Source organism: Buttiauxella sp. 3AFRM03 (genome assembly GCF_003675305.1).
Taxonomy (GTDB): Bacteria; Pseudomonadota; Gammaproteobacteria; order Enterobacterales; family Enterobacteriaceae; genus Buttiauxella; species Buttiauxella ferragutiae.
On the sequence record NZ_CP033075.1, the window covers coordinates 1 to 57282 of the forward strand.

A 57282-nucleotide genomic window follows, 5' to 3' on the forward strand; every position below is an offset into this window, starting at 1 on the left:
TTTCCCAGTCCAGCGCAAGACTGGATAGACTCGTCACTGGATCTGAATGAGCACTACATACGGCATCCATCAGCGACTTACTATGTCCGTGCTTCAGGTGATTCGATGGCTGAATGTGGCATTTTGTCAGGCGATTTGCTGATAGTTGACCGCGCTATTAAGCCCGTTCACGGTAGTATCGTAATTGCGGCCATCGAGAACGAATTTACGGTTAAGCGCCTCATGCTGCACCCCCGCCTTTGTCTGATGCCAATGAACCCGGCCTACAGCCCGATTTACGTTAACCCTGATGAACTGGAAATATTCGGCGTGGTCACTCACAGCATCCATGATTTTCTGTGAGGAACTGACATGTATTTACTCTGTGATATCAATGCGATGTATGCAAGTTGTGAGCAACTTTCCGACCTGACTTGAAAAATAAGCCGGTCATTGTCCTGTCAAACAACGATGGAAATTGCGTGGCTCTCAATCGCCAGGCAAAACAAACCGGCATTAAAAGAGGTGCGCCATGGTTCCAGATTAAGCCTCTGATAAAACAACATGATATTGCCGTTTTTAGTTCAAATTATGCTCTGTATGGCGATATGAGCGCCAGAGTATGTGCCACCCTGGAAAGTCTCGCGGCTCAACTGACTATTTACTCAATCGATGAAGCCTTTTTGACGGTCTCCGGTATCGAGTCCTGTGAGTCCCTAGAGGCGTATGGTAAGCGGGTCCAGGCAACGGTTTACAGAGATACCGGCCTGAGCTGCGGGATTGGCATTGCACAAACCCGGACACTGGCCAAACTCGCCAATCATGCTGCCAAAAAATGGCCAGCTACGAGAGGCGTAGTTGTTCTGACTGAGCGTTTACGCCAGAGAAAATTGCTGGCTCTGACACCGGTAGGCGATATATGGGGGATCGGTAAAAAAAATCAGCGCTCGACTGGAAGCCATGGGGATGAAAAATGCCCTTCAGCTCGCCGATGCGAACCTGGCCTTTATTCGTAAGACCTTCGGTGTGGTGGTTGAACGCACCGTAAGAGAACTTAACGGCATATCATGTATATCCATCGATGAGCTACCTGCAAAAGAGCAAATCATTTGTAGCCGCAGTTTTGGCGAACGCATCACTGAAGAGCAGCAAATGAGAGAAGCGGTCTGTCAGTATGCAGAACGGGCTGCCGTGAAGCTGCGCGGGGAAAAGCAATATTGCAGAAGCATCACGGTATTTGTACGTACCAGTCCTTTTTCAACCGACCCGTATTACAGCAACTCAGCTACTCAGACGCTGATACTTGCCACCCAGGACACTCGAGACATCATCGCCTCAGCAATGCGGGCTTTAGAGCGAATCTGGCGACCGGGTTATCGCTATCAAAAGGCGGGCATCATGCTCAATAATTTTGTTCCGCGTCCCGGTCAGATAGATATGTTTGATGAAACCCCGCCCAGACCCAACAGCGCCCAGCTGATGAGCGTAATTGATCGCATAAACGATACTGGCCTTGGGAAAATCTGGTTTGCAGGTCAAGGGATAAACAAGGGCTGGCAAATGAAACGCGAAATGCTTTCTCCACGCTGGACAACGAACTGGCAGGAACTCCCCACGGCAGCAATAAAATAGGATAATACTAGACATCCCAGTGTTTCTGCCCATGCCCCCTTACCTTTAACCCCTGTATGGGGTTTCAGTATAGGAGCATGGAATGTCGGTATACCCCTTGGACTGAAGCAAAAATTGTATTCCCTCAGTCATTAACCATTTATCTTTACAAGGGCCAATTTTCACGCTTTTCAATGGCAATTTTGTTTTTGCTTTAATTTCTAAATACGGAATAAGCCCGTAATCATTGACCCTGACCTTTACATTGTTCAATCTATTTATTGGTTGAATCACAATTCTGAACTCCTTTTCCTCACTGAAACTTTCGTGCTTAAAAAATGGAGTAGCTTTTCTTGCAAAATCAGCAGAATATATTATTTCGTGAAACGGGTCGTCTGCTATAAGCTTCGCAATATCCTCTCGCCTGAAAAAATCAGTTATTTTCGATTTAGCTTTCGGAGTGGAATCCGGCTTTGTATAAATCACTTCTCCTGAAATAGATGCACATTCACTAAAGCTAAGCGATTCGAATAGCTCTTCGCTCTCAAACTCTAAGCAAACACCTTGTTTTGCACCATATCCCCGCCACTGGCTGAGCAGGTCAGAGTCACGACAAAATGAAATATTATACATATGTCTAGCTTCGAAAAGCTCAAATTTTGTCATCGCATCTCGGATAAATTTCAGACTTCTGCCACTAAATTCATCTTTAAGATATTCCAATGAGCTAACTATGCATTGCATTCCATGTTGTAACTCCTGAGCATCATTCAAAAAATAAAAATTTGTCGCCCAAAAACAATCATTTTCTATAATTCCTTTCAGTCCATTCAAATCAGTGTAATGATATATACGCATCAGATCCTACTATAACTCATACGAGGAGGTGTCGAGAGTATAATCTAACTGACTCCTACGTACATCCAGCCTCCTCAGTGATTGCCTTCTGACCGTCAAACTCTCTACCATTTTGGACGTTCAGGTCTTTCTGTCCACCGCACAATCTGCATCACGTTTCCGGCACTCATGAAACATATAATTGTTCTTCTAAAACAGAAGGTTTTATGGAGACACCTATGAAAAATACAGGAAATAGTCTGTCATCCCTGGAATGGTTTTTCGCACACGCAAAAGCAGGTAGCCTTTCAGCTCAGGTGCAACTGAAAAGTTTTCCTGTTTCTGATGTGGAGAAGGTCACTGAGCTGTGGGAAAGCGATCCCGCATATAGGGAGCGCCTGCAACATGAGCGCCGTCGTGGGGAATGACGCATATTAGTCATAGCCGCGCCATCGGCTTTTCCCTTTGATATTGGACACTCCGATAATCTGTCCAGTACTACTGACTGGTACGCCCAAACTTTCCGTTACACAGTTCTTCGTTCACAATAGCCTGAAACATTGACACAGAATCCCTCGACACTTCTCTTAAATTTTCAATGAGATCTGGATCATTATCTTTGTTATAAAGAATATACGTGGAAACATCATACTGTAATTTAAACGCTGCTTTTCTGATAACAAGACTCGACGTGATTGTTATTTCATTATGTATGCGTAAATATTCAAGATAACCTTCATCATTAGCCTCACACTGTTTATATAAATAGGTTTGCATGAGAGACTGAGACAATGCCAGAAATTTTATATAGCGCTCAGTCTTTTTCTCTTTCTCTTTTAATTCCTGTGTTGTCGTGTCTTTCTTTAATTCGTGCTGCTGTGTTAACTTCAGCGTTAACCCACCGCCAAGCAAAGCAATAAACGAACCCAATCCGATTTTTACGGCATTATCAGCCACATCCACCCACTCAACGGCCATCTGTTACCCCATACTTTCCTGTGATAATTATAGCGCGATAATCGGCCTCGGTCGTATTTTCGTCGTCGTGCTGCCGCTGGCAGCGCGTACAGCGGATTTTACTGCCTGGCATATCCTCGCCGCAGTCCGGGCAGTTCTCCAGATTGTCTTCTTTATTCATCTTTATTCATCTTCATTCCTGTGCTCCCTTTGTTTCACTGTCTCGCACCGCGACTGGTTTAAACGCTTCCAACAGGTGCAGCATCTGTCAAACGTTATTGAATCCCGTGTGTTCAAAAGCCCCAAATTTTTCCTGATGTCTTCCTATGAACAATTGATTTTCATTCTCCAGCTTATGCAATAATTTCATTAACACGTTAATAGCATCATCAATTGCCCCCTTCCAAAGAACGATAAATCCATTCTGGATTCTGAAATTCACGTTCTGCTCACAAAACGATTCTATTTTCATGGGTTTTTTTCCAACCTTTCCGTTCGAATGCACTAACCGGTTTCTGATAAGTTTAATATTCTTTAAATATTCCCACTCATCTTTGAATGATGTTAAATCAAACCCCATCACATCCTGCATATACCGGGAAATATTATCCAGCACGGCGTGTCTGCTCAGTTTGTCAAAATTAGAATCCTTGCCCATAACATCCTGATTAAACCACGAACAGTATTCTAAAAGAGTGTATTCAGCCTGGCAATATAGAGATACAAGCATGGTTTCACGGTGAAATCTTGGTGCTGTGCTTTGTGCATTGATGAGATCTTCTACATAGGCATCTACAATATTCTCATGATCTTCTGTATCTGCGTCTTTAATTTCAGCCATCATGGAGTTATTTACATCCTCCTCAACAGTTTGCCAGTAAGACTCACTGTGGTTATGAAAGTTTTTTATTGTATACAATTCAATATTAAAACTGTTCAATTGATGAAAGTAATTACATTCGAAGAAATCAATTTTCATTTAGACGCCATCTGTTCGCAATTATATTAATGTATTGCGTATTTTACTGCGAATATCTCTGCCGGGGTAGTGTGCTTTGACGATCTGTTTTCGGAAAAGATTTCCCGCGATCTGGGGCGCTTTACGGTAAAATAGCCGGGCGTCGTTACTGGCGCTCCGGTGTCTGCGTTCGGGCTTGATCCAGGCACCGGAACCCTTCTCTCTTAATTCCCGCCCCGGATTGGACATACAGCGCATTCTGTCCAGTTATACATTTCCTCCCCACACTTATCCCCTGAAATTGTGGATAATCAACATGTAGTGGTTCGTACTGCTACCTTCGCTACCAGATATAGTGTTTTGCCGCCCTCCTTCCTGTCCCTCCGCGCCATATTTCTCTGCGGCCAGAAACTTTTTACCAGGCCAAATTGCATTATCGGAAAAAATGTCCATTTTCTGAAAATCCAGAATCCGAATTATTGTGATCGGACAGCGTGTCGCTTTACGGCATACTTTACGGCACCGGCAGCGCCTGGCGGTTTCGTCACCCTTAGTAGCAAGGATAACTAACCGGATTTTTACCGGAGCCCCTCAGTATCCCGGAACGGGCTTCCGGGATACTGAGGGGCTGGACAAATCCGGGCCACGCCCCGGATGCGTCAGGCCGTCAAACTGAAGATGCGGAGATTAAATACTTGAGCCTCATAGCCCACGAAATGAATCAGATTTCACGTAGCGACGCCTGGAATGGTTATTTGTCGCTCGCGGATGCGCGGTCATTACGTGATCTGGCCGCAAGCCTCGGGGCGGGATTACCGAAATACCTGCTCGCCCCGGAAGTGGCCGTGTTACTCAGTTACTTCGACGATCTGCGCCAGCGCACGTATTTTGATACCGTCTGGAATACCGGCGCACGACTCAATGAAGCACTGGCCCTGCGCCCTGCGGATTTTATATCGGAGAGTGGTAAGCCGGTGGTGGTGTTACGCACCCTGAAACAGCGTGGCCGGGAAGCCAGCCGCAAACCCGGCAGGCCGAAAATCACAGAGGAGATACCGCCAGCCGACCCGCGCTATGATAAGCCGCCCGAACCCGCCATTCGCCTGGTGCCGGTGCTCGATACCGCCTATGAACAACGTATCAAAGAGTACATCGCCACCTGGAAACCCCGTATCAAGCATCAGCCCATCTGGGATGTATCCTCCAGACAGACCCCGATTAACTGGTTAACCGCCGCCGTGACACGGGCCGAGCGTGACGGTGTCATGTTTTCAATTCCGGTCACGCCGCATACCCTGCGTCATTCCTTTGCCATGCATCTGAAAATGCATGGTCTGCCCGATATGATCCTTCAGTCGCTGATGGGCCACCGTTACGCCCGGAGTACTGAAGTGTATTCCAGGGTGATGGCGCTCGATGTACTGGCGGGAAGGAGGCTGGATTTTACGCTCGATGTACAGACTGCAAAGCAATTGCTCAAGGGATGAAGACGGGAAATTTGTTATTGACGTGCTGCAAACGTTCTTTTCTTATGAAACATACCGGCCCATACCTCCCCTACTGAAAGGGGCTGGCTTTCAATGGCGTTTAAGAAATCAGCGCCGATCAAAAATATCATTTTTTTTGCCTCCCATTGACAAGTGTCACAAGCCTTACGTGGCGTGGACTTAGCGAAAACCGGCCTGTCACAACCTTAATTTTTCAATGAAATCAATACTTGCGGGAAAATCAATAACCGAGATAATAGTTGCAGTGGCGGGATTGTGAGCGCCTTTCAGACGTAAAAAAACCCAACTGGTGAGGTCGGGTTTAATTACGGTTCCGGTTCGGAGTGGTGCTCTGACCGGAGGAGAACGCTCTACATCTAACGTCTCTAATTATATGCCCCATGCTTTGCCTGTCAATACTCGAGTAATACTCAGGCAATACTCAAGAGAGTGATGGCAGTTTTTGCATGGCCCGTTATATAATCAGCAGGTTAGCTCTGTATTGTCGCTTTCCTGCCCTTAAACCCGGCTTTAGCGGGTATGAACGATTTGAAAGTCCTGGCTGAACAACAGGTGGTGCTGTTTCAGTGCTCTGGCAGGAGGAGAACGCTCTACATCTAACAATGAAGAAACCGTTACAACAGGCAGTGTATGAGTAAGTAACGGTGTTCCTCCTCCAGTTTAACTGGAGAGACGCATGATTGATAAAATCATCATGGTTCTGAAAGCCGCTATCGTGGTTTTAGAGCTGATCCGCATCTTCTTCTGAAGCTGACGGAAACGTAAGTAAGGCCGTGGAGTTAACCGCTTCACGGCCTTTAACATTTTATTTCCTCCAGTAGTTAACATATTGCCTCTTTCACGCACCACGCCAAGAGCACTCGTTACAATGTCGGGGTGAACGCCTCAAAAGATCACGTTTTCTTTCCCAAAATGCCTGCATTTAATGTTGCTTATTTGTTATCAAAAACAAGATTTCAGTTTGGTCATGATTTTATGGCCAAAGCCTCGTTTATGCATAACTCCATTAAATGCGCATTTACTCATATGAGTAAATACACATTTCATCATTTACACATACAGGATAGTACGCTAGAGTGATTACACAAACACTCATAAACACATATGAGTAAAAAAGGGGAGCGCAATGAAAGTTATTTCTTTTTTGAACCCAAAGGGTGGTAGTGGCAAGACAACAAGCGTTATTAACATTGCTACTTGTATTGCGAGAAATAATAAGGTGGCTGTAGTAGATACAGATCCACAGCAAAGCCTGGCAAACTGGAATAAGGCTGAAAAAGCCAACTTTGATGTATTCACAGTCGCATCAGAAAAAGACGTGTACACAATAAGGAAGGAATTAACTGATTATCCATATGTGATTATTGACGGGGCTGGGGCGCTTTCTGTCATTACCGCTGCGGCTGTCATGGTCAGTGATTTGGTAATTATACCGGTGACACCGTCACCTTTAGATTTCTCAGCATCTGGTGCAGTAATAAGTGTTCTGGAGGCACAGTCCTATAATCGTCCAGTAGAATGTAGGTTCCTTATTACCCGAAAAATTGAACAAGCCACCATGTTAAGCGTTTTACGGGAAAGCATTGCAGCAACGGGCATTGCTTCGTTCAAAACAGCAATAACTCAACGACAGAGTTACGTTAAGTCTGTGCTAGATGGTGAAACCGTTTTCGATACCAATGATGGCGCGGCCAAAGGTGAAATTGATGTACTCGCCGCTGAAATCCTGAAAATTGTTGCGTAAAAACACATTTACTCATAAACTCAAATGAGTAAATAAGTATTGGAGTAAAAACATGGCGTTAAATAAACAGAATAGTGGTAGCTCCACTCATAAGGTTATGACGTTCGGTGAAAACCGCGACTTAGATAAAGTCATTTCAAGCGCACCAGTAGCTATTCAGAAGCGGATCAACTTCAACATGCCAGAAGATAAACACCAACGATTAAAAGCGGCATGTGCCAGGAAGGGAGTCTCTATCTCAGACGTTATGAATGAACTTACCGACGCCTGGCTAAAAGACAACGAATAGAAACTCAATTAAGTAATTGAGTAATTGAGTAATTGAGTAATTGAGTAATTGGGTTTATATCTTTTACTCGGCTTAAGGCTTGGGCAAAAAAAATAACGGCTGCGTGACGAACACAACATATGGTATTGGTTGTCTCTGCCTGGAATACTACATGTTGAATATCCACAGAAACCGGGGATAAGTGTGGGGACGAAATGTATAACTGCACAGAATCCTAAGAGATAAAAATAACCCTGACAACCCTAAAAACTTTGTACCTTGGGGTTGTCAGGGTTATAATTATTGCATCAGGACACAACAGAGAATAGCGATGGATAGCAGAAGGTTAATTGCAGAAATCAAGGAAGATGGTTGGATACTGGTAAGAGTAAATGGAAGTCATCATCACTTTACTCACCCGACAAAACCGGGACTGGTAACCATACAGCACCCGAAAAAGGACTTACCCATTAAAACGGTTAAGAGCATCAGGAAACAAGCTGGGATTTAATCCCAGCTTCATCATAAGGGCTTAAATTATGTTATATCCAATTGCGATTGAAGCAGGCGACGAACAACATGCATATGGTGTGACAGTGCCTGATTTACCTGGTTGTTTCTCAGCTGGGGATACGATGGAAGAAGCGATTGCTAATGCCAAAGAAGCGATCACTGGTCATATTGAATTGCTGGTTGAAATGGGAGGGGATATTCCAGCCGTTTCATCAGTTGGTGCGCTGGCCAAAGATCCAGAATTTGCCGGTTATACCTGGGCTGTCGTTGATATTGACGTAACGCGCTTACTTGGCGGCTCAGAAAAAATTAACGTAACACTGCCTAAATCTCTAATTGACCGGATTGATCGCTGTGTAGCAACACATCCCGAGTTTAAAACCCGCTCGGGCTTTCTTGCTCAAGTCGCGTTAGAAAGGATTGCAAGAACAGCTTAACTGCCAGAGAACTAGCCCACTCATCGTGGGCTTTTCAACCTTTTTGCTTCCACCCCAAACCTCGGCTCTTGCTTTCCTTACAGAAGGAGGCACCACGTAGCGGCATGTAACACTGTTCTAGGGGTCAGTTTGGATATCGAGAATTATTGTACGTTTGGCACAATAACTTAATGCTAATGTACGCATACATTAGCATTAAGTTAAAGATGATCAGTCCTCGCCATTCCTAGATGCCCTGACCCCCTCCTTATAGGTACGCTTAACCCGCTCAATCGTTGCCAACGTTTCAGACCAGTGCCGCCTGGCTTCGTGGCGATATATGGCGGCCATTTTTTCCACGGCCTCCGGGCTACTATCGTCGCTGCGGCGTTGTCGCCCCGTATCCCCGAAAATTTCCACAATCAGCCACTGGCTCCCCGTTCTGCCGAAGAGGGCATTACATAGCCGCTTCACGGCCAGCGGGGTTAGATCTGGGTCGGGATCGTATGCGACGGTGGCAAAAATAAAACACAGCATTTGCGAGGTTTTGTAACGCTTTACCGCCGCCGCCAGACGTGCGGCACGCTGCGGCGCTTCCCAGCGGTCGTCACTGTACCCGACCATTTCGGCAAGATAATCTCGTTCGAGGTTTTCCGCCGTGTAACATCTACCGCCCAAGAACATACGCATGGCCTCTTTCGTTTCATTCCGCATAATCTCAACCTCTATTAATGCTAATGTATGCGTACATTAGCATTAAGTCATTATATGCGATAACCATTTTTGTTAAAAATACCGCATCGAATAATTTATGAGGGAAACTGTATAGCAAGGAGGCAGATTCTTTCTTTGTCGGAAAGTGAATCATTACTGGCATTACCTGCCACTCACGACATAGTCGCTTTTTTTGCCTTTTATCCAGGCCTTTCAGTACGCTATCGTAGTTAGTCATACGAAAAGCAGGGATTTCCCTGCCATTGCCATACAGACAGGGAGTCATCATGATTATCAGCCCACCCTTTATCCGTGAACAGAATGCTGGTGACAGTGAGGATTCATGGGTAAACAGTATGCTTCCCATCGACGCAACGCGGAGCTTCCCACTCAATGCGCATGGTTCCTGGCATGGTGGTGTACACGTCACCCATAGCGACAAAACCCACCACCCGGAAATGGTCCGGGCGATTGCTGATGGTGTGGTGGTCTCTTTCCGTAAGCCATCAGGAACGGATAAGCGCGATGCATTCCCGCTGAACTACAACGGGCAGACTGATAACGGATATGTGCTGCTGAAACATGAAACCTCCATAGGTTCAGGTGACAGCGGCAGTATTGTTTTCTATTCCCTGTATATGCACCTTCGCGACCGACTGGACCCGGCAGTGGCAGAGGGTGCCAGAATCTGGCGTAAAGACCCTATCGGGATGAATGGTATGGTGGACGGTGTGAATGCCTTCCATTTTCAGGTGTTCTGTGACGACGAGAACATGCTGAAACTGACCGGACGCACCACGCCTGAAGTCGATATCACCCGTGACGGCAGAACCGACACCCTTTACGGCGATATCCATTTTTATCTACCGCCCGGCACCCCCTTTTACGCACCGGTACCTGACGCAGCTTCACCGGACACGACCCGCCTGAACGCAGTTCATACCACCACGGAACCACTCTTCGTCAGCATGACCTTCGGAAAAGGCGACTGCACAATGCTCACCCGCAGGCAAAATGCCACCACGCCGGCATGGTTCGACACCGTGGGGGAGATGCTGGTGAATGCCGATGCTAATCCGCTTGATAACAGCCAAAATACTGCTGGGAAGTATGAATACAACTTATTCCGGACTGCCAGACGCCTGTACCCGCAGAATTCGTCTGCCGGGTTCGAACTCCTCCGCTTCGGCCGGGTCATCAGTACTGAACATGAAACCCTGACTCCTGCTGATGCCCCACTGTGGCGTACCGTCAGCTTTCCCGGCGGAACGGGCATGGTCAATCTGGCCTCCCCTGACATCAAAAAATTCAGCGATGCCGACTTCCCGCACTGGACGGGGTGGCGGATGGTGGACGATGACACGGACAACAACAGTCAGTGTAATTCCCCCCTTATCGCCGGATTACAGGACAGCGGGCATTTCAGCGACCTGAGCTGCCGGCTGGTCTGCCATTTTCCGCTGGAGTGGAATGCTGCCACCTTTGACCAGCGCTATGCCTGGCTCAAAACAGGCTCTGACGATGTTCCTGCCATGTCTGAAGAAGACTATGAACGGCTGAAAAGTCATGCCTCAGCGCTGTGCTTTGATACCGGCGAACACGGCACCGGCAGGCTGTGGCATTTCCATCCGCAAACCTTCATCACCCATTTCCGCAAGTGTTGCTGGCTAAGCAAATCAGAACTGAAACAGCTCATTCCCCGGAACGCGCTAAGAACGGCTGGCCGGAATGATTACCGCTGGGAGGCCATCAACAACTACCGGGACGGTGCCGGCAGCGTCGCGGACAATATCCGTACGCACATGAACAGGGCAATGCAGAAATACCTGATTACCACCCCGCTGCGCATCGCCTGCTTCCTGGGGAACGGCATTCAGGAAACGGGCTGGCTGGGGTCGATGGAGGAAGGGTACCGCTATACGGAAACAGACCCGCGCACGCGTCTGGTCATCCGCCGCTACAACATCTGGTACCACCCGTGGTACGGGCGCGGCCTGTTACAGCTTACTAACCCTGAAAACTACTTCAATTATTTCAGCTTCAGGGGGCGAGCATGCCCGGAAAATATCAGGAACACCCTGATAAATGAATACAGTCGTCTGTATGCACAACAGTCCCTTCGCTACACCGACAATCACCTGTCTGATACCGAAAACCACGTCCCGGAGAACATTATCCGGTGGCGGAATAACGTCAGCAGCGACCTCCATGAGGCGGCCAGCAGTGCCGGGTTTTACTGGGTTTCAATGAATATGGCCCCCTACGCCGATAACGATCACGTGCTGGAGCGGTGCAGCGTCACTCCCCGACAGAGCAGGATAAAGATTTACTACCGCAGCCAGGCTTTCTGGCGGGCCAGCGCCGCCGTTAATCTGCCAAGTCAGATCGATAACGGACGCTATCAGGGGCTGAATGGTTTTGATACCCGCTGCTGCGTCTACGGCAGCGCGATAGCCGTCCTCACCGAGCAGAAATTCCCGGACAGCGATAATAACCCGGTCAACGAGAAGCCCGAATCAGACCAGCTAAGGAGAGGCTGATGAAAAAATTATTACTGCTGATGGTAATCCCTTTTTTTTCCTCAGGAGGAATAACCCCGGAGATCGCTAATCCGGATAAATTCAATGAAAATTTATTTAATCAAATCACTTCAAGTAATTATTTGGCGACCATATCAGGATGCAAAGTAATTTCATTAAAAATGTTTCATCCTCCTGAACGCAAAGAATATCCACTATCGGATACTTGGCTTTGTCTGTTCTCTGTTGATGTCATTACTAACGGGTACGGACCGGGGCAAGCATTACCTGAAGAGGTTTATCTTGATAAAAAAACAGGGCTTTGGAAAAACAAAAAGTACATTTTAAGCAAGGAAGGCACTCAGCGTTCTCTGGACTTTTATGGCATTAAAAACCTGAGCGAGCTGCAGCCTCTGGAGTTGTATAATATCCGGTCCGTCAATACCCGTGGCTATGCGGTAGTAAACCGCAATATTCCCCTAGAGGAAAAAAAGAAAGGGGTGAAGAAAAAACTGTCATTCTGCCTGATACAAAACCAGAGCTATTTTGCTTTCTGTGGTTCAGGCTCAATGGTCGACCTCATCGACGGTAAAGAAGTCGATTTCACCCCCTATATGCTCAAATCCCTTGAAACGGTCGAAATGGGTCTGCCAGAAAAACCTGCCAAATAACGACCAGATTAAACATAACATCCGTTGTCCACCGGGATCGGGGCTGATCTCACGACCAGCCTCCTCCCACACCACCGTACATACGGGTCCGTATACGGCGGTTCGGTTATGTTTATCGTCACCCGCCTAAAGCTCCGGCAGGCCCAGTCTGACGAACAGATTATTGGGGAGGGCTATGTTCAGCGCCGGGCTACAGCTTATCCGCCACTGTTTATGGCAACTCCCTACCGTTTGCGCTGCAAGGTCTTTCCTTACACCCCGACCGTGCAGGTCTTTGAAGCGCTTGCCGCTCGTTTTCGGGGTCTGACGCTCAGCGGAACGGTTTCACACGTTAAGAGATTTTTGTCCGATAAATCAAAACATTGCGGACAGTGAAAAATGCGCTCAAACGGTGTGTTTTTAATCGCTAAATGGTATTTAACGGACACTGCTGCCCATTAATCGATTTTTCAGGCGATCTTTCTCGCCTAACGTGAGTTTTCGTTCCACTGAGCGTCAGACCCGTTCTATTATCGACTCTGCTTCCGCTTGATACCCGTCGGCTAACTCTCGAAGAGTTCTACCAAATCGATGAAAGCCTAGCAGTTCTATTTCATCAGATTTAGTGCGATATTTTTTGGCTAATTCCAATTCCGGTTTGCCTTCTGGGTCAACGAAGTGGGCACCACGCGAATTTCTTATCGCGATCCTATAACCAGTACGCACCTCTTCAAGTTCACGCCTATTCAAAAATTCAGCAAGTTCAGCAAGTATCCAATTTTCTTCATTTGAAGGACTAAAAATTAATACTCTTCCAATTATTTGATACGCAATTTCTAAATGCCCTGACTCTTCACATTCTGTTTGAACCAAATTAAACCAGTTATTAAATGCATTGGCATCAAATTTACCCTCTGCATCAATACCCGGAACCCTACGCCACTTATCAAGTAGATAGTGTGAGTTTTTGGCAATATTTATTTTGCTTTCAGATAGTTCGTTCTTTTCTTTTTGAAATTTTGACCGATACGCATTGCGAATGATTTCACAAAAAAAACTTGGTTCATTTGCAAGTTTTTTCTCTAAAACTTGAGGCTGTAACGAATCATCAGCGCCACTATTAATTATAGGCAGGTATGCCCATTCAATTTGCACCAAGTCGTCATCTGAAACAGTGTCATCATTTTGAAGATAATTAACAAGTTCGTTAAATGAGTGAATATCAAACCGCTTAACATCTTCTGTAGTTTTAATAGATTTCAATAGAGCAACTGCAACTCTGCTGCTATCAACTACCTTATCGCTATTCAGAATTCGAGATAAACAATCAATTGCTGACACTGGACGGTCTACTTTAAACAAGCAATCTACTGCAAAGTAAATTTCTTCCGTTGAATCACAGTGGTATGTGTTAGTAACGGTATTTACCCAATACTCGTAAGGGAAATCATCAAATGAAGCATTTAACATATCCCATGTTTCTTTTTTAAACGGTAGTAAAAGAAAAAACTCAACTTTTTCTTGAGCATTCCAGTTATTAACAGCAGCCAATACCCATGAATTTCCTTCCTTGTAGTTCTTGGCCCACACATAGCCAGAAGCAAGAGAACGTTCCTCTTTAATGTCGCTAAGAATAAGTTTTTTTAGTGTATTTAAAGGGATCTCTAGATTTTCTGCAACTAGACTGTTGCCGACAACCTCAGGCCTTTCAACACCCCCCGAAAATTCTAAAACTCCTTCAATACCATTAACGGTGTGTATTTCAGATATTGACTGACATCGTTCTTTTGCCAATCTTTCTTCTTGGGCTCGCCAATCCCCATTTTCATCAAATAAGTCATGACTTCTTTGACCAAAAAGTCGTTTGCTATAAAGCATAGGCTCTTCTGGTTTTAAGGCTGTAGAAACATCTTTAATTTTTTTATTTTGCTCTGGTTGTATTGCCCACTGAGCATCTGAGAATCTTTTGTGCTTGTTATAGACCTCTAAGCATTTTTCCCATAACTCTAATTTTAATTCATCACTATCTGGTTTTTTAGAAAAGTCATATAACAGTTTAATTGCATCATCGAATTTAAACGGTGATAAATTGTCAATATTGTCAACTAAATCAATAAGCCTTAATGAAGATTTACTTGCCAAGTCGATTGCTAATTGGCTATATGTTTCAATCTGAGCCCGGTACTCATCATTAGATGGCTCTTTGTTAAAGTCGTTAGGAATAAAATTTCTAAAAGTTGGTATATGTGTACCAGAGGTTGTTCTCATATTATTGGGTAGCAACTGAACTAAAACACGCCATGCTGTATCGGGATACTCCCTTTCCAATGCTTTAAAAGCAGCAATACGCCTATCTATATCGGCTGTAGTATGAGGAAGCCATGGTAACAATATATCGATAATCGAATTAAGTGGCCTGTTAGCCCAGTTACCACCAGGATCATGGCTATCCAGTTCCCCTAATATTACTAAAGAGCGAGATAAATACTCGGGTGCCCAAGCCAATCCTTCAATAGCCCATAGCAGTCCTGTCAAATAATTCCGACCTGAAATCCCATCGACACCTTCCTGTGCAAAAAGTGAATCAAACGGCTTGTCTTGATGAGATACAGCCCTTTCTACTTCGTCGATAAAATAATCAGGAGCGCTTTCTGCAAGCATAATTTGAATATCTTTCGTACTAGCCCATAATTGCCAACTAGAGGCAGACAACACTTCTTTAACCACACTTGAGGCGCAGTATTGCCCTTTATATTTTGAGCAGTTGGTAAGCAACTCTTGCTTTGTTGCGACTAATGCCAGACCTTCGGATAGCCCTTTCCTTATTAATCGACTGTGTGGCAAAACCTTCCCATAAATTGCTGCTGCATAACGCTCTTCTGGTGCCAGTTCAAACTGTGGGTCGATAGTTTTAAAAATGGATGTAGCAATCGCCTGAAATAAATCCAAATGATTATCGAATAATCTTGACGATACCGTTTGGAATGCTTGTGTTCTATCTTTAAAACTCCAAGAACCTCGCTCATGAATCAAGGGACTATCTTGCATTCCTTCAATTATTCTTAATTTTTTTATCCAACTTTCATACGATTCATCAATAAGGCTTGTAATTACCTCAATATCACCATCATTTTTTTCATCCCAGCAACCAACTAAAACAGCAACTGCTAACTCAGTCGCCAAATCAACATTATCAATATTATATATAGTTAAGTCACCAGCAACATTATGGCCTGTTCCAGTATGATTTTGACTAACTGAACTGCCGCTATCAAAGTTATCCATAGACACTACCCCGTAATTTTATTTCCACCAACATTATCACCAGTACCACTATGGTTTTGCATAATTACAGTAGTATTGTTAGGTTTTATAGACGAGAGTATTTGTTGAATTTCACCACTATCCAATAGTTTTCTTTCAATTGCTTTTTCGCTCATTTCATCGTTTAAAGACAGTTTTTTAATTTCTTCCGCCAAAGCGGGAGCCACGACCTCATCAATAACCCAACCTTTTAACTTTTCTTTTATTGAAGTTGCAGTAATCGAAACTTGGTGTTTGAGCATGTCATAAACAACGCCAGAAAGTATTACGGAAGATAAAAACTCCATGAAATTTTTCCCTTAATGTTAAGAAGTTATTAATACAGCAAGATACATTTTAAATCGAAGAAGGATATTTCACCACGTATATTTATTGTCTAATAACGAGATAGTTCGACAGTCTGCTGTTCGCTCAGATCTGCCTGTCATGTCTGCTTAAGAAACGGCCTTAACGTAGGATAATTTGTGCGCCGTGCAAAGGCACGGTCTTTCAGCGGGTGCGAACCCCGCCCGGCAACTTTCGTTCCAGCCGGTAGTAATCAGAGCAGCCGTGGCGGTAACAAAGCGGCTGAAGCCTCTGGTGTATAGGATCATTTTAGTGATTCAGCGAGTATGCAGGCCGTAACGTGAGTGAACGCTGAGCAGGCCTCGAAAAACGCAATGTGGAGGCTGACCCACCAAATTTTTGGGGAAGGCTGCCAGTTACAGGGGAAGTGAACGAAGCGCGCACCCTGCAACCTCCACCGGGGTAGTGGCGACAGCATGTATACAAGAGGAAGACCGGAGCAACACGGGAAGTCCTGCGTGTGGTGAACGCTAACACCAACCGGTGGCCGGTGACGGCCAGACCGGGCACGACAGGATGACGGAGAGGCTCGTAGTACCGGGGAAGCCGGGTAATGCCGGTGGAGGAAAGGAGCCTTAGTTCAGAAACAACGCCGAAAGTGATGAGGAACTGGAGATTGGGCAACCTAAGAACTCCGAAATACGTTCAGGAATTGCAGACGACGTTACATGCGAAAGCGAAGGAAAGATCTGAGCTTAGATTCCACGCTTTGTACGACAAAATATACCATCGCAGTGTGCTGATTTATGCGTACCAGTGTTGCCGCCGAAATAAAGGCGCAGCGGGTACGGATGGGCAGACCTTCGACGATATTGAGTTATACGGGGTGGAACGATGGCTCGGAGAACTGGCGCAACAACTTCGGGAAGGTACATACGTCCCGAAACCGGTCAGACGCGTCCATATACCTAAGCCAAACGGGAAAACCCGACCGCTGGGGATCGCTTGCCTGAAAGACAGAGTTTGTCAGATGGCAGCAATGTTGGTGCTCGAACCTATATTCGAAGCCGACCTGCCACCGGAACAACATGCCTACAGGCGAAACCGGAATGCACAAAGCGCGGTGAAGGAAGTTCATAGCCTGGTGAGCAGCGGATACAGCGATATTGTAGATGCAGATCTGTCAGGCTACTTCGACACCATACCTCATCCTGAGCTGATGAAGTCAGTTGCGCGTCGGATCGTGGACGGAAACGTTCTGCGACTGATTAGACAATGGCTGGCAGCACCAGTAGAAGAAAAGATGCGGGATGGCAAAGTACTGCGAACAACCGCAAACCGGGATAACCAGTGCGGAATACCACAGGGTTCCCCGATATCCCCGCTCTTGTCCAATTTGTACATGAGACGTTTCATTATGGGCTGGAAAACGCTGGGGATAGAACAGAGTCTTGGTGCACGTATTGTCAATTATGCCGACGATCTGGTTATCTGCTGCAAACGTAGAAACGCCAGTCGTGCAATGGCAGCAATGCGCGGGCTGATGGCGAAGTTGAAGCTGACGGTAAATGAAGAAAAGACACGTCTGTGTAGGCTACCGGAAGGGGAATTTGACTTTCTTGGCTACACATTCAAACGCTTGTATTCAGCAAGGGCGAGGAAAGCTTATATAGGGACTCGTCCCTCGAAGAAGAGCATTAAACGAATGATCGAATCCGTCAGACTCCAGACCAGCAGGAACATGGAGTGGATGGATGCCGGTGAGATGGTCATGCGGTTAAACCAGAAACTGGGGGGCTGGTCTAACTACTTCAGATTAGGCCCTGTCACACAGTCGTATCGGTTCATCGATCGCTATACCACAACCCGGCTGCGGCGGTGGCTCTGCAAGAAACATAAGCAACGAAGCAAAGGGTTAAAGCGATACCCCGATGAGTACTTCTACAATCAGTTGGGACTCATCCAGTTGCCGAAGCTCCCGCAGAGGCTTCCGTGGGCGAAGGCATGATTCTGTCCGAGAGCCGGATGCGTTAGAAGCGCACGTCCGGTTCGATGAGCGGGGTGTGGAAACGGGATTTATGGTCAGGACAGTAAGGCACCGCCAATCGAAAGAGGCGGCAACAGATATGCCTGACCTGCAAAATTACCGCGCCACATCTCGACTCTACCGTTTTCCAAGCGGCCCCCATTAAGGTTCCGAAGGATCATTAACGAACAAGCGTAACAGGTGGGGAATTTCGGTAATACCAGCGTTGCCCCAATAAAGGCGTGTTTCATATAAAAGGATCATCGCATGATCCTTTTTTGTTCTTAAAAATATACCAGCATACGAAATGGTTGAAAAATGTACTTAGCGTACGTTTCCGTACGATTGGGCTTCAGACTCCTCCAACGTAGAATTTACTGCCAATCGGGATTTTCAAAAAGAGGCGCGCAAAATCGTTAAATATAACGCTGCTGTTCTGTCGCGCCGGAGACGCGGCGCAGCCGCACTGAGTTGATAGATTTTACCAATCCAACCCCCCTCCCTGATAAGCCATTCCCGCTACCAGTAACGAAGAACCTTTTTTGCGCTGTCGGAGTGGTCCCGACAAGGCCACTGGCCATTGTCGGGGCGTATCTCCGCGTTAGCGCCGTAAGGCGCTTACGTGCGTGTACTGTGAGCTTATAGCGACATGTTTCATGTCTGGTTAAAACTAGTGTACGTTTTTGTATGGTTGGGGTTCAGATCGACTAATGCCCGCCTCTGGCGGGTGCTACCTATGGAGCAAAGCGACCAACCGAACCGCCGCGAGCTTCAGCTCGCTGGAAGGGCGGGCATTTTATAGACGGCGGGCGATGGCCGCCGTGTAATAGGCACCATCACCTTATTTATAAGGTCGGTTAGTTCAGGATTTATGCACGAATTTAACCGGTATATCCCTGTATAGAACGAATTTAAATGTATGGAATATCAGCAGCACGAATTTATTCGCATGTAAATTAAACATGCTGGCCAGGAAAGGTATCCATGCCGTCATTTCGAGCCGGGAACGTGACAGGAGATAAGGAAAAAGTGAGTAAAAATACGATGTCAGGCAGCACAAAACCCGCCAGGAGGCGGTAAGCGAACTACCTGGAGGTTAGAGGTTGTCTTTTCGAATGCGTTCCAGCATTGCCTGATAGAACAGTTCACCACTCAGCCCCGGATTCTCTTTTTTCACGGTAGACTCAATCGGGTAAACGAGCGATAGCGGTGTTTTGTTTTTCCATGCCGTATAAGCAGCATAATACTGAGTGGACGGTTTTACCTGACCGGTTTTTAACGCTGATTCCGTGTCCTGTAGTTTCTTTTCTATGTCCGAGATCAGCTGCTTCCCTTCCTCTTCTTTAACACCCAGAACGTGGCGCTTAATTTTGAGAAGTAGCTTTTTCAGAGAGTGCTTATCATCCAGTGACGCGACGTTACTACGGGCAACTCTGGCGATATGATTTGCATAACGTTGTTTTGCTGTTTCACGTAAACCTTTCTTTTCAGCCCAACGCCGATAATCCCCAAGGATTTTACGCAGCTCGTCCACAGAAAAGCCGAGTCCTTCAAACCATTCCGGTTTGATGAATATGCGCATGGCTTTATTTTGCTTAGTCTCAGGGTCCTGGCCCCTGACGATAACGATTAAACCCGCTTTTTCCCAGTCATGCAGAGCGTTCAGGATAGGGTCATACGTCAAACGCCCTGTTATCGTTCTGTGCAAAAGATTAGTGGCTCTGGCCAGATCATGAGTGCCACACATCACTTCAAAAAGATAATCACTATCCGCGTTGTAGTCACACATCGCGATGATGGCCATCGCCAGGGCTTTGTATACTTCGCGGCGTTCAGAGCGAACGGATACCCGCTGGTTGCGTTCACAGCGAAGCTTATAAATGTACCGGTTTCGGTTCCAATCGTGTTTTTCCAGTGCGGCGTCAAAGCGACGGGCCGCGACTGATTCAGGGATTTTTCCCACAAATTCAGGGATACAGTGCCGATGAACACTCTTACGGGATGAAGTAGTTTGATTAACTTTTTCATTAAACACTGCTACCCGCACTTATGGCGAGTTGCAAAGGTTGAATTGTACGCATGATGGGGTATAATCCTTCATAGGTTTTGTGCCTAGCCCCGGTTAATCACGCTCTTCCGCCAAGTTGATGAGTGATTATCGGGGCTTTGTTTTTAGGGCGGTACCAACTACATATCAAGCCCCTGTCCTCATCAGCATGGCTGACTTAGGGATCCATTCTACTCATTTTTAAACACTTCGCAACGATCAGGAAAACTTTCCTTTCAATCGCAACCAACACTACACAATCTTATTATCCAAATCGCTATTTTTCGTAGAGATAAGCTTATGGATAGTAGCATTTATCTCACTGATTCTAACGGGTTTTGTAAGAAGAGGTACCTCTGGTACAGGGCTTAAATCAGCAAATGCACTAACAAATATAAAGGGCGTTGAACTATTTGGACTCGCCTGACTACGCAAAGCAGTAAATAACTCATCACCGGTGAGAACTGGCATTTGTAAGTCGCTGAGTATCAGATCAAAAGGTTTCCTCAATAATTTCTGAAGAGCACGTTCAGGCGATGTCGTAGACTCAACAACATATCCGTAACTCTCGAGTAAATGAGTGATGGAAGAACAAGCCATATCGTTATCATCGACGACAAGAACATGAATTTTACTTATCTCCTCGGTAGACAAATAATTATTTAATTCAGAAGAGGTAAGCAAATCCTCCGTTCCGATCTCCACAGGAATTTTTATAGTAATAGATGTGCCTTCACCGAGTACACTTTCAATATGTATAGAACCTTTTAGAGCCTTAATCAAACCGTTTACAATAGCAAGCCCCATGCCAAAACCAGGCATATTACTCCTGTCATTACTCAGTCTGACAAAAGGCTTAAAAATAAATTTAAGCTTATCTTTTGGTATACCTTGACCTGTATCAAAGATTGAAATGCATAACCATTTATCGCGTATAACGTCACAATCTATATGAACCTTTCCACGCTGTGTGTATTTAAGTGCATTACTAGTAAGATTTTCTACAACTTGATTTAACCGAACTGAGTCAGTGTAAACAACAATATCCTTAATATCACTGACTGTAACTTCCACACCTTTCTTAGAATAGATAGCCATACAGTCCAGCACAATATTTTCAATGACCGGTTTGATTTTAAAAAAAGATTTATTAATATCAATGTACCCATTGTCAATTTTGGCAAACTCAGCCAGATCTTTCATTTGACGTTCCATTTTACCAGCAGCTGTTTCAAGCCGTTGCAGCTGATTTTTTTCAACCATTTTATTGTTAGAGTTAGTTATCACATCAATTGCCGAGATGATCGCTTGTAAAGAGGTTCGCAACTCATGTACGACTACGCCAAGAAATGCATTTTTGTTGGCAATAGCCGTTCTTTCTGAGAACAGTAACTTATTAGTTTTTTTGATGTAGATTATAATGATGACACACAAAATGATAAGCAATGAAGCCGTAATAAACAATAATAACCAAAGCTGTTTTCTTTTTTCCATAAAATCGATTAGCGCATCTGTCCTTTGAGCTACTTCTGCATGATCAGCTAAATTTGTTAACGTTATAGCAAGAGGCCTTATTTCGTGAGTTTCAAATACAATCTTTTTTATGTCAGGTGATGGCTTATTAAGTTCATCATGGATATTGCTCAATCTATTGTAAATAGCATCAATGTTTTCTTTATATCCTGCCTGTTTATATAGTGGCTTGGTTGATTCACTTTCCCTGCGAATAATATTAACTCTTGAATGTAAAATATCCAGCTTCAGGCGTATTGTATCTATATCAGTTTCATTATTAATCATTGCGTAAAACTCATTGAGTTGTATAGAGAACTTTGCTATTGACCATGCGTAGTTCTCCTGTGTGCCTGCAATGGCATAAAGAGACTTTTCTGACAAGATACTATTGTATTTAAATATTGTAACGAGCGACACTATTAAAACGAAAAACATCCCTACAAGGGACAAATAATATCCTCTTTTCATTTCACCACCGTTATTTCATCAACTTGCCAAATAAATCTGGAAAGATATTTAGGCATGTTAATTTCATCTTTATAGGTATCTAAAGGATAGATTATAAAGTAAGGTCCGAAATTTTTTACTTCCAGATTTTTACCATCCATAGAACTGGCTAGTAAAATATCATATCTTTGAACATCCTGAATCGGTATGTCGACAGTATAATCATTCAATGCATGCATTTTTAAAACTCGACCATGCGCGCCAACATACTTCAGGATACGCATTAATGATACGCCTTCAAAATGAATTTTTTTGTTGCTTTCGGTCCAGGGGGTTGTAGTTATAATACTAGCACGTTCAAATTTTGACATTTCATTCTTAGAAATCAAAACAGAACCGGTTGCATCTGTTGAGTTTATTGCACCAGAAATTTTTAAATCACCAACAGCACTTACCACACTGAATGAACACAAAATACTAATGATATAGACATAGTATCTAAACATGAAAATTTTCCTTAAATCTAAATTTAACATGTTCAAGTAAGTATTTATCATCACTGTTTTGTACTCCTGTAAGTAATTCATCACCGATGTAAACAGATTCTATATTATTGTAATACTTCACCCTTAACTCAGGTTTAATTGTGTTAAATATACATTGAGTAGGTATATTAAATGCAGCGGCTATATGTAATGTTGCGGAGTCACAAGTATATACATACTCAGCGTTTTTTATAATAGAGACAAAGTCTTTTGTCGATTTAGAAAAATTCAATACGTTTCTATATTTGGGATGTTCAACATCAACAAAACCTACTACCTGTTTCCCTGTTTTTTTTGCTAATGCATCCACAATGTCAAAATAAAATTGCTCAGGAATACTTCTGATTTTAGTACTTGATAATGGCGAGAATAAAACATAACGATTTAAAAAAACATTATCTAGCGGTACATTTTTCAGCCAAGAATTATTAAGCAAACTAATTACCTTGGGTGTACTATCCAATCCTATATATTTATAAAAAAAATCATGCATTTCCATCGTATGAAATTCAGGTCTGTACAGTTGATTTCCTATATCTATAATTACATCACCTGTAACGTCATTAACATCAAATGGCATGTAAAAGACTTCATCAATCACATCACTTGCAAGTAAATATACTTCATCCACATATTTCGGAGCACTTGCAGGTCTTATAACTGATATTTTTATATTCTCATTCAGTTTTTTTATGACGTCGAGGATGGAAATGCCTATGATGGAATCTCCCAGTGTCACCCCCATACCATTGATAACAACAAGATGGGCAATCCGACTATAGTCAACTGAAAAACTGACGAATGACTGATTTAATATACTATTGTTAGTCAGAGGTTCAATATCATCCGGGAATGATGACTTACTTAAATCGTATGGCGAAACAATAAAAGTGCCGTCTTTAAGTAAACTACCTTCAAACTCCAGTAAATTCTTCATAAATTACCGTGCGAAATATTTATCTATATTTGATTTGATGACTCCCGATTTTATTGGCTTTTCGAACGGACCAACAATATCATAATCATGTATAGCACTTGATATTTCATCATCCTTAATCCCTGACAGTTTCCCTGTTAAAACAATTATCAATGCATTTTTATTTGATGATTCGCGCACTTGCTTTATTAAGCTAAAACAGCTTTCGTCACCTATAATCCAATCAAGGACATAAGCGTCAAAAGGGTTATCAGCTATCTGCCTGCTGAGGGAATTTGTTTCGGAAAAAGTATCAACGTGATACACACTACTACTAATAATCTCATTCAGACTTTGTGTGATTTGCACATCATCATCTAATAACGCAATACGATATTTGTTTATATTGATAATTTTTGGATGAACAATAATTGATTCAATACTGCGCCGCGAACCATACAACATCTCATCCTTCAGTTTAGATGATGGTAAAACATTCCATTTATCTCCTATTTTTAGCGCTGACAGCTCTGTTTTTCGTTCGTCTCTCTCAGGGTAAAGATGAATTTCACATTGATGTTCAAATCGACCATCACTCCACACAGCATGATGAATTTCTTTTGACTCATCAGAAAAATAGGCAAAGAATTCACTCATGCTCATTCCCAGCGAATCAACCACCTTGATTAGCTGTTGCACTTCCCATTTTGTCGCGCCGGTCAGTTTTTTATAACCTGCGGATGTTGTCATCTGCAATACATTACTGATGTAGCTATTATGTTTTAACTTGGGTACACCTTTCATAGTTAGAACTTTAGCTAGCACATCTACCAGCTTGCTATCATCAGAATCTTGCATTTTTCACCTACATAAAATTTACCTTTCTTAGATTCTATCCTGCCAGTTATTTTTTTCAATTTATTCAAACCTGTACGACAACCTCCCCTCTTAAAAACATCATTTTTGGGTGTTTTTTTTATTTAAAATTCCTAAAAGTTGCGATTATAATTGAATTTACAACTTATAGGAATTAACATTAAAACTAAGGTCAACTGGTTGACCTTTGAGGTTGCTCTTTAATAAATCAACAGCGGTTATTGCCTGGAGCCTGGCATAAGGAGATGTATTGTTTGGCTGCGTATGAGGAGTGACGTACCGCGCCTGTAATGGGTAACACTCCTAATCAATGCATCATTAAGCCGTTCTCTCATCGAACATTCCTCATGTATCTACGTGCGTCCGCACACGGACGGCTTATCCATGCAATGGAGAACCTAAAATGACTATGCAAAAAGTTCGTTTAAAAGCTCTGCGTAATAACCCTTACAGTACACTCTCGACAAATAAGCGCATATGCAAACATAAAGACCGTGTAACAACTGCTATTAATCAAAACTGGATACTCAAGGAAGTCCCTGAAAAAGTTCGTGAACTCATGATAGAGCAAGCATGTTTAAGGGCTGAAATCGTAACAATTACTATAAAGGAGGGCACTAATAAAAAATCAAATGCATCTGTTTTGATTGCTGAAAAATTAAAACGAATTGATCTAATCACCAAACAGATACACAGCAGGAAATGTATTACATAAAAAGCATAGAAGCCATTTTGGTTGTTGTTTTATGAGAGGATCAACTATTCATGCTAACCACTGCGTCGTTATTAACACTCGCAATGCAGTGCGCTCCTTCCGTTCATCCTGACACTATCTCAGATATAGCAAAAACAGAATCAGGATTTCACCCTTATGCTATAGCGGAAATTGTCCCCTTAAAAGGAGGAGGGAGTCGCGTAATTTCACACATGCCATCTTCCAAAGATGATGCAATTAATATTGTGGAGAAAATAAAGAAAAACAAACATCGCTTTTCCGTTGGAGTCATGCAGATAACCAGCACAAATTTTTCTATATATAACGTTAATGCAGAAGTCATGCTAAACCCCTGCGATAATTTATCGGTAGCAGAAAAAATCATTCTCGATTGCTACAAACGAGGAGGCACATTAAAGCGCGCATTAAGTTGCTATTACTCTGGTAATTTTGAAGCCGGACAACGTTCGGAGACATCTTTTGGCAATACCAGTTACATTCAACGTATTGGCTATGTTGTCCCCTCAACCCGGCAGGACAGACAAACCAGTGACAAACCAGAGGAGAATAAAACCACCACCGTTATTTACCCTGACAAAATCATTCGTGGCAATATTCCCGTAAACGAAAATTCCACTGTTAACCATTCATATTATGCGCCTCAGATAGTGCGCGGGCGCTTACTCACAGCGCAACAAAAGGAATAATGAAATGACACTCGTATCTGAATTAAATTCGAAATTCAAATCTGCCTGTTTAACCTTCTCGATGGGTATTCTGCCCGCAGCCCAGGCACTGGCAGCGGATGACGGTTTTCAGAAAGCGAACGAAGGCCTGAATAAATGGGTGATCGGTCTTGGTAGCCTGGCCGTTGCAACAGTGACGCTTTGCATTATGTGGGTTGGCTACAAGGTTTTGTTCGATGGAAAGCAGCTCCACGATATGCGAAATGTCATCATCGGCGGCATTCTCATTTCCGGCGCTTCCGGTTTCGGTGCCTGGTATATGGCATAACAAGAGGGATCACATGGCCATATTAAATAAGGCGCTCACGCGTCCTGCGGCACTCTTTGGTGTGCCACTGGTTCCACTGGTTATCGTTTTTTCTCTCATTGTTATTATTGCCGTCTATTCGCATTTTTACTGGTGCCTGTTTTTGCTGATCCCTGCGCTGATAGAAATGAGAAGTAAAGCGCGTAAAGATATTCATTATTTCAACCTGAAACTTATTGCGTTTAAAACACGTGGAAAGAGGGAAATCAATAAATATTTTGCGGCCAATACCATTATCAGTGGTCAATATGAAAAAATTGATATCACGGAGTTTAATGAAAAAATGCGATTAAACGAGAGTGTCAGCATAGCTAAATACATCCCTTATTCAACCCATATTCATGAAAATGTGGTGAAGAATAAAAAAGGAGATTTAGTCGCCACATGGGAGCTGGGCGGCACGATATTTGAGTGTGAAGACGAGCAACATCTTGACATTATGACCATGCAGTTAAACAACCTGGTCAGATCGTTTGAAGGGTTGCCCTTTACTTTCTACATCCACCGGATCAGAGAAAGCCATAAAGACGCCTTTGATTCTCACTCCGGCATTCCCTTTTCCGACGAGATTGCAGACCTTTACAAACAGTCTATCGATACAAAACCTTTTCGCCGGTGTCGTTTATTCTTTACCGCCTGCTATATCCCCCTGAGCAAGATTGAGCGGGCAGCATTAAAACGCAAGAATACCGGTGACCGGGAAAATGTGCTGAATGATTCACTGAAAGTCATGCTGGAATACTGGGGGATGCTCAACACGTCCCTGTCACGTTATTCAGCTGCTCCACTTGGGTTATACACGGAAAATGAGCGTCTTTATTCTTCCCAGTTAGCCTTCTATAACCGCCTGGTCAGTGGCAAGTGGCAGAAATACGCCGTCACCCGCACCCCGTTTTATGATGTTATGGGTGCTGTCGACCTCTTTTTCTCCACAGATACAGGTCAGTGCAACAGCGTGGATGGCCAGTCTTATTTCCGGAGTCTGGAAATCAAGGATCACGCCACTAAAACCTACACCGGCTTATTTGATGCCCTGCTCTATGCTGAGTGCGATTACGTTATGACGCAGTCATTTACCTGTATGGCCAAAGACGAAGCGAAAACCCATATCAAGCTGACGCAGAACCGACTGAAATCCGCTGAAGATGACGCTATCTCACAACAGGAAGATTTGATTGTTGCGCGTGACCTTCTCCAGTCTGGCCATATCACGTTTGGTAAGTACCATTTGTCGCTCATTGTCAGCTCCCCTGATGCCGAACAGGTCGTCAGGGACACTAACGCACTGGCTGACCCCATTAAAGATCTTGGCATCATTATGACGCTCTCAACAATGTCTCTGCCTGCGGCCTATCTTGCGCAGCTACCAGGGGTTTATGAGCTAAGACCCCGTCTTGTTTCGGTGAGCAGTCAGAATTTTGCTGATATGGCCGGGTTACATAATTTTCACCCCCATAAGCGCGACGGTAACCCCTGGGGCGAAGCCGCCTGCATACTGAAAACCCCATCCGGAGGAAACTATTACCTGAATCTTCATAACAGCCAGGAAGGTGTGGATGACTTCAACGAAAAACATCCTGGTAATGCCATGGTTATCGGGAGTACCGGGACAGGTAAATCCACACTGCTGGAAATGATGAAGCATTTGATGCAGAAATACCGTCGCCCCGATAGCTTCTCACCTGATGCGAAAATAAAACGCTTTACGACAGTGACCTTTGATAAGGATCGTTCTGCTGAAATGTCTATTCGGCAGGCCGGAGGGGAATACTTCCGCATCAGGTCTGGTGAGCCATCCGGGTTTGCGCCAGGGCGACTCCCCGCCACTAAACGAAACATTAATCTGAACAAGCAGCTGATCCGCCTGATTTGTACCCGTAATGGAAACGTTCTTGATCCCCGTGACGAGGAACGTATCAGCAAAGCGGTAGACCGTATCATGCTTGATTATCCGCCTGATAAGCGTGGTTGTATTATCACCCGTCTACTGGAAATCCTGCCCGAACCACCCACCAAGGAATCCAGAACTAATGGATTACGTATTCGCCTGAAGCAGTGGGCGAAAGGGGGAGAGTTCGGCTGGGTATTTGATAATGAAGAAGATACCTTTAATGTCGAAAATATTGATAATTTTGGTATTGATGGTACAGAGTTTCTGGATGATAAGGATGTTCGTTCCCCGATTACCTTTTACCTGTTATATCGCGTCACCACCCTGTTAGATGGCCGTCGCTTAGTGTTATTTATGGACGAGTTCTGGAAGTGGTTGCTTGATCCTGAATTTTCCAGATTTGCTTTAAATATGCTCAAGGTCATTCGTAAATTAAATGGCATATTCGTCCCGGCGACCCAGTCACCGGAAGAAATGTGTAAACATGAAATTTCAGCGGCCATTATTGAGCAGTGCGGGACACAATTATTTATGGCTAACCCCAAGGCAAGCGCATTTGATTATGTCGACAAACTGAAAGTTCCGAAAAGTGTCTATGAAATCGTTAAAGACCTTGACCCTGGCGCACGTCAGATCGTTATTTTAAAAACCCCGCTCAGAAGAGGAGAAACCCGCCCCTTTATTTCCATCGCCACGCTCGACCTTTCAGGACTGGGACGTTATACCAAATTACTGAGTGGCAGCGCGGATAATCTCCAGATTTTTGATTCCATTTATAAAGATGGGATGAAGCCAGAAGACTGGAAAGCCGAAATGCTCAGACGAGCCATTTAAATTAAGGATCTGTCATGAAATTCAGAAAGCAGTTAATTGCAACGGCCACCGCTACGTTAATATTCTCTTCAGGGGCGCACAGTACCGGTGTTCCGACTGTTGATATTCTGGCTAACACCACCTCAGTTAATCAGTGGATCCAGAAGCTGTCACAATGGACGCAAACCGTCCAGCACTATAAAGATCAGATGGATTCCTACAAGGCACAACTGGCAACAGTGACAGGTATCCGCGATGTGCAGACGTTTCTGGGCCAGGCTAAAAATCTGGCTAATGATATTAAGGCCATGAAAGAGCGAGGGATCTCTCTGAATGACCTGCTGTCTAACCCTGATGGTGCCTATTCAGGCGATTTAAACAGTCTGTACGATAAGTACAAGGTGTTTGATAGCTGCAACGAGGGGCTACGGGTCAATATCTGGAAAGCTGTAAAAAGGTGATCATTAATCAGGCCGCCGCAATCGAAGACACAACCGAGGTACAGGATAAAATTTCCGACACGCTAAGTGATATTGCTGATCTCTCTAATCGTATTCAGTATTCAAAGGATTCCAAAGAATCTCAGGACCTGGCTAATGTGGTTTCCGCCAAAAGTGTGCAACTGAGTGCATTAACCACGCAGTGGGAAATGAGTGTCAAACAGGCCGAACAGCGTAGTCAGATGCTGGAGATTCAAAAGAAAAAAGCGTTTTCAGAGCAGCAACGAAATGCGCCGATTGCTGACTTAAATAATATCGGTCACTAATTCTCCCCGTTGATTGGGTATAACGACCCAAACCTGAAACCACATCAATACTCAGGATGTCATGATGAAAAAAACACTGGTCACCTTAATTTTTATTCCCCTGTTCTTACTTACGGGCTGTGAGGATAAGTATTCGAAAGAATGGTTTATTAAAAATCATGATGAAATGATTGCTAAATACACCGAATGCCTTTTAGACCATTCATGGAGTGAACAGATTTGCCAGAACGCCAAAAATGCCATGAAGCAGGAGCGTGGGCAGCCGGATGTTGAAAAAGGCCGTAAAGCCGCATTTGATGCGCTAAAGAAACAGATAGCTACTCAAAAGGTACCTGATTTAAATCATTTTTAACGAGTCGTTTCTAAGCGAGGTTATTATGTCAGGCTCGATGGACGGCATGCACACCTTTATCATGAGTAGTATAAATTCCGTATTAGTAGGGCAATCGTCCACATACGGAAACATGATAAGTGTGATAGCAACAAGTTCTTTTACGGCCTATATTATTTTTCGCGGTTACCAGACGCTTGCCGGTAAACTTATCCGCCCCGCAGAAGATGTTATGTGGGATATAGGGCGAATGTTATTAATCATGATGTTTGTTCTCAACCTTGGGGGCTGGCTGGATACGGTAATCAGCGCCCTTGATGGGTTTAAAGACGGTGTAAGTGGCAGTGATAATATATGGGTATTACTTGACTCAGTATGGGAGAAAGCTCAGAAGCTGGCTAAAAATCTTTATGAAATGGATGATTCAACTGTTCCTCTGGAAGGAATGACAGCCGAGTTCCTTGTATGGGCTGGCGCGATTATTGTTCTGGCTGTTTCAACACTCGTTAATCTTTTAGCTGAAATCACCATTTTATTAATGGGAACCACTGCCCCCCTTTTTATATTCTGTCTGGCATATGGATTTTTACGCTCAATGTTCAGCAGCTGGTTATCTGTCATTTTGAATGCCTTATTAACCATTCTGTTTTCTGCTTTATTTTTGCGAATTGGTATCAAGTATATGACGATAATACTGGATACTGCGTTAGCGGTTTCCCAGGATAAAAATATGGTCACACTGGCCATTCAATCATTACTTGCCTGTTTTGCCTCGGCTTTAATTATCTGGTTCTCTGCAAAAATAGCCTCAGCTCTGACGGGTGCCGCAGTTCAGGCCACGATGCAGGGTGCAGCGATGGCCGGTATAGGTTCGATGGGGAGTGGCACAAAGCCCATGAGTGATGCCGTTAGCGGTTCACTGGGTAAAATGGGGGATCGTGCTGCGAAAAACCTTAACGCCGGTTCCACATCACCTTCTGCGGCAAGAAAATCTTCTATTCAGACAATGCAACGTTCTAATCAACAGCGTAAATAAAGCAACACGTTTTATTACCCCCTCGTTTTATCAGCAATTGTGACGCGTTATTTAGCGATAACGCGCTAATCATCATAAGGATTGAAAATGAAATACAGCATCCCTTTCCTGATGCTGTGGCTGCTTACGGGCTGCGCACATCAAAATCAGGTTCCTCCGGTTTCCGGCGAACCGGAGCCTGTCAACTCTCCGGCTATTATTCAGGAGTTAAATAATCATGTCTGAAATAATTAAAAACGCGGTTAGTGAATCCAGAACATTTGAAACAGCATTAAGAGAGAGGGACGAACGTTTTAAAAAGCTGGGTTGGTTTTTGTCGGGGGTATTCGGGTTTCTGTTAACCGGGGCAATAGCTGCCATACTGATTATCCTTCCGTTAAAGACCACCACCGTTGAACTCTACGCCCTCAATCAGCAAGCGGGCAGGATTGATAAGGTCACTACCGTTGAAAAATCCGCCCTGTCTGAATCGGATGCACTGAATAACTTTGAAGCCGCCAGCTACGTTAAACGCCGTGAACGCTATAACTACTTTGCGCTACAGCGGGACTATGACGATACGCAACTCTTTAACAGTCCGGATGTAAATAACGAATATCTGGCGCGTTTTAAAGGGGCGCAAGCGCCGGATGTGGTTTTCAATAAAGCCGCTTATCTGGTTTCCATTGATGTCATTTCTAATGTGCATTCGGAAGGCACCCAACCAGACCGTATCGGTATGCTGCGCATCAAGCGCACTATCCGCCGGATTGCAGACGGTGCCGAAAGCCATGATTTCTGGAGCATACGCCTCACTTATCGCTACGTTCCTCAAAAAGAATTCACGCTCTCCCAGCGTGAAGTGAATCCGTTCGGTTTCATGATCACCAGTTACCAGCGATTTAAGGAAAAAAACGATGAATAAAAAAGCCATCGCGCTGACGCTGCTGCTTGCTTCATCAGGTGCCTGGAGTGCGGCAATACCACAAGGAAGCGCATATGACAGCCACATGCAGAACATCGCCTATAACAGCCAGAATTCAACGATAGTGAATACCCGTTCCGGTTTCGTCACCACTCTCATTTTTGATGACGATGAAGAAGTTATCGACGCCCAGCCAGGTTTTCAGGCGGGCTGGACAGTGACGAAAGACAAAAACCGGGTCGGCATCCGCCCCGAACCGATTAAACAGCCCGTTACCGGCGCTGACGGTAAAAATGTCGATCAGGTCTTTACCCCACAGATAAGGACTGGCAAACCAACCTGTTTGTGACCACCACCAGGCGCTATTACAGCATCATGCTGCATGTCATAGACGATGAAAAACAGGTTAAAGGCCTGGCGTTTGTTGTCCGTTACAGCTATCCGGGTGACGTACAGAAACAAACAGCGGCGGCACAAGCAGCCAGACAACAAGAGTTACAGGAGATGCAGGAAAAAGAGCTGATTCAGGCGCGGTTTAAAAAAGCCACCACGCCGAAGAACTGGCGCTATACCCGCCGTGTGGCAGCAGGGTCTGAATCCATCAGCCCGGATTTTGCTTACGATGATGGACGTTTTACCTATCTGGGCTTCTCCCCTCAAAAGCGCATTCCTGCCCCGTTCGTGGTCGTGAACGGTAACGAACAGCAAATTACGCCAGGCTTTGAGACTCAGGGAAATTATCGGGTGATGGTTCTGCGCTCACTCTCTCCACGTTTTGTCCTGCGTTATGGCAATGATAAAGCGGGGCAGGTCGTTGGCATCGAGAACGCCGGGTTCGGTAAAGTCACTGTCGCCAACGGCGACACAGTTTCGCCGTCAGTCACGCTGGAGGCTAAATAATGGAAGAGCAGGAAATCAAAACGGCGGCGGAACTGGAAACGGAAGCCCGCGCCCGCGCTAAGGCTGAGATAGCCAGTGAAAAAACCACCGCAGAGGGTATCCCTTCAGGTCAACCGCAAGTGGTTAAGCACAATAAACCCAAAGGTAAGCGTACCCTGATCGTGTGCATTCTGAGTCTGTTCCTGCTGGCAGGACTCGCCATCGGCGGTGATTACCTGATGGATACGCTCAAAGGTGATAAAGCCCTCGAGAAAAAGGAAACGAAAGCCCCGCCAGCCAGCAGCAGGGCAAACGCCAGCAATGAGCGGCAGGGTATGGGGAAAGACCTCAACCCGTTTGAGGGTGAACAGGAACCCGAAACGACAGACAGACAGGTATCCCAGAAGGAGCTGCCACAACCATCGGTGACATTCAATAAAGTCACTGCCCTGGCAAATTCTGGCTCATCCTCCCCCTCCTCAGCGTCGTCTGCGGCCTCTCATCCAACCGGCACAGCCAACGCCGCTGACCCGGCTTCGGATGCAGCACTCACACAGTGTAAAAAAGTGCTGGCCAGAGCGCCTGACGGTAAGCTGTATTGCCCGGATACGGCCACCGGTGCGGCTGAAAGCGGCACCCAAAACGACAATATCGCCAGAGTCACCGGCGTGACACGCCTGAATCTTGATCCCAATCTGTATATTCCCGTTGACCGTTATATCCCCTGCGCCATGTTGAAACGCTTCGTTTCAGACGTGGCGGGGAATATTACCTGCCAGATTAGCGAGGATGTTTACAGCGCCAATAATTTCGTTCGCCTGATCCCTGCGGGAACCGTTGCAAGGGGGATTTACAAAACCGGTACGCTGAAGAACGGGATGGGGCGTATGTATATCGCCTGGACTGAACTGCGCACACCCGAGCCGGGGGCGATGCGTATTCCATTGATTGACAGCCAGGCCGTTGGCCAGCTGGGTGAAAACGGGATTGCGGGCTGGATAGACGAACACTGGGGGGATCGCATCGGCAATACCATCTTGCTGGCGACGACTCAGGACTTTGCAGCAGCCGTGGCTGGTTCATCGCCCAGCAAAGACCGCAACACGGATTATACAGAGAACACCCGCTCTGCCACGGCTGAAATGGCGAAAACCGTGCTGGAGAACAGTATCAACATACCCCCGACGATGTATCTCAACCAGGGGGATGTTATCGGCATTGCAACCGGTGCTGATATAGATTTTTCCAGTGTATGGACATTACACGCGAGGTAATAAATGGAAAAGACGAATATCGCACTTGAATACATGCGCGATGAAATTTTAGGCACACACCTTGATACGGAAGGGCTAACAGAAATTGCCATTAACCGACCCGGCGAACTTCATACCAAGATTAACGGGGTATGGTCGATGCATGAATGCAGTGTGACCTATGAACAGTGTGAAGCGTTTGCCAGTGCGCTGGCCGTGTGGCAGGACGATAATATTGATGAAACGTCCCCTATTCTTTCGGCAACGCTCCCCAGTGGCCAGCGTTGCCAGGTGGTATTCCCGCCCGCCTGTGAACGAGGAACCATATCGGTAACCATTCGTATACCTGATTATTTTCAGCGAACGCACCAGTCGTATATAGAGGCCGGTTTTTATAATCGCGTCACCGGAAAGGAGAAAAAAGAAACCAAAGATGATGAATTAGCAAAGATATATCACAGCGGCAATATCCCGTTGTTTATGGAAAAGTGCGTGGAATATGGGAAAACGATTTTTGTCGTGGGTGAAACCGGCTCGGGTAAAACCACCTATATGAAAATGCTGCTCCGTTATATTCCGGCAGGACTTCGCATTATTACCATCGAGGACAACCCGGAGATAAAATTCTGGCAACATCAAAACTATGTGCATCTGTTTTATCCGGCGGATGCCGGTGAGGATGCCATTGTGACCTCAGATCGCCTGGTTCGCGCCATTTACCGTATGAACCCTGATCGCCCTCTCCTGGCGGAAGTACGCGGACGCGAAGCCTGGGATGCACTGAAACTCATCGAGTCTGGCCATCCTGGTTTTATGTCATCGCTTCATGCAGGCAGCCCGCAGGAGTGCATTTCAGGTCTTATTGACCGTTGCATGGAACATCCCGCCTGTCGCGGAATGCCTGAGCAGGTACTTTTGCGTAAGGTTCTGCGGTGTATGGATGTCATTGTGAGTGTCGATATCAGCGGCAACGTGCGCCGTATGGGGGATATTTATTTTAAATATCTCCATCTGGACGCCATGAAGGAGAAATTTAGCCATGCGTAATATGCTTTGCCTTTCTGTACTGGTCGCCCTGCTGGCCGGTTGTTCCTCCGCGCCAGAACCTGTACCGGTAGAATGGGATAAACCGGCTGATTCAATGAACGAAACGTTGCCCCAATGGACTGAAAATAATGCCGTGATACCTGCGTCCGTGGTCACGGGTCACTGGTCACAGCACATCGCCAGTTTCAACCCGGAAAACATTTTTACCCCTGCCGTGTCCTATGCCGTCGCTCACTCCTCACAGGTCACGGTCAGTGCGCCTGACAGCGAACGTTATTTCACGGCCAAAACCTGGTTACGACAGGGCGGTTACAAAGGTTTAATCGAGTTCAGCCCTAAAGATAATTGCTTTAACTGCAACACCACAGAAATCTTCTTATACCGATAGTTTCCCCGCGATGAAATAAAACGCATCCCCCTTTCGCACGACTCAAAACAGAGGAACCACCATGAATAAAACCGTTATCGCGGCGGCTTTGCTGTGCGCATTCGCTGCTATCCCCGCACAGGCTGAAGGCCAGAATGCAGACCCTGACGATCCTTGTGCAATGTTTTTGTGTATGGCCGGGAAACTGAATGGCGGCAATCCCGCCGAATGTGACCCGATGTATAAGAATTTCATGTCCATTAAGAAAAAGAACAAACACGGCTTTTTGCCTGACCATACCGCCGATGCCAGGAAAGGCAAACTGAATGAATGCCCGAGTGCCGATGGCGGCATAGTGGACAAAATCATCAGCAAGTTCGGGAGATTAAAGGGATGAATGCACCCGACCAGACCGTGACTCTGGAAGATTTTGCCGATCTTCTGGCCGACGAAGAACTCACCCCGGAGGCACTGGAGGACATTCTTGCCGTCCTTGCCGAAATCAAACCCCATGCCACCTCATTTCAGGCTAACTCACCCGAACTCGTCCAGTTAGCCACCCTGTACTCACACAAATTCCAGACATTAACAACTGGGCGGAAAACGTTCTTCTCTTCGGTACTGTCCATGCCGATTTTTTTCATGACGTTACCGATGGACGAAGAAAACGCCAGTAAATGGATGAAGGAGAACAAGTCATGAGCTTTAAGCCCGGTTTTATCGCCCCGCCGTGGCCACATACACCGGGTGATTCTGTACGCGCTGATAGCCTTATTCTGAGCATCGAAAAAAAAGCACATCACGGCTGCGGCTTGCACGACGAAATCTATCATCACCACATTCTGAGCGAATTAACAGGGGTGTTGGCCAACCTCTGCCCGAGTGATGCCGGGATATTCGGGCAAGTCGCGGCCAGACGTGGTTTTCACCTGGATGATAACGCTATTCAGGCAAGCCATCTGGCATACAACGAAACCATGACCAATATTAAAGAGGACGACATATGAGACTGTGGATTGCAGAGAAACCCTCTGTGGCCAGCGACATTGTTAAGGCACTCGGCGGCAACTTCACCCGCCGTGATGGGTACACTGAATCGACTACTGACATTGTGAGTTTTTGCGTTGGCCACATCCTTGAAATGGTTCCCCCGGAGGTGATTAATCCGGCATATGCCACCTGGTCACTCGATACCTTGCCACTGAAACTCTATCCCGTGCAGCTCCAGCCTAAAGCCAGTGTTGCCAGACAAGCGAATGTCCTTATCAGACTCATCCAGCGCCCGGATATCAACATGGTCATTAACTGCGCTGACGCGGACGACGAGGGGCAATTGTTAGTTGATGAAGTTCTTGAGTATGCCGGTAATAAAGCACCAGTAAAACGAGCGCTGATTAACGACAACACCGCGCCAGCGGTGAAAAAGGCGGTCACGTCCCTGAGAGACAATAATGAGTTTCGGGGCATGTACCTTAAAGCGCTGGCACGTTCCGTGGGCGATGCGATTTTTGGTTTCAGCATGAGCCGTTGTTACTCCATTAAAGCCCGTGAAAAAGGGTATACAGGCCTCTTATCTGTCGGACGAGTCCAGACTCCGGTGCTGGGTCTGATTGTGCGCCGGTGGCGCGAAAATCAGTCTCATGCATCATCCTTTTATTATTCAATAACCGGCAATTTTATCAACGGTACGGATGTTATCAGCGCTCGCTGGCAAACGTCAGAACAGGCACCGGTGGATGATAAAAAACGCCTCAATGATAAAAAATGGGCTGACGAGCTGGCCAGGAGACTGGACGGGAAAACGGCCAGTCTCCTGGCGGCTTCTGTCGCGACCGGAAAAACCACCCCCGCACCGTTGCCGTTTAATCTGGTTCGCCTCCAGCAGTACATGAACCAGAAATACAAGCTGACCGCCCAACAGACTCTGGATATAACTCAGGCGTTGCGCGAAAAACATAAAGCGATCACGTATAACCGTTCTGATTGTTCATACCTTTCAGACGAGCAGTTCAGCGATGCACCGAAGGTTGTCGAAGCGTTAAAATCGCTTGTCGATTTTAGCACTCTCGATACCAATACCTGTCAGAAAAGCAAAGCGTTTGATGACAAAAAGGTGTCGGCGCACACCGCGATCATTCCGACGGCCAGCGTGCCGGACATGTCGAAATTAACCACAAATGAAAAGGCGGTTTATCTGGCCATTGCCAGATTTTACCTCGCACAATTCCTGTCGAAAAAGACTTACGATGAGGCCATTGCTGAAATTAAATGCGGCGACGAGTCGTTTAAAGTCTTAGCCAGAAAAATCACTAGTAACGGATTTACGTCACTTCTGGGTGACGATAAAGACGATGATGAACTGGACGATAATAGTGGAGCATTTGATTTACTGAGCCGATTACAGATGGGCGAATCATTAACCTGTCGCAATATTGACGTTGCAGAGCAAAAAACGAAGCCGCAACCGCTTTTTACCGAAGCCACTCTATTAGCCGCTCTGGTGCGTGTCGCGGATTTTGTTGCTGATCCGCGCATCAAACAACTGCTCAAAGAGAAGGACAAAGATAAGAAAGACGAACACGGTGGCATTGGCACACCAGCCACCCGTGCCGGAATTATCGAAACCCTGAAAAAGCGAAACTATATCAGCGTCGAGAAGGGAAAATTTGTCCCCACGAACGCAGGGATAGTCCTCATTGATGCCCTCCCCGATTCAGTGACGCAGCCAGATTTGACTGCGGTCTGGGCTGAAAAACAAGCCGCACTTGAAACCGGGGAAATGACCATTGAGCGCTTTATTGAGGGATTGTATGCCGAAATAACGCGGCTGGTTGATGCTGCTGATATTAATATCAGCGCATCAGAAAATCAGACATCAAAAACCGACCTGTACCGCCTCACGGTTAAATGTCCTTCATGTGATTCTGAATTGATCATGACGGCAAAAGCCTGTAACTGCACTGGCTGTAAATTCAAAATATGGGCAGAGTTTCGCGGGAAGAAACTCACAAACAAGCAGATAGAAACGATTATCAGCAATGGGAAAAGCGGTGAGATAAAAGGGTTTAAGAGCAAGAAAAATGATTCTACCTATTCGATGTTTGTCACCCTGGCAAACAAAGAAACAGGTGAGTTAGGATTTGAATATCCGCCGCGTGAAGAAAAAAAGCCATCCGCTAAAGACATGCCTTGAGAGTTAAAACTCTAACCTGCTTTTAAGCCACATATACCCCATAGCATTATCCCCATATCCACATGAGAAAAAGCCAGTGAGCTGAGAGGCCAAAATGCCTCCGGGCGAACGGGAGCGCCCAAAACGGCGGCGCAAGCCGTGTCGGGTCGATTGTGGGTATGTGGATAATCGCGTGTCAAATTCAAGGACAAATAGCAATGAAAACCACTGACATAATTTCGTATTTAAGCGCGGAGCGCACCCTTAAAAAATTTTTAAAAGATGCTGACTTCGATTGTCTGAATGCGCTCAATAAACGCATCTTATCAGCACTGGAAGCTAAAAAGGCAGAGCATGAGGAATTCGAAAAACAACGAATTGATCGCGAAGAAAAGCGTAACGAACTGATGGCGTTAATTGCCGCAGAAGGCTTTTCTATGAATGAATTACTCGGAGAAGTTGCACCAAAAAACTATCCCAAGCGCAAGCCTAAATATGTTTACATCGAGGATGGCATAACTAAATACTGGTCTGGAGTCGGACGAACACCTCGCCCGATTCAGGATGGGGTAAATAGCGGAAAACAACTCAATGAGTATTTAATTAAGGGTAACTAAATGGCTTCCGTATTATTCTTTGCTCTCTCCTTGCTTTTGGGGTTCTCGTTTCTTTTTTAATTAATTCAAAGTTTGATAAAATCGTGCCGAGATAACAGCCGTTATACCTATATATTATCAGCTGTCATTACGGCTCTTTTATTTGCCTCTCTACTGATGAAAGTCAATCCACAGGATGACTACTTTCATTAATCAAAAATACGCCCCACCATCGCAACGACATTCATCGGCGCGCGTTTTCAGGCTTTTAATGACATGCCCCGCATGGAATTAAAAGTGCCGAGCGGCGAGTAAATTCGATTTCGAAGAAATCGCTAATTTGCGTCGCCAAACGCACCTGTGAACGTTCACCCAAAGTGAACTGAACAGGCCGGGGGGAGCCGAATAAATTTTGCCGCCCCAGCGAGCAAAAAGACGCGCCCACGCGTCGGTTTATTTGGGGGGCTTGCCCCGCACACCGTCGGGCCTGAGTCTCCGGCCAAAAGCCGGTAGCGTGGCGCGACCACCCCCTTTAAAGCCTGGTTCCCTTTAATTCGATTTGGGAGGAACGACCAAAGAGAAGAAAAGGGTCAAAACAGGCGTCTTAAAGGGGGTGGTCGCGCGTAGCGCAAGACGGTGTGCCGCCTTTGACTTTCGGGGGTTTTGGCCGGGCGTTCAGCCCGGACATTACCCCCTTGCGACATGGAGTGAGGGCGTTCAGCCCGCATGAAATGGCGCATTCCGTTAGATCGCGGAAGTATACCTCCGCGATCATGGCCGCAAAGCGTCCACCTTCATTTTAACAATTCTCTCGGCACGGATATTCGGCACGAGGTCAGTGCCGAATATCCGTGCCGAGAGAATGTGCCGAGAAGTGCAAAAGGAGAATATCGTGATATTCGATCGCCTGAGCCATTTGCTATCACCGATAGTCAATAGTGCCTTATGGGTTTTCTGGTTTTTGCAGACGCACCAGATGATTTTAGCGCTGCTCTCTGGTCTGATGCTGCCATTCATTTTTTCGCTGAAACAAGACGAGCATCAAAAAGCCCCTTTCTGGAAGAAGTTTATATTTGGTTCATCCATGCTGTTTTTCCTTTTCGGTACAATTGCACCCGTACCGATCTGGTTTTTGCAACGCATCTATGCGGGCAGGGAGGAAGTAAACGTTCCGGTTCTGACGTGGGGGATCTTGCTGGCATTTACAGCGGCGGGTTTAGCCATGCATATATTTTTAAGACGTTTGATTTCTCCCGAACTGGATAAAGTTAAACGTAAGTTGGTTAAAAAAACCAGCCTTGAAAGAGATGTCAGAACCGATGTCAGAAAAATCAAAGATCTCTTACCTGAGTCCATTGAATATGAACCCGCAGATTATATAGACCTGAAAAAAGGAATTTTCATTGGTTTAGACCGCGACCATAACCCGCAATACATTCCTTTAAAAGACTGGCAGACACAACATGCTGACATTATCGGCACCACGGGTGCCGGTAAGGGTGTGATCACCGGTATTTTGCTTTATCAAAGTATTTTAGCCGATGAAGGTGTTTTCGTTCTTGACCCCAAAAATGATGAATGGGCACCACACCTGTATAAAAAGGCGTGTATCGATGCAGGTAAACCTTTTGTTCTGATTGACCTGAATAAAGGGGAGTATCAGCTCAATTTAATTGACGGTATCACCCCTGACCATTTAGAGGAACTTTTTGTCGCCGGTTTCAGCCTGGCTGAAAAAGGCGAGGCTGCCGATTTTTACCGTATCGATGATCGCAAGGCGGCAAGGCTGGCGGCTCAATTTGTGGCCAACAATCCCGATGCGACAATTCGCGATGTGTACAACAGCGAATATGTGCAGGGAATTGGCGAAACCATTAAGGCTTTTCATGGAAAAACTGAAGAACTCGCTCTGCTTAATAGCATTAACGCACCAGGTGGTTATTCATTAAAAACGATTTTTGATAACGGTGGGTGCTGTTACGTCATCGGTTCGATGCGTAACTCTAAAATCATCACCGCACAGCGTATGATTTTGGTTCGTCTTTTCCAGCTTGCCGAACTTCGTGACCGTATTACAGGTGATCCTCGCCCAATCGCTATTTTTAAAGATGAAGTGAAATACCACCTTTCTAAACCCTCGCTTGAAGGGTTAGGGGCAGCACGCGATAAAGGTGTTCACATTATTATGGCGCATCAGTCCATTGCGGATTTAAGAGACTGCCCCGCAGATTTAAATGGCGATGCTGTGGTTGGCGCGGTTGTGGAAAACTGTAAGTTTAAGTTGGTGTATAAACTGCAAGATCCGGATACGGCAAAGTGGGTAGCCAGAATGTCCGGCACTATTCTGGTTGATGATGAAAGCCGTAAAGCTAAAACCTCTGAAATGCTGGTCGAAAAGATTGATGACGAACGAACCATCAGGCAGGCAGACCGCTATTTTATTGATGAAAATATGCTGCAAAACCTGCCTAAATTCGTGAGTTATATTTTCACCGCCACAGCCCTTCCGTTCGCCTCAATGATCTCTCCTTTAAAAGTGAAAAAACAGCCACTGGAAATTTACACGCTGGCTCCTTCTCTTGCCCTTGCTGTGCCGGAAGTAAAACAAGCGCTGGATTTTGATGAAGAAGAAAAACCGCCAGTTGAAAAACCCACTCTCGGTTTTCCCGAAATCGAATCAGGCGAACCAGGCGAAGCCATTCACATACTCGCCCCCCATGAAGATGAATGGAATGCAGCGAAGCTGGAAAATGCTGAGTCCGAAGCGGATAACCCGCAAGAAGAAGAGACAAAAAATTCTCTGCTGGATTTCTAAGGAGGCGTAATGCTTTTAAATACCCATAGTGATCGCCGCGAGCGTAACAATGAAAAAATACGAATCCTGCTGAATTTTCTCAAAGAGGAAACCTACAGCGATTTCAAAACAATGATGACTCTTTTTAAATTCAAAAATCACTCTACGTTGTCACGGTTGCTGTCAAAGATTGAAAAAATGGGGCTGATTCAGAAATATATCTTTGAGAGTCGAGCCGCTAAAATTTCATTATGGGGCATCACCAGTGACGGCATAGCTGTTGTATTAAACCCGGATGACAAAACGTTTCCAGCCCGCTTCGAACCCTCCCGGCTGACAGGCTGGTCACTCGACCACCATCTGGATAATCAACTTGCCCGTCTGACGCTTGAACAAAAAGGGGCGGCAGGATGGATTAATGGTGATCGCTCCACCTTCCTCAACCAGTACAACGTAAAACATCGGCCTGACGGGTTAATCACCCTTCCTGATGGAAGAGTGATTGCGATTGAAACGGAACGCCGTCTGAAAACCAAAGCCCGCTATCAGTCCATTATGGCCAGCCATTTACTGGCCAGAACAAACAAGCACTGGATGCACGTTTTTTATGTCGTCCCGGACGAGCAAAAAAAACGCGCCCTGACGCTTCTTTTTGACACCATAAAACATGTGATTGTTAACAATCAGCATGTGCCACTTGAAGAAAAACACCGCAACGTTTTCCGCATCTATACAACGGAAGAATTAAAAAATCTGGAGTTAATTCACTATGCGTAAATATCTCTTTTGCGTGTTGGCCATCACGATGGTCACGCCCGTTATTGCCAGTTCTGTACCGGAAATATCAGTGGGTTTTTCCCCTTCATCCGGTCAGAGCGCACTTCAGGTCGTTTTAAGCGCCATTAATGGCGCACAACAGCGTGTCGATGTTGCCGCTTACAGCTTTACCAGCAAGCCGGTCGCGGCGGCACTCGTCGCAGCTAAAAATCGCGGGGTGTCTGTCCGGGTGGTGGCCGATGAAAAGGCCAACAATGACAGATACACCGCCGTGACGTTCCTGGCGAACCAGGGTGTTCCGGTACGTCTCGATGCGCAATACGCCATCATGCACAATAAATTTATGGTCGTTGATGGTGATGCGGTACAAACGGGATCGTTCAATTACACGGCCAGCGCTCAAAAGCGCAACGCAGAAAATGCGCTTTTCGTGCAAAACGCACCGGCGCTGGCGCAAACTTATCAGACTGAATTTAACCGGTTGTGGGACGAGTCAGATCCCCTAAAAGACCGTTACTGAAAGCATCAAACTATTTGATGTTTTCAGGGCATTTGTTTGTCGCCGGTCGCCGCTGAAAGACGTTGGCCAGCGGCAACCGGCGACACCATGAAAAGCTTAAATTCATCCACTTATGAAAATGTGGCGATGAATTGTCATCATTCAGAAAATTTAAACAATTCACTTATCCCTCCCGCGTTACCCACAACCCCACAATCGACCCGGACCGGCTTGCTCCGCCGTTCCGGGCGCTCCCGTTCGCTGGGGTGGCCTGGTTGCCTCCCAGCTCACTGGCTTTTCTCATGTGGATTTGTGGATAACGCTCCCTCCTCAGATATCCATCAAATAACGGTGTGCTTTAGAGGCGGCACTGGCGGCCTTAAAAATAAACCGTTTATCACCTTTCAACGCATCCAGCCATGAAGCAATATAGCTTTCGTGCTGCACTTCCCCCGTCACCCCCAACTCAGCCATTAAAAACGCGCTGCCCAGCTCCGCGATCAGTTCTTCAAATGCATAATCCTGTGAACCAAATCGCCCTTTCATTTCACGATTTAAACGACTTTTCGCCCCACTCCAGTGAACCAGTTCATGTAAACCCGTTGCGTAAAAATTCGCGGCATCAACAAAAAGGTGGCGCTCAGGCAAATAAATTTCATCAGTTGCCGGTCTGAAAAATGCCTGCTGACCACGCTCTGTTATTTTCGCGCCAGAACGCTGGAAAAGGGTTTCAACCTGCGGCAATGGGTCAAATTCATTCACCGCCTGCGGCTCATTTTCGGTGCCGGTTTTCAGACCGTCGATTTGTGCGACGTTAAACACGGTGAACGATTTCAACATAGGGATTTTTTCAACGTCCCCCGCGTCGGTTTCCTTCTCGATCGTCTTATAAAAAATAGCTGTTGTGCCCTTTTCACCTTTGCGAACCTGGGCGCCCAACTCCTGAGCCTGTTTGTAAGTCAACCAGCGGGAATCCGTAAAACCCTGCCCTGACGCGCTGCACCACAACAGCATAATATTCATCCCGCTGTAACTCGTGCCAGTGGCAAAGTTGGATGGAATGCCTGACACCGCACCGTGACGTTTCCATGGACATTCCCACGGCTTAACCCCCTTTTCTAACGCCTCGATGATGCTGTTAGTGACAGTCTGATATATATCGGTTTTGGTTTTAGAAAATTTCGTTTTTGAGGAGCCTGACTGCTCCAGCGGGGATACGCTGGTCGCCGGTGCGGTATTAGGGGCGCTTGTCTGGGTATGCAGATTCATAGTCATGGTTGTTTCTCCGTCAGTGTGAATTTCGTCTTCGTATCGCCTGACGGTTCGACGCCCCTGAATCGTTCTGGCCAGCCAGGGCGCGTAGCGTTCATACACCCTTGCGGGCCAGGTTGTGACGGGGAACGATTACCGGAAGCTGATACGAAGGAGAAAGGCAACACAGGAGAATGTGACTATGTGCATACCCGGACTTAGCGCCCCTTATGCCGCGCAGGTGAAAGCCCTTGAAGTTGATCGTTATGAGTGTGGAATGCCCGGCGGGGCTTGACTGCAATGATTTAAAGGGATGTTCTGGAAACACCTCTTGATAAACGAGGTGAATAAATTACACTGTATATATTCACAGTATTTTTTTGAGTTATTGCCATGAAAGCAGAGCTTATCACCCCAACCCACAATCTCCGCCTTGCTCTGCCCTTCTACGGAAATTCGTGTTCTGCTGGTTTTCCCAGTCCAGCGCAAGACTGGATAGACTCGTCACTGGATCTGAATGAGCACTACATACGGCATCCATCAGCGACTTACTATGTCCGTGCTTCAGGTGATTCGATGGCTGAATGTGGCATTTTGTCAGGCGATTTGCTGATAGTTGACCGCGCTATTAAGCCCGTTCACGGTAGTATCGTAATTGCGGCCATCGAGAACGAATTTACGGTTAAGCGCCTCATGCTGCACCCCCGCCTTTGTCTGATGCCAATGAACCCGGCCTACAGCCCGATTTACGTTAACCCTGATGAACTGGAAATATTCGGCGTGGTCACTCACAGCATCCATGATTTTCTGTGAGGAACTGACATGTATTTACTCTGTGATATCAATGCGATGTATGCAAGTTGTGAGCAACTTTTCCGACCTGACTTGAAAAATAAGCCGGTCATTGTCCTGTCAAACAACGATGGAAATTGCGTGGCTCTCAATCGCCAGGCAAAACAAACCGGCATTAAAAGAGGTGCGCCATGGTTCCAGATTAAGCCTCTGATAAAACAACATGATATTGCCGTTTTTAGTTCAAATTATGCTCTGTATGGCGATATGAGCGCCAGAGTATGTGCCACCCTGGAAAGTCTCGCGGCTCAACTGACTATTTACTCAATCGATGAAGCCTTTTTGACGGTCTCCGGTATCGAGTCCTGTGAGTCCCTAGAGGCGTATGGTAAGCGGGTCCAGGCAACGGTTTACAGAGATACCGGCCTGAGCTGCGGGATTGGCATTGCACAAACCCGGACACTGGCCAAACTCGCCAATCATGCTGCCAAAAAATGGCCAGCTACGAGAGGCGTAGTTGTTCTGACTGAGCGTTTACGCCAGAGAAAATTGCTGGCTCTGACACCGGTAGGCGATATATGGGGGATCGGTAAAAAAATCAGCGCTCGACTGGAAGCCATGGGGATGAAAAATGCCCTTCAGCTCGCCGATGCGAACCTGGCCTTTATTCGTAAGACCTTCGGTGTGGTGGTTGAACGCACCGTAAGAGAACTTAACGGCATATCATGTATATCCATCGATGAGCTACCTGCAAAAGAGCAAATCATTTGTAGCCGCAGTTTTGGCGAACGCATCACTGAAGAGCAGCAAATGAGAGAAGCGGTCTGTCAGTATGCAGAACGGGCTGCCGTGAAGCTGCGCGGGGAAAAGCAATATTGCAGAAGCATCACGGTATTTGTACGTACCAGTCCTTTTTCAACCGACCCGTATTACAGCAACTCAGCTACTCAGACGCTGATACTTGCCACCCAGGACACTCGAGACATCATCGCCTCAGCAATGCGGGCTTTAGAGCGAATCTGGCGACCGGGTTATCGCTATCAAAAGGCGGGCATCATGCTCAATAATTTTGTTCCGCGTCCCGGTCAGATAGATATGTTTGATGAAACCCCGCCCAGACCCAACAGCGCCCAGCTGATGAGCGTAATTGATCGCATAAACGATACTGGCCTTGGGAAAATCTGGTTTGCAGGTCAAGGGATAAACAAGGGCTGGCAAATGAAACGCGAAATGCTTTCTCCACGCTGGACAACGAACTGGCAGGAACTCCCCACGGCAGCAATAAAATAGGATAATACTAGACATCCCAGTGTTTCTGCCCATGCCCCCTTACCTTTAACCCCTGTATGGGGTTTCAGTATAGGAGCATGGAATGTCGGTATACCCCTTGGACTGAAGCAAAAATTGTATTCCCTCAGTCATTAACCATTTATCTTTACAAGGGCCAATTTTCACGCTTTTCAATGGCAATTTTGTTTTTGCTTTAATTTCTAAATACGGAATAAGCCCGTAATCATTGACCCTGACCTTTACATTGTTCAATCTATTTATTGGTTGAATCACAATTCTGAACTCCTTTTCCTCACTGAAACTTTCGTGCTTAAAAATGGAGTAGCTTTTCTTGCAAAATCAGCAGAATATATTATTTCGTGAAACGGGTCGTCTGCTATAAGCTTCGCAATATCCTCTCGCCTGAAAAAATCAGTTATTTTCGATTTAGCTTTCGGAGTGGAATCCGGCTTTGTATAAATCACTTCTCCTGAAATAGATGCACATTCACTAAAGCTAAGCGATTCGAATAGCTCTTCGCTCTCAAACTCTAAGCAAACACCTTGTTTTGCACCATATCCCCGCCACTGGCTGAGCAGGTCAGAGTCACGACAAAATGAAATATTATACATATGTCTAGCTTCGAAAAGCTCAAATTTTGTCATCGCATCTCGGATAAATTTCAGACTTCTGCCACTAAATTCATCTTTAAGATATTCCAATGAGCTAACTATGCATTGCATTCCATGTTGTAACTCCTGAGCATCATTCAAAAAATAAAAATTTGTCGCCCAAAAACAATCATTTTCTATAATTCCTTTCAGTCCATTCAAATCAGTGTAATGATATATACGCATCAGATCCTACTATAACTCATACGAGGAGGTGTCGAGAGTATAATCTAACTGACTCCTACGTACATCCAGCCTCCTCAGTGATTGCCTTCTGACCGTCAAACTCTCTACCATTTTGGACGTTCAGGTCTTTCTGTCCACCGCACAATCTGCATCACGTTTCCGGCACTCATGAAACATATAATTGTTCTTCTAAAACAGAAGGTTTTATGGAGACACCTATGAAAAATACAGGAAATAGTCTGTCATCCCTGGAATGGTTTTTCGCACACGCAAAAGCAGGTAGCCTTTCAGCTCAGGTGCAACTGAAAAGTTTTCCTGTTTCTGATGTGGAGAAGGTCACTGAGCTGTGGGAAAGCGATCCCGCATATAGGGAGCGCCTGCAACATGAGCGCCGTCGTGGGGAATGACGCATATTAGTCATAGCCGCGCCATCGGCTTTTCCCTTTGATATTGGACACTCCGATAATCTGTCCAGTACTACTGACTGGTACGCCCAAACTTTCCGTTACACAGTTCTTCGTTCACAATAGCCTGAAACATTGACACAGAATCCCTCGACACTTCTCTTAAATTTTCAATGAGATCTGGATCATTATCTTTGTTATAAAGAATATACGTGGAAACATCATACTGTAATTTAAACGCTGCTTTTCTGATAACAAGACTCGACGTGATTGTTATTTCATTATGTATGCGTAAATATTCAAGATAACCTTCATCATTAGCCTCACACTGTTTATATAAATAGGTTTGCATGAGAGACTGAGACAATGCCAGAAATTTTATATAGCGCTCAGTCTTTTTCTCTTTCTCTTTTAATTCCTGTGTTGTCGTGTCTTTCTTTAATTCGTGCTGCTGTGTTAACTTCAGCGTTAACCCACCGCCAAGCAAAGCAATAAACGAACCCAATCCGATTTTTACGGCATTATCAGCCACATCCACCCACTCAACGGCCATCTGTTACCCCATACTTTCCTGTGATAATTATAGCGCGATAATCGGCCTCGGTCGTATTTTCGTCGTCGTGCTGCCGCTGGCAGCGCGTACAGCGGATTTTACTGCCTGGCATATCCTCGCCGCAGTCCGGGCAGTTCTCCAGATTGTCTTCTTTATTCATCTTTATTCATCTTCATTCCTGTGCTCCCTTTGTTTCACTGTCTCGCACCGCGACTGGTTTAAACGCTTCCAACAGGTGCAGCATCTGTCAAACGTTATTGAATCCCGTGTGTTCAAAAGCCCCAAATTTTTCCTGATGTCTTCCTATGAACAATTGATTTTCATTCTCCAGCTTATGCAATAATTTCATTAACACGTTAATAGCATCATCAATTGCCCCCTTCCAAAGAACGATAAATCCATTCTGGATTCTGAAATTCACGTTCTGCTCACAAAACGATTCTATTTTCATGGGTTTTTTTCCAACCTTTCCGTTCGAATGCACTAACCGGTTTCTGATAAGTTTAATATTCTTTAAATATTCCCACTCATCTTTGAATGATGTTAAATCAAACCCCATCACATCCTGCATATACCGGGAAATATTATCCAGCACGGCGTGTCTGCTCAGTTTGTCAAAATTAGAATCCTTGCCCATAACATCCTGATTAAACCACGAACAGTATTCTAAAAGAGTGTATTCAGCCTGGCAATATAGAGATACAAGCATGGTTTCACGGTGAAATCTTGGTGCTGTGCTTTGTGCATTGATGAGATCTTCTACATAGGCATCTACAATATTCTCATGATCTTCTGTATCTGCGTCTTTAATTTCAGCCATCATGGAGTTATTTACATCCTCCTCAACAGTTTGCCAGTAAGACTCACTGTGGTTATGAAAGTTTTTTATTGTATACAATTCAATATTAAAACTGTTCAATTGATGAAAGTAATTACATTCGAAGAAATCAATTTTCATTTAGACGCCATCTGTTCGCAATTATATTAATGTATTGCGTATTTTACTGCGAATATCTCTGCCGGGGTAGTGTGCTTTGACGATCTGTTTTCGGAAAAGATTTCCCGCGATCTGGGGCGCTTTACGGTAAAATAGCCGGGCGTCGTTACTGGCGCTCCGGTGTCTGCGTTCGGGCTTGATCCAGGCACCGGAACCCTTCTCTCTTAATTCCCGCCCCGGATTGGACATACAGCGCATTCTGTCCAGTTATACATTTCCTCCCCACACTTATCCCCTGAAATTGTGGATAATCAACATGTAGTGGTTCGTACTGCTACCTTCGCTACCAGATATAGTGTTTTGCCGCCCTCCTTCCTGTCCCTCCGCGCCATATTTCTCTGCGGCCAGAAACTTTTTACCAGGCCAAATTGCATTATCGGAAAAAATGTCCATTTTCTGAAAATCCAGAATCCGAATTATTGTGATCGGACAGCGTGTCGCTTTACGGCATACTTTACGGCACCGGCAGCGCCTGGCGGTTTCGTCACCCTTAGTAGCAAGGATAACTAACCGGATTTTTACCGGAGCCCCTCAGTATCCCGGAACGGGCTTCCGGGATACTGAGGGGCTGGACAAATCCGGGCCACGCCCCGGATGCGTCAGGCCGTCAAACTGAAGATGCGGAGATTAAATACTTGAGCCTCATAGCCCACGAAATGAATCAGATTTCACGTAGCGACGCCTGGAATGGTTATTTGTCGCTCGCGGATGCGCGGTCATTACGTGATCTGGCCGCAAGCCTCGGGCGGGATTACCGAAATACCTGCTCGCCCGGAAGTGGCCGTGTTACTCAGTTACTTCGACGATCTGCGCCAGCGCACGTATTTTGATACCGTCTGGAATACCGGCGCACGACTCAATGAAGCACTGGCCCTGCGCCCTGCGGATTTTATATCGGAGAGTGGTAAGCCGGTGGTGGTGTTACGCACCCTGAAACAGCGTGGCCGGGAAGCCAGCCGCAAACCCGGCAGGCCGAAAATCACAGAGGAGATACCGCCAGCCGACCCGCGCTATGATAAGCCGCCCGAACCCGCCATTCGCCTGGTGCCGGTGCTCGATACCGCCTATGAACAACGTATCAAAGAGTACATCGCCACCTGGAAACCCCGTATCAAGCATCAGCCCATCTGGGATGTATCCTCCAGACAGACCCCGATTAACTGGTTAACCGCCGCCGTGACACGGGCCGAGCGTGACGGTGTCATGTTTTCAATTCCGGTCACGCCGCATACCCTGCGTCATTCCTTTGCCATGCATCTGAAAATGCATGGTCTGCCCGATATGATCCTTCAGTCGCTGATGGGCCACCGTTACGCCCGGAGTACTGAAGTGTATTCCAGGGTGATGGCGCTCGATGTACTGGCGGGAAGGAGGCTGGATTTTACGCTCGATGTACAGACTGCAAAGCAATTGCTCAAGGGATGAAGACGGGAAATTTGTTATTGACGTGCTGCAAACGTTCTTTTCTTATGAAACATACCGGCCCATACCTCCCCTACTGAAAGGGCTGGCTTTCAATGGCGTTTAAGAAATCAGCGCCGATCAAAAATATCATTTTTTTTGCCTCCCATTGACAAGTGTCACAAGCCTTACGTGGCGTGGACTTAGCGAAAACCGGCCTGTCACAACCTTAATTTTTCAATGAAATCAATACTTGCGGGAAAATCAATAACCGAGATAATAGTTGCAGTGGCGGGATTGTGAGCGCCTTTCAGACGTAAAAAAACCCAACTGGTGAGGTCGGGTTTAATTACGGTTCCGGTTCGGAGTGGTGCTCTGACCGGAGGAGAACGCTCTACATCTAACGTCTCTAATTATATGCCCCATGCTTTGCCTGTCAATACTCGAGTAATACTCAGGCAATACTCAAGAGAGTGATGGCAGTTTTTGCATGGCCCGTTATATAATCAGCAGGTTAGCTCTGTATTGTCGCTTTCCTGCCCTTAAACCCGGCTTTAGCGGGTATGAACGATTTGAAAGTCCTGGCTGAACAACAGGTGGTGCTGTTTCAGTGCTCTGGCAGGAGGAGAACGCTCTACATCTAACAATGAAGAAACCGTTACAACAGGCAGTGTATGAGTAAGTAACGGTGTTCCTCCTCCAGTTTAACTGGAGAGACGCATGATTGATAAAATCATCATGGTTCTGAAAGCCGCTATCGTGGTTTTAGAGCTGATCCGCATCTTCTTCTGAAGCTGACGGAAACGTAAGTAAGGCCGTGGAGTTAACCGCTTCACGGCCTTTAACATTTTATTTCCTCCAGTAGTTAACATATTGCCTCTTTCACGCACCACGCCAAGAGCACTCGTTACAATGTCGGGGTGAACGCCTCAAAAGATCACGTTTTCTTTCCCAAAATGCCTGCATTTAATGTTGCTTATTTGTTATCAAAAACAAGATTTCAGTTTGGTCATGATTTTATGGCCAAAGCCTCGTTTATGCATAACTCCATTAAATGCGCATTTACTCATATGAGTAAATACACATTTCATCATTTACACATACAGGATAGTACGCTAGAGTGATTACACAAACACTCATAAACACATATGAGTAAAAAAGGGGAGCGCAATGAAAGTTATTTCTTTTTTGAACCCAAAGGGTGGTAGTGGCAAGACAACAAGCGTTATTAACATTGCTACTTGTATTGCGAGAAATAATAAGGTGGCTGTAGTAGATACAGATCCACAGCAAAGCCTGGCAAACTGGAATAAGGCTGAAAAAGCCAACTTTGATGTATTCACAGTCGCATCAGAAAAAGACGTGTACACAATAAGGAAGGAATTAACTGATTATCCATATGTGATTATTGACGGGGCTGGGGCGCTTTCTGTCATTACCGCTGCGGCTGTCATGGTCAGTGATTTGGTAATTATACCGGTGACACCGTCACCTTTAGATTTCTCAGCATCTGGTGCAGTAATAAGTGTTCTGGAGGCACAGTCCTATAATCGTCCAGTAGAATGTAGGTTCCTTATTACCCGAAAAATTGAACAAGCCACCATGTTAAGCGTTTTACGGGAAAGCATTGCAGCAACGGGCATTGCTTCGTTCAAAACAGCAATAACTCAACGACAGAGTTACGTTAAGTCTGTGCTAGATGGTGAAACCGTTTTCGATACCAATGATGGCGCGGCCAAAGGTGAAATTGATGTACTCGCCGCTGAAATCCTGAAAATTGTTGCGTAAAAACACATTTACTCATAAACTCAAATGAGTAAATAAGTATTGGAGTAAAAACATGGCGTTAAATAAACAGAATAGTGGTAGCTCCACTCATAAGGTTATGACGTTCGGTGAAAACCGCGACTTAGATAAAGTCATTTCAAGCGCACCAGTAGCTATTCAGAAGCGGATCAACTTCAACATGCCAGAAGATAAACACCAACGATTAAAAGCGGCATGTGCCAGGAAGGGAGTCTCTATCTCAGACGTTATGAATGAACTTACCGACGCCTGGCTAAAAGACAACGAATAGAAACTCAATTAAGTAATTGAGTAATTGAGTAATTGAGTAATTGAGTAATTGGGTTTATATCTTTTACTCGGCTTAAGGCTTGGGCAAAAAAAATAACGGCTGCGTGACGAACACAACATATGGTATTGGTTGTCTCTGCCTGGAATACTACATGTTGAATATCCACAGAAACCGGGGATAAGTGTGGGGACGAAATGTATAACTGCACAGAATCCTAAGAGATAAAAATAACCCTGACAACCCTAAAAACTTTGTACCTTGGGGTTGTCAGGGTTATAATTATTGCATCAGGACACAACAGAGAATAGCGATGGATAGCAGAAGGTTAATTGCAGAAATCAAGGAAGATGGTTGGATACTGGTAAGAGTAAATGGAAGTCATCATCACTTTACTCACCCGACAAAACCGGGACTGGTAACCATACAGCACCCGAAAAAGGACTTACCCATTAAAACGGTTAAGAGCATCAGGAAACAAGCTGGGATTTAATCCCAGCTTCATCATAAGGGCTTAAATTATGTTATATCCAATTGCGATTGAAGCAGGCGACGAACAACATGCATATGGTGTGACAGTGCCTGATTTACCTGGTTGTTTCTCAGCTGGGGATACGATGGAAGAAGCGATTGCTAATGCCAAAGAAGCGATCACTGGTCATATTGAATTGCTGGTTGAAATGGGAGGGGATATTCCAGCCGTTTCATCAGTTGGTGCGCTGGCCAAAGATCCAGAATTTGCCGGTTATACCTGGGCTGTCGTTGATATTGACGTAACGCGCTTACTTGGCGGCTCAGAAAAAATTAACGTAACACTGCCTAAATCTCTAATTGACCGGATTGATCGCTGTGTAGCAACACATCCCGAGTTTAAAACCCGCTCGGGCTTTCTTGCTCAAGTCGCGTTAGAAAGGATTGCAAGAACAGCTTAACTGCCAGAGAACTAGCCCACTCATCGTGGGCTTTTCAACCTTTTTGCTTCCACCCCAAACCTCGGCTCTTGCTTTCCTTACAGAAGGAGGCACCACGTAGCGGCATGTAACACTGTTCTAGGGGTCAGTTTGGATATCGAGAATTATTGTACGTTTGGCACAATAACTTAATGCTAATGTACGCATACATTAGCATTAAGTTAAAGATGATCAGTCCTCGCCATTCCTAGATGCCCTGACCCCCTCCTTATAGGTACGCTTAACCCGCTCAATCGTTGCCAACGTTTCAGACCAGTGCCGCCTGGCTTCGTGGCGATATATGGCGGCCATTTTTTCCACGGCCTCCGGGCTACTATCGTCGCTGCGGCGTTGTCGCCCCGTATCCCCGAAAATTTCCACAATCAGCCACTGGCTCCCCGTTCTGCCGAAGAGGGCATTACATAGCCGCTTCACGGCCAGCGGGGTTAGATCTGGGTCGGGATCGTATGCGACGGTGGCAAAAATAAAACACAGCATTTGCGAGGTTTTGTAACGCTTTACCGCCGCCGCCAGACGTGCGGCACGCTGCGGCGCTTCCCAGCGGTCGTCACTGTACCCGACCATTTCGGCAAGATATCTCGTTCGAGGTTTTCCGCCGTGTAACATCTACCGCCCAAGAACATACGCATGGCCTCTTTCGTTTCATTCCGCATAATCTCAACCTCTATTAATGCTAATGTATGCGTACATTAGCATTAAGTCATTATATGCGATAACCATTTTTGTTAAAAATACCGCATCGAATAATTTATGAGGGAAACTGTATAGCAAGGAGGCAGATTCTTCTTTGTCGGAAAGTGAATCATTACTGGCATTACCTGCCACTCACGACATAGTCGCTTTTTTTGCCTTTTATCCAGGCCTTTCAGTACGCTATCGTAGTTAGTCATACGAAAAGCAGGGATTTCCCTGCATTGCCATACAGACAGGGAGTCATCATGATTATCAGCCCACCCTTTATCCGTGAACAGAATGCTGGTGACAGTGAGGATTCATGGGTAAACAGTATGCTTCCCATCGACGCAACGCGGAGCTTCCCACTCAATGCGCATGGTTCCTGGCATGGTGGTGTACACGTCACCCATAGCGACAAAACCCACCACCCGGAAATGGTCCGGGCGATTGCTGATGGTGTGGTGGTCTCTTTCCGTAAGCCATCAGGAACGGATAAGCGCGATGCATTCCCGCTGAACTACAACGGGCAGACTGATAACGGATATGTGCTGCTGAAACATGAAACCTCCATAGGTTCAGGTGACAGCGGCAGTATTGTTTTCTATTCCCTGTATATGCACCTTCGCGACCGACTGGACCCGGCAGTGGCAGAGGGTGCCAGAATCTGGCGTAAAGACCCTATCGGGATGAATGGTATGGTGGACGGTGTGAATGCCTTCCATTTTCAGGTGTTCTGTGACGACGAGAACATGCTGAAACTGACCGGACGCACCACGCCTGAAGTCGATATCACCCGTGACGGCAGAACCGACACCCTTTACGGCGATATCCATTTTTATCTACCGCCCGGCACCCCTTTTACGCACCGGTACCTGACGCAGCTTCACCGGACACGACCCGCCTGAACGCAGTTCATACCACCACGGAACCACTCTTCGTCAGCATGACCTTCGGAAAGGCGACTGCACAATGCTCACCGCAGGCAAAATGCCACCACGCCGGCATGGTTGACACCGTGGGGAGATGCTGGTGAATGCCGATGCTAATCCGCTTGATAACAGCCAAAATACTGCTGGGAAGTATGAATAAACTTATTCCGGACTGCCAGACGCCTGTACCCGCAGAATTCGTCTGCCGGGTTCGAACTCCTCCGCTTCGGCCGGGTCATCAGTACTGAACATGAAACCCTGACTCCTGCTGATGCCCACTGTGGCGTACCGTCAGCTTTCCCGGCGGAACGGGCATGGTCAATCTGGCCTCCCTGACATCAAAAAATTCAGCGATGCCGACTTCCCGCACTGGACGGGGTGGCGGATGGTGGACGATGACACGGACAACAACAGTCAGTGTAATTCCCCCCTATCGCCGGATTACAGGACAGCGGGCATTTCAGCGACCTGAGCTGCCGGCTGGTCTGCCATTTTTCCGCTGGAGTGGAATGCTGCCACCTTTGACCAGCGCTATGCCTGGCTCAAAAACAGGCTCTGACGATGTTCCTGCCATGTCTGAAGAAGACTATGAACGGCTGAAAAGTCATGCCTCAGCGCTGTGCTTTGATACCGGCGAACACGGCACCGGCAGGCTGTGGCATTTCCATCCGCAAACCTTCATCACCCATTTCCGCAAGTGTTGCTGGCTAAGCAAATCAGAACTGAAACAGCTCATTCCCCGGAACGCGCTAAGAACGGCTGGCCGGAATGATTACCGCTGGGAGGCCATCAACAACTACCGGACGGTGCCGGCAGCGTCGCGGACAATATCCGTACGCACATGAACAGGGCAATGCAGAAATACCTGATTACCACCCCGCTGCGCATCGCCTGCTTCCTGGGAACGGCATTCAGGAAACGGGCTGGCTGGGGTCGATGGAGGTACCGCTATACGGAAACAGACCCGCGCACGCGTCTGGTCATCCGCCGCTACAACATCTGGTACCACCCGTGGTACGGGCGCGGCCTGTTACAGCTTACTAACCCTGAAAACTACTTCAATTATTTCAGCTTCAGGGGGCGAGCATGCCCGGAAAATATCAGGAACACCCTGATAAATGAATACAGTCGTCTGTATGCACAACAGTCCCTTCGCTACACCGACAATCACCTGTCTGATACCGAAAACCACGTCCCGGAGAACATTATCCGGTGGCGGAATAACGTCAGCAGCGACCTCCATGAGGCGGCCACAGCAGTGCGGGTTTTACTGGGTTTCAATGAATATGGCCCCCTACGCCGATAACGATCACGTGCTGGAGCGGTGCAGCGTCACTCCCCGACAGAGCAGGATAAAGATTTACTACCGCAGCCAGGCTTTCTGGCGGGCCAGCGCGCCGTTAATCTGCCAAGTCAGATCGATAACGGACGCTATCAGGGGCTGAATGGTTTTGATACCCGCTGCTGCGTCTACGGCAGCGCGATAGCCGTCCTCACCGAGCAGAAATTCCCGGACAGCGATAATAACCCGGTCAACGAGAAGCCCGAATCAGACCAGCTA

The 57282-nt window shown here is 46.0% G+C and carries 57 protein-coding genes and 6 pseudogenes (1 of these 63 only partly in view); 45 read left to right on the top strand and 18 right to left on the bottom strand.

Annotation, left to right across the window (positions count from 1 at the left end):
• A pseudogene (umuD, locus tag D8682_RS00825) lies at positions 1-342 on the top strand (translesion error-prone DNA polymerase V autoproteolytic subunit); the annotation flags it as partial.
• 9 nt (positions 343-351) lie between these two features.
• Positions 352-1611 (top strand): annotated as a pseudogene (gene umuC, locus D8682_RS00830) (translesion error-prone DNA polymerase V subunit UmuC).
• Between the two features lie 45 nt (positions 1612-1656).
• Here umuC (D8682_RS00830) and D8682_RS00835 read toward each other — a convergent pair.
• Positions 1657-2448 carry a DUF2971 domain-containing protein gene (locus D8682_RS00835; RefSeq protein WP_121813203.1) on the bottom strand — a complete coding sequence of 264 codons (792 nt, stop codon included), beginning with the start codon at positions 2446-2448 and terminating at the stop codon, positions 1657-1659.
• Positions 2449-2666: 218 nt separating this feature from the next.
• On the opposite strand from D8682_RS00835, the gene D8682_RS00840 reads away from it, so the two are divergent.
• Entirely contained in the window at positions 2667-2855 is a 189-nt protein-coding gene (locus D8682_RS00840; protein WP_121813204.1) for a hypothetical protein, read from the top strand.
• A 70-nt stretch (positions 2856-2925) separates the two neighbouring features.
• On the opposite strand, the gene D8682_RS00845 is transcribed toward D8682_RS00840, so the two are convergent.
• From D8682_RS00845 to D8682_RS00850, 3 genes are all read right to left on the bottom strand, one after another.
• Positions 2926-3405: a peptidase M14 gene (locus D8682_RS00845; protein ID WP_121813205.1), complete on the bottom strand. Its 480-nt coding sequence runs from the start codon at positions 3403-3405 to the stop codon at positions 2926-2928.
• Entirely contained in the window at positions 3395-3565 is a 171-nt protein-coding gene (locus tag D8682_RS26585; protein WP_162302955.1) for a hypothetical protein, read from the bottom strand. The genes D8682_RS00845 and D8682_RS26585 overlap by 11 nt, the downstream gene beginning before the upstream one ends.
• 87 nt (positions 3566-3652) lie before the next feature.
• Positions 3653-4363 carry a hypothetical protein gene (locus D8682_RS00850; protein ID WP_121813206.1) on the bottom strand — a complete coding sequence of 237 codons (711 nt, stop codon included), beginning with the start codon at positions 4361-4363 and terminating at the stop codon, positions 3653-3655.
• 695 nt (positions 4364-5058) lie between these two features.
• Between D8682_RS00850 and D8682_RS00855 the strand changes: the two genes are divergently transcribed.
• From D8682_RS00855 to D8682_RS00875, 5 genes are all read left to right on the top strand, one after another.
• The gene (locus D8682_RS00855) at positions 5059-5829 is read left to right on the top strand and encodes a site-specific integrase (RefSeq protein ID WP_121813207.1); all 771 of its coding nucleotides are present in this window, start codon (positions 5059-5061) and stop codon (positions 5827-5829) included.
• 1147 nt (positions 5830-6976) lie between these two features.
• Positions 6977-7594, top strand: a complete 618-nt coding sequence (locus D8682_RS00860; protein WP_071700969.1) for a ParA family protein — start codon at positions 6977-6979, stop codon at positions 7592-7594.
• A gap of 52 nt (positions 7595-7646) precedes the next feature.
• Positions 7647-7883 carry a plasmid partition protein ParG gene (locus D8682_RS00865; RefSeq protein ID WP_121813208.1) on the top strand — a complete coding sequence of 79 codons (237 nt, stop codon included), beginning with the start codon at positions 7647-7649 and terminating at the stop codon, positions 7881-7883.
• Between the two features lie 310 nt (positions 7884-8193).
• Positions 8194-8373: a type II toxin-antitoxin system HicA family toxin gene (locus D8682_RS00870; RefSeq protein ID WP_121813209.1), complete on the top strand. Its 180-nt coding sequence runs from the start codon at positions 8194-8196 to the stop codon at positions 8371-8373.
• Positions 8374-8401: 28 nt separating this feature from the next.
• Complete coding sequence (locus D8682_RS00875) at positions 8402-8812, top strand: type II toxin-antitoxin system HicB family antitoxin (RefSeq protein ID WP_121813210.1); 411 nt, start codon at positions 8402-8404, stop codon at positions 8810-8812.
• A 210-nt stretch (positions 8813-9022) separates the two neighbouring features.
• Here the strand turns inward: D8682_RS00875 and D8682_RS00880 are convergent, their stop codons facing one another.
• Positions 9023-9505, bottom strand: coding sequence for a hypothetical protein (locus D8682_RS00880; protein ID WP_121813211.1), 483 nt, complete (start codon positions 9503-9505; stop codon positions 9023-9025).
• Positions 9506-9792: 287 nt separating this feature from the next.
• Here D8682_RS00880 and D8682_RS00890 point away from each other — a divergent pair, with 287 nt between their 5' ends.
• From D8682_RS00890 to D8682_RS26590, 3 genes are all read left to right on the top strand, one after another.
• Complete coding sequence (locus tag D8682_RS00890) at positions 9793-12045, top strand: M23 family metallopeptidase (protein WP_202914343.1); 2253 nt, start codon at positions 9793-9795, stop codon at positions 12043-12045.
• Positions 12045-12695 (top strand): hypothetical protein, encoded by a 651-nt coding sequence (locus D8682_RS00895; RefSeq protein ID WP_121813213.1) that lies wholly within the window; start codon positions 12045-12047, stop codon positions 12693-12695. Before D8682_RS00890 ends, D8682_RS00895 begins: the two co-directional genes overlap by 1 nt.
• Before the next feature lie 108 nt (positions 12696-12803).
• On the top strand, positions 12804-13070 hold the full coding sequence (locus D8682_RS26590; protein WP_162302956.1) for a hypothetical protein: 267 nt from the start codon (positions 12804-12806) through the stop codon (positions 13068-13070).
• A gap of 120 nt (positions 13071-13190) precedes the next feature.
• On the opposite strand, the gene D8682_RS00905 is transcribed toward D8682_RS26590, so the two are convergent.
• A complete protein-coding gene (locus tag D8682_RS00905) occupies positions 13191-15959 on the bottom strand; it encodes a hypothetical protein (protein ID WP_121813214.1) in 2769 nt (922 codons plus the stop codon).
• 5 nt (positions 15960-15964) lie between these two features.
• Positions 15965-16285, bottom strand: coding sequence for a hypothetical protein (locus D8682_RS00910; RefSeq protein WP_121813215.1), 321 nt, complete (start codon positions 16283-16285; stop codon positions 15965-15967).
• 611 nt (positions 16286-16896) lie between these two features.
• On the opposite strand from D8682_RS00910, the gene ltrA reads away from it, so the two are divergent.
• On the top strand, positions 16897-18291 hold the full coding sequence (ltrA, locus tag D8682_RS00915; RefSeq protein ID WP_121813216.1) for a group II intron reverse transcriptase/maturase: 1395 nt from the start codon (positions 16897-16899) through the stop codon (positions 18289-18291).
• Between the two features lie 1114 nt (positions 18292-19405).
• On the opposite strand, the gene D8682_RS00925 is transcribed toward ltrA, so the two are convergent.
• From D8682_RS00925 to D8682_RS00945, 5 genes are all read right to left on the bottom strand, one after another.
• Entirely contained in the window at positions 19406-20344 is a 939-nt protein-coding gene (locus D8682_RS00925) for a hypothetical protein (RefSeq protein WP_162302957.1), read from the bottom strand.
• Positions 20345-20608: 264 nt separating this feature from the next.
• Positions 20609-22339 (bottom strand): hybrid sensor histidine kinase/response regulator, encoded by a 1731-nt coding sequence (locus tag D8682_RS00930; RefSeq protein WP_121813219.1) that lies wholly within the window; start codon positions 22337-22339, stop codon positions 20609-20611.
• Positions 22336-22824: a molybdopterin-dependent oxidoreductase gene (locus D8682_RS00935; protein ID WP_162302958.1), complete on the bottom strand. Its 489-nt coding sequence runs from the start codon at positions 22822-22824 to the stop codon at positions 22336-22338. Before D8682_RS00935 ends, D8682_RS00930 begins: the two co-directional genes overlap by 4 nt.
• Positions 22817-23800, bottom strand: coding sequence for a hypothetical protein (locus tag D8682_RS00940; protein WP_121813221.1), 984 nt, complete (start codon positions 23798-23800; stop codon positions 22817-22819). Before D8682_RS00940 ends, D8682_RS00935 begins: the two co-directional genes overlap by 8 nt.
• A gap of 3 nt (positions 23801-23803) precedes the next feature.
• On the bottom strand, positions 23804-24637 hold the full coding sequence (locus D8682_RS00945) for a helix-turn-helix domain-containing protein (protein ID WP_121813222.1): 834 nt from the start codon (positions 24635-24637) through the stop codon (positions 23804-23806).
• Positions 24638-25058: 421 nt separating this feature from the next.
• Here D8682_RS00945 and D8682_RS00950 point away from each other — a divergent pair, with 421 nt between their 5' ends.
• The 21 genes and pseudogenes from D8682_RS00950 (at position 25059) to D8682_RS01045 (ending at position 43569) form a co-directional block, all read left to right on the top strand.
• Complete coding sequence (locus D8682_RS00950; protein ID WP_121813223.1) at positions 25059-25370, top strand: hypothetical protein; 312 nt, start codon at positions 25059-25061, stop codon at positions 25368-25370.
• A 50-nt stretch (positions 25371-25420) separates the two neighbouring features.
• A complete protein-coding gene (locus D8682_RS00955; RefSeq protein ID WP_121813224.1) occupies positions 25421-26077 on the top strand; it encodes a lytic transglycosylase domain-containing protein in 657 nt (218 codons plus the stop codon).
• Positions 26078-26138: 61 nt separating this feature from the next.
• Positions 26139-26384: a TrbC/VirB2 family protein gene (locus tag D8682_RS00960; protein ID WP_238392769.1), complete on the top strand. Its 246-nt coding sequence runs from the start codon at positions 26139-26141 to the stop codon at positions 26382-26384.
• Between the two features lie 13 nt (positions 26385-26397).
• Complete coding sequence (locus D8682_RS00965) at positions 26398-29148, top strand: VirB3 family type IV secretion system protein (RefSeq protein ID WP_121813226.1); 2751 nt, start codon at positions 26398-26400, stop codon at positions 29146-29148.
• A gap of 14 nt (positions 29149-29162) precedes the next feature.
• Positions 29163-29893 (top strand): annotated as a pseudogene (locus D8682_RS00970) (type IV secretion system protein).
• 64 nt (positions 29894-29957) lie between these two features.
• On the top strand, positions 29958-30245 hold the full coding sequence (locus tag D8682_RS00975; RefSeq protein ID WP_121813227.1) for an EexN family lipoprotein: 288 nt from the start codon (positions 29958-29960) through the stop codon (positions 30243-30245).
• A gap of 25 nt (positions 30246-30270) precedes the next feature.
• The gene (locus D8682_RS00980) at positions 30271-31260 is read left to right on the top strand and encodes a type IV secretion system protein (protein WP_121813228.1); all 990 of its coding nucleotides are present in this window, start codon (positions 30271-30273) and stop codon (positions 31258-31260) included.
• An 87-nt stretch (positions 31261-31347) separates the two neighbouring features.
• Positions 31348-31485, top strand: a complete 138-nt coding sequence (locus D8682_RS26920; RefSeq protein ID WP_202914342.1) for a hypothetical protein — start codon at positions 31348-31350, stop codon at positions 31483-31485.
• On the top strand, positions 31478-32164 hold the full coding sequence (locus D8682_RS00985; protein ID WP_121813229.1) for a virB8 family protein: 687 nt from the start codon (positions 31478-31480) through the stop codon (positions 32162-32164). Before D8682_RS26920 ends, D8682_RS00985 begins: the two co-directional genes overlap by 8 nt.
• Positions 32157-33064, top strand: a pseudogene (gene virB9 / locus D8682_RS00990) (P-type conjugative transfer protein VirB9). The gene D8682_RS00985 and the pseudogene virB9 overlap by 8 nt, the downstream one beginning before the upstream one ends.
• The gene (virB10, locus tag D8682_RS00995; RefSeq protein ID WP_121813230.1) at positions 33064-34317 is read left to right on the top strand and encodes a VirB10/TraB/TrbI family type IV secretion system protein; all 1254 of its coding nucleotides are present in this window, start codon (positions 33064-33066) and stop codon (positions 34315-34317) included. Before virB9 ends, virB10 begins: the two are co-directional and overlap by 1 nt.
• A gap of 33 nt (positions 34318-34350) precedes the next feature.
• Entirely contained in the window at positions 34351-35343 is a 993-nt protein-coding gene (virB11, locus tag D8682_RS01000) for a P-type DNA transfer ATPase VirB11 (protein WP_370090664.1), read from the top strand.
• Positions 35336-35731: a cag pathogenicity island Cag12 family protein gene (locus D8682_RS01005; protein ID WP_121813232.1), complete on the top strand. Its 396-nt coding sequence runs from the start codon at positions 35336-35338 to the stop codon at positions 35729-35731. Before virB11 ends, D8682_RS01005 begins: the two co-directional genes overlap by 8 nt.
• Positions 35732-35792: 61 nt before the next feature.
• A complete protein-coding gene (locus D8682_RS01010) occupies positions 35793-36107 on the top strand; it encodes a TrbM/KikA/MpfK family conjugal transfer protein (RefSeq protein WP_121813233.1) in 315 nt (104 codons plus the stop codon).
• Positions 36104-36412 carry a hypothetical protein gene (locus D8682_RS01015; protein WP_121813234.1) on the top strand — a complete coding sequence of 103 codons (309 nt, stop codon included), beginning with the start codon at positions 36104-36106 and terminating at the stop codon, positions 36410-36412. Before D8682_RS01010 ends, D8682_RS01015 begins: the two co-directional genes overlap by 4 nt.
• Entirely contained in the window at positions 36409-36717 is a 309-nt protein-coding gene (locus D8682_RS01020; RefSeq protein WP_121813235.1) for a hypothetical protein, read from the top strand. The genes D8682_RS01015 and D8682_RS01020 overlap by 4 nt, the downstream gene beginning before the upstream one ends.
• Complete coding sequence (topB, locus tag D8682_RS01025) at positions 36714-38903, top strand: type IA DNA topoisomerase (RefSeq protein WP_121813236.1); 2190 nt, start codon at positions 36714-36716, stop codon at positions 38901-38903. Before D8682_RS01020 ends, topB begins: the two co-directional genes overlap by 4 nt.
• A 197-nt stretch (positions 38904-39100) precedes the next feature.
• On the top strand, positions 39101-39499 hold the full coding sequence (locus D8682_RS01030) for an H-NS family nucleoid-associated regulatory protein (protein ID WP_121813237.1): 399 nt from the start codon (positions 39101-39103) through the stop codon (positions 39497-39499).
• An 871-nt stretch (positions 39500-40370) separates the two neighbouring features.
• Positions 40371-42293, top strand: coding sequence for a type IV secretory system conjugative DNA transfer family protein (locus D8682_RS01035; RefSeq protein ID WP_121813238.1), 1923 nt, complete (start codon positions 40371-40373; stop codon positions 42291-42293).
• Between the two features lie 9 nt (positions 42294-42302).
• On the top strand, positions 42303-43049 hold the full coding sequence (mobC, locus tag D8682_RS01040; protein WP_121813239.1) for a MobC family replication-relaxation protein: 747 nt from the start codon (positions 42303-42305) through the stop codon (positions 43047-43049).
• Positions 43042-43569, top strand: a complete 528-nt coding sequence (locus tag D8682_RS01045) for a phospholipase D family protein (RefSeq protein WP_121813240.1) — start codon at positions 43042-43044, stop codon at positions 43567-43569. The genes mobC and D8682_RS01045 overlap by 8 nt, the downstream gene beginning before the upstream one ends.
• A 309-nt stretch (positions 43570-43878) precedes the next feature.
• On the opposite strand, the gene D8682_RS01050 is transcribed toward D8682_RS01045, so the two are convergent.
• Positions 43879-44823: an ArdC family protein gene (locus D8682_RS01050; protein ID WP_121813241.1), complete on the bottom strand. Its 945-nt coding sequence runs from the start codon at positions 44821-44823 to the stop codon at positions 43879-43881.
• 369 nt (positions 44824-45192) lie between these two features.
• Between D8682_RS01050 and umuD (D8682_RS01055) the strand changes: the two genes are divergently transcribed.
• Positions 45193-45612, top strand: coding sequence for a translesion error-prone DNA polymerase V autoproteolytic subunit (umuD, locus tag D8682_RS01055; protein ID WP_121813242.1), 420 nt, complete (start codon positions 45193-45195; stop codon positions 45610-45612).
• 9 nt (positions 45613-45621) lie between these two features.
• Positions 45622-46881, top strand: coding sequence for a translesion error-prone DNA polymerase V subunit UmuC (gene umuC / locus D8682_RS01060; protein WP_121813243.1), 1260 nt, complete (start codon positions 45622-45624; stop codon positions 46879-46881).
• Between the two features lie 269 nt (positions 46882-47150).
• On the opposite strand, the gene D8682_RS01065 is transcribed toward umuC (D8682_RS01060), so the two are convergent.
• Complete coding sequence (locus tag D8682_RS01065) at positions 47151-47717, bottom strand: DUF2971 domain-containing protein (RefSeq protein WP_238392764.1); 567 nt, start codon at positions 47715-47717, stop codon at positions 47151-47153.
• Positions 47718-47935: 218 nt separating this feature from the next.
• On the opposite strand from D8682_RS01065, the gene D8682_RS01070 reads away from it, so the two are divergent.
• Positions 47936-48124: a hypothetical protein gene (locus tag D8682_RS01070; RefSeq protein ID WP_121813204.1), complete on the top strand. Its 189-nt coding sequence runs from the start codon at positions 47936-47938 to the stop codon at positions 48122-48124.
• 70 nt (positions 48125-48194) lie between these two features.
• Here D8682_RS01070 and D8682_RS01075 read toward each other — a convergent pair whose 3' ends face one another.
• The 3 genes from D8682_RS01075 to D8682_RS01080 all read right to left on the bottom strand — a co-directional run bounded on the left by D8682_RS01075 (position 48195) and on the right by D8682_RS01080 (position 49632).
• Positions 48195-48674 (bottom strand): peptidase M14, encoded by a 480-nt coding sequence (locus tag D8682_RS01075; protein ID WP_121813205.1) that lies wholly within the window; start codon positions 48672-48674, stop codon positions 48195-48197.
• The gene (locus D8682_RS26595) at positions 48664-48834 is read right to left on the bottom strand and encodes a hypothetical protein (RefSeq protein WP_162302955.1); all 171 of its coding nucleotides are present in this window, start codon (positions 48832-48834) and stop codon (positions 48664-48666) included. Before D8682_RS26595 ends, D8682_RS01075 begins: the two co-directional genes overlap by 11 nt.
• 87 nt (positions 48835-48921) lie before the next feature.
• A complete protein-coding gene (locus D8682_RS01080; protein ID WP_121813206.1) occupies positions 48922-49632 on the bottom strand; it encodes a hypothetical protein in 711 nt (236 codons plus the stop codon).
• Between the two features lie 674 nt (positions 49633-50306).
• Between D8682_RS01080 and D8682_RS01085 the strand changes: the two are divergent.
• The 5 genes and pseudogenes from D8682_RS01085 (at position 50307) to D8682_RS01105 (ending at position 54078) form a co-directional block, all read left to right on the top strand.
• Positions 50307-51096, top strand: a pseudogene (locus tag D8682_RS01085) (site-specific integrase).
• Between the two features lie 1146 nt (positions 51097-52242).
• Complete coding sequence (locus D8682_RS01090) at positions 52243-52860, top strand: ParA family protein (RefSeq protein ID WP_071700969.1); 618 nt, start codon at positions 52243-52245, stop codon at positions 52858-52860.
• Between the two features lie 52 nt (positions 52861-52912).
• Positions 52913-53149, top strand: a complete 237-nt coding sequence (locus D8682_RS01095) for a plasmid partition protein ParG (protein WP_121813208.1) — start codon at positions 52913-52915, stop codon at positions 53147-53149.
• Positions 53150-53459: 310 nt separating this feature from the next.
• Positions 53460-53639 carry a type II toxin-antitoxin system HicA family toxin gene (locus D8682_RS01100; protein WP_121813209.1) on the top strand — a complete coding sequence of 60 codons (180 nt, stop codon included), beginning with the start codon at positions 53460-53462 and terminating at the stop codon, positions 53637-53639.
• 28 nt (positions 53640-53667) lie between these two features.
• Positions 53668-54078, top strand: a complete 411-nt coding sequence (locus D8682_RS01105; RefSeq protein ID WP_121813210.1) for a type II toxin-antitoxin system HicB family antitoxin — start codon at positions 53668-53670, stop codon at positions 54076-54078.
• 210 nt (positions 54079-54288) lie between these two features.
• On the opposite strand, the pseudogene D8682_RS01110 reads toward D8682_RS01105, so the two are convergent.
• Positions 54289-54770: pseudogene (locus tag D8682_RS01110) on the bottom strand (hypothetical protein).
• Positions 54771-55055: 285 nt separating this feature from the next.
• Here D8682_RS01110 and D8682_RS26995 point away from each other — a divergent pair.
• The 4 genes from D8682_RS26995 to D8682_RS27010 form a co-directional block, all read left to right on the top strand.
• Positions 55056-55697, top strand: coding sequence for a M23 family metallopeptidase (locus tag D8682_RS26995; RefSeq protein ID WP_238392765.1), 642 nt, complete (start codon positions 55056-55058; stop codon positions 55695-55697).
• A gap of 533 nt (positions 55698-56230) precedes the next feature.
• Entirely contained in the window at positions 56231-56566 is a 336-nt protein-coding gene (locus D8682_RS27000) for a hypothetical protein (protein ID WP_238392766.1), read from the top strand.
• Between the two features lie 8 nt (positions 56567-56574).
• A complete protein-coding gene (locus tag D8682_RS27005) occupies positions 56575-57027 on the top strand; it encodes a hypothetical protein (protein WP_238392767.1) in 453 nt (150 codons plus the stop codon).
• Between the two features lie 18 nt (positions 57028-57045).
• Positions 57046-57282: the 5' portion of a hypothetical protein gene (locus D8682_RS27010; protein WP_238392768.1), read on the top strand. 12 nt of this gene lie beyond the right edge of the window; 237 of the gene's 249 nt are visible here — the first part of the coding sequence; its start codon is at positions 57046-57048; its stop codon lies off the right edge, out of view.

Excerpts from the sequence above, each read along its gene's own strand:
- D8682_RS00835 (WP_121813203.1), bottom strand. The coding sequence starts at position 2,448 with ATGCGTATATATCATTACACTGATTTGAATGGACTGAAAGGAATTATA.
- D8682_RS00840 (WP_121813204.1), top strand. The coding sequence starts at position 2,667 with ATGAAAAATACAGGAAATAGTCTGTCATCCCTGGAATGGTTTTTCGCA.
- D8682_RS00845 (WP_121813205.1), bottom strand. The coding sequence starts at position 3,405 with ATGGCCGTTGAGTGGGTGGATGTGGCTGATAATGCCGTAAAAATCGGA.
- D8682_RS26585 (WP_162302955.1), bottom strand. The coding sequence starts at position 3,565 with ATGAATAAAGAAGACAATCTGGAGAACTGCCCGGACTGCGGCGAGGAT.
- D8682_RS00850 (WP_121813206.1), bottom strand. The coding sequence starts at position 4,363 with ATGAAAATTGATTTCTTCGAATGTAATTACTTTCATCAATTGAACAGT.
- D8682_RS00855 (WP_121813207.1), top strand. The coding sequence starts at position 5,059 with ATGAATCAGATTTCACGTAGCGACGCCTGGAATGGTTATTTGTCGCTC.
- D8682_RS00860 (WP_071700969.1), top strand. The coding sequence starts at position 6,977 with ATGAAAGTTATTTCTTTTTTGAACCCAAAGGGTGGTAGTGGCAAGACA.
- D8682_RS00865 (WP_121813208.1), top strand. The coding sequence starts at position 7,647 with ATGGCGTTAAATAAACAGAATAGTGGTAGCTCCACTCATAAGGTTATG.
- D8682_RS00870 (WP_121813209.1), top strand. The coding sequence starts at position 8,194 with ATGGATAGCAGAAGGTTAATTGCAGAAATCAAGGAAGATGGTTGGATA.
- D8682_RS00875 (WP_121813210.1), top strand. The coding sequence starts at position 8,402 with ATGTTATATCCAATTGCGATTGAAGCAGGCGACGAACAACATGCATAT.
- D8682_RS00880 (WP_121813211.1), bottom strand. The coding sequence starts at position 9,505 with ATGCGGAATGAAACGAAAGAGGCCATGCGTATGTTCTTGGGCGGTAGA.
- D8682_RS00890 (WP_202914343.1), top strand. The coding sequence starts at position 9,793 with ATGATTATCAGCCCACCCTTTATCCGTGAACAGAATGCTGGTGACAGT.
- D8682_RS00895 (WP_121813213.1), top strand. The coding sequence starts at position 12,045 with ATGAAAAAATTATTACTGCTGATGGTAATCCCTTTTTTTTCCTCAGGA.
- D8682_RS26590 (WP_162302956.1), top strand. The coding sequence starts at position 12,804 with ATGTTTATCGTCACCCGCCTAAAGCTCCGGCAGGCCCAGTCTGACGAA.
- D8682_RS00905 (WP_121813214.1), bottom strand. The coding sequence starts at position 15,959 with ATGGATAACTTTGATAGCGGCAGTTCAGTTAGTCAAAATCATACTGGA.
- D8682_RS00910 (WP_121813215.1), bottom strand. The coding sequence starts at position 16,285 with ATGGAGTTTTTATCTTCCGTAATACTTTCTGGCGTTGTTTATGACATG.
- ltrA (WP_121813216.1), top strand. The coding sequence starts at position 16,897 with ATGCCGGTGGAGGAAAGGAGCCTTAGTTCAGAAACAACGCCGAAAGTG.
- D8682_RS00930 (WP_121813219.1), bottom strand. The coding sequence starts at position 22,339 with ATGAAAAGAGGATATTATTTGTCCCTTGTAGGGATGTTTTTCGTTTTA.
- D8682_RS00935 (WP_162302958.1), bottom strand. The coding sequence starts at position 22,824 with ATGTTTAGATACTATGTCTATATCATTAGTATTTTGTGTTCATTCAGT.
- D8682_RS00940 (WP_121813221.1), bottom strand. The coding sequence starts at position 23,800 with ATGAAGAATTTACTGGAGTTTGAAGGTAGTTTACTTAAAGACGGCACT.
- D8682_RS00945 (WP_121813222.1), bottom strand. The coding sequence starts at position 24,637 with ATGCAAGATTCTGATGATAGCAAGCTGGTAGATGTGCTAGCTAAAGTT.
- D8682_RS00950 (WP_121813223.1), top strand. The coding sequence starts at position 25,059 with ATGACTATGCAAAAAGTTCGTTTAAAAGCTCTGCGTAATAACCCTTAC.
- D8682_RS00955 (WP_121813224.1), top strand. The coding sequence starts at position 25,421 with ATGCTAACCACTGCGTCGTTATTAACACTCGCAATGCAGTGCGCTCCT.
- D8682_RS00960 (WP_238392769.1), top strand. The coding sequence starts at position 26,139 with ATGGGTATTCTGCCCGCAGCCCAGGCACTGGCAGCGGATGACGGTTTT.
- D8682_RS00965 (WP_121813226.1), top strand. The coding sequence starts at position 26,398 with ATGGCCATATTAAATAAGGCGCTCACGCGTCCTGCGGCACTCTTTGGT.
- D8682_RS00975 (WP_121813227.1), top strand. The coding sequence starts at position 29,958 with ATGAAAAAAACACTGGTCACCTTAATTTTTATTCCCCTGTTCTTACTT.
- D8682_RS00980 (WP_121813228.1), top strand. The coding sequence starts at position 30,271 with ATGTCAGGCTCGATGGACGGCATGCACACCTTTATCATGAGTAGTATA.
- D8682_RS26920 (WP_202914342.1), top strand. The coding sequence starts at position 31,348 with ATGAAATACAGCATCCCTTTCCTGATGCTGTGGCTGCTTACGGGCTGC.
- D8682_RS00985 (WP_121813229.1), top strand. The coding sequence starts at position 31,478 with ATGTCTGAAATAATTAAAAACGCGGTTAGTGAATCCAGAACATTTGAA.
- virB10 (WP_121813230.1), top strand. The coding sequence starts at position 33,064 with ATGGAAGAGCAGGAAATCAAAACGGCGGCGGAACTGGAAACGGAAGCC.
- virB11 (WP_370090664.1), top strand. The coding sequence starts at position 34,351 with ATGCGCGATGAAATTTTAGGCACACACCTTGATACGGAAGGGCTAACA.
- D8682_RS01005 (WP_121813232.1), top strand. The coding sequence starts at position 35,336 with ATGCGTAATATGCTTTGCCTTTCTGTACTGGTCGCCCTGCTGGCCGGT.
- D8682_RS01010 (WP_121813233.1), top strand. The coding sequence starts at position 35,793 with ATGAATAAAACCGTTATCGCGGCGGCTTTGCTGTGCGCATTCGCTGCT.
- D8682_RS01015 (WP_121813234.1), top strand. The coding sequence starts at position 36,104 with ATGAATGCACCCGACCAGACCGTGACTCTGGAAGATTTTGCCGATCTT.
- D8682_RS01020 (WP_121813235.1), top strand. The coding sequence starts at position 36,409 with ATGAGCTTTAAGCCCGGTTTTATCGCCCCGCCGTGGCCACATACACCG.
- topB (WP_121813236.1), top strand. The coding sequence starts at position 36,714 with ATGAGACTGTGGATTGCAGAGAAACCCTCTGTGGCCAGCGACATTGTT.
- D8682_RS01030 (WP_121813237.1), top strand. The coding sequence starts at position 39,101 with ATGAAAACCACTGACATAATTTCGTATTTAAGCGCGGAGCGCACCCTT.
- mobC (WP_121813239.1), top strand. The coding sequence starts at position 42,303 with ATGCTTTTAAATACCCATAGTGATCGCCGCGAGCGTAACAATGAAAAA.
- D8682_RS01045 (WP_121813240.1), top strand. The coding sequence starts at position 43,042 with ATGCGTAAATATCTCTTTTGCGTGTTGGCCATCACGATGGTCACGCCC.
- D8682_RS01050 (WP_121813241.1), bottom strand. The coding sequence starts at position 44,823 with ATGACTATGAATCTGCATACCCAGACAAGCGCCCCTAATACCGCACCG.
- umuD (WP_121813242.1), top strand. The coding sequence starts at position 45,193 with ATGAAAGCAGAGCTTATCACCCCAACCCACAATCTCCGCCTTGCTCTG.
- umuC (WP_121813243.1), top strand. The coding sequence starts at position 45,622 with ATGTATTTACTCTGTGATATCAATGCGATGTATGCAAGTTGTGAGCAA.
- D8682_RS01065 (WP_238392764.1), bottom strand. The coding sequence starts at position 47,717 with ATGCGTATATATCATTACACTGATTTGAATGGACTGAAAGGAATTATA.
- D8682_RS01070 (WP_121813204.1), top strand. The coding sequence starts at position 47,936 with ATGAAAAATACAGGAAATAGTCTGTCATCCCTGGAATGGTTTTTCGCA.
- D8682_RS01075 (WP_121813205.1), bottom strand. The coding sequence starts at position 48,674 with ATGGCCGTTGAGTGGGTGGATGTGGCTGATAATGCCGTAAAAATCGGA.
- D8682_RS26595 (WP_162302955.1), bottom strand. The coding sequence starts at position 48,834 with ATGAATAAAGAAGACAATCTGGAGAACTGCCCGGACTGCGGCGAGGAT.
- D8682_RS01080 (WP_121813206.1), bottom strand. The coding sequence starts at position 49,632 with ATGAAAATTGATTTCTTCGAATGTAATTACTTTCATCAATTGAACAGT.
- D8682_RS01090 (WP_071700969.1), top strand. The coding sequence starts at position 52,243 with ATGAAAGTTATTTCTTTTTTGAACCCAAAGGGTGGTAGTGGCAAGACA.
- D8682_RS01095 (WP_121813208.1), top strand. The coding sequence starts at position 52,913 with ATGGCGTTAAATAAACAGAATAGTGGTAGCTCCACTCATAAGGTTATG.
- D8682_RS01100 (WP_121813209.1), top strand. The coding sequence starts at position 53,460 with ATGGATAGCAGAAGGTTAATTGCAGAAATCAAGGAAGATGGTTGGATA.
- D8682_RS01105 (WP_121813210.1), top strand. The coding sequence starts at position 53,668 with ATGTTATATCCAATTGCGATTGAAGCAGGCGACGAACAACATGCATAT.
- D8682_RS26995 (WP_238392765.1), top strand. The coding sequence starts at position 55,056 with ATGATTATCAGCCCACCCTTTATCCGTGAACAGAATGCTGGTGACAGT.
- D8682_RS27000 (WP_238392766.1), top strand. The coding sequence starts at position 56,231 with ATGCTGCCACCTTTGACCAGCGCTATGCCTGGCTCAAAAACAGGCTCT.
- D8682_RS27005 (WP_238392767.1), top strand. The coding sequence starts at position 56,575 with ATGCAGAAATACCTGATTACCACCCCGCTGCGCATCGCCTGCTTCCTG.